The sequence below is a fragment of the Hymenobacter sp. AT01-02 genome (assembly GCF_000961955.2).
Taxonomy (GTDB): Bacteria; Bacteroidota; Bacteroidia; order Cytophagales; family Hymenobacteraceae; genus Hymenobacter; species Hymenobacter mucosus.
This window is the reverse complement of record NZ_JZIR02000028.1, coordinates 1-57,671: the sequence shown is the minus strand read 5'-3', so window position 1 is coordinate 57,671 and position 57,671 is coordinate 1. Positions and strand designations below refer to the sequence as shown.

The following is a 57,671-nucleotide window of genomic DNA, read 5'->3' as shown; positions in this document are numbered from 1 at the left end:
GCTCCAGTGTGCGCAGGTCGATGCCCTTTTCGCGGCGCAGTGGCTGCCGCAACTTGATGATGTAGTTCAGGCCGTCAACTGAATACCCCGCAAAGAACAAGGACTTGGGCGAAGCATTGTAGCGCATAGTCACGCGGGCTGGGAAAATGGCCTCTACGCCCCAACGGTCGTTGAAGGTGCGGTTGTAGAGCACGGCTGGGTAAATGCTTTGCCGCCCGAAGGTATACCCTAGCTGCACCCCCACACCCCAGGAAAACGTTGGGCTTCGCTTCCAGCCGTACAGAAATTCAGAAGATACCCGCAAGTAATCCCGTACGCTCAGCTCAGAGGAGGTATAGTCACCGCTCAGTTCTCCTTTCAACCGGAAAATGTACCAGTTTACGGCATTCACCGGCCGGATGATGGCGAGCTGGGCACCGAGTGTTTTCAGCCCTTTGTCTTCAATGTTATCATACAACTCGTAGCCGGTAGGGTACTGCTTGAACTTAAACTCCTCGCGCTCATAGTTGATACCAAGCAGCATTTTGAGGTGAGGACGGTTCCAGAATGGAATGTAGCCTTTCACCACCAAGCGGGCATTTTTCTCAGCCTGCGACTTGTAATCATTTAACCCCACGGCTTTACCATCCGACGATATGTTGAATCGAGGCATGCGCTCATAGTGGAAGATAAGGCCCTTGCTGGGGCCCATGCCAATCACAGAAGGCGTGGCAAATTCCTGAGCGGCGCCTACTTGGTCGGCGGCGGCGGTGTCGGTGGCAACAGGTGCTGGCGGTGGGTAAACTGGGGGCGTGGTAGGCGTTATCTGAGCTTGGGCAACTGCCACAGTACCCATTGCTACTGCAGTAGTTGCGAGGGGCTGCCGCAGTCGGCGCAAAAGAGGGAAGGATGGCGTCATACGACAGAAAACAAGACCGGGATAAAAGACGAAAAGACGTCAGGCTAGCCTTAACGTCTTTTCGAAAAAAAGGATGAGGTTGAGCAGCAATCGAAGAATGAAAGGTTCATTACCCTTTTTCTCCTCCGGTCTGCTACGGTGGTTAGAACAGGAAGTCGAAGCCCACGAACACCAGGTTTTCTTCACCTACCGAGTACGTGGCATTGATAACAGCCTGCTTCAGAATGTCGGCCCACACGCCACCACCTACGGCCGTATGGAAGGCCCGAATGCCATTGCGTGTATCGTATTGCGAGTACACCCGGGCGGCATCGGCCAGGCCCATGATACCGAACTTGCCGGGTACAAGGTAAGCGTTGAAGGTGAACAGCTGAATCCGTACCTCCGCATTGGCGTACACCGACGAGCGGCCGGCAAAGCGCGTGCGCCGGTAGCCGCGTAGGTTGGTGGTACCGCCCAGGGTATTAGCCTGGTAGAAGCGGTAGTCGCCTAGGTTACGATTGGCTCCAATGCGGCCTGCCCACGTTAGCTGGAAGGGGAAGTTTGGGGAGAGGTAGAAGCGGGCTTCGGTAGCCAAGCGGCCGTAGCTGAGCTTTTCTCCGTTGAGCTGGTAGTTGTACTCCGCCGAGTTGTAGAGACGCAAGCCAATGCGAGGGTTCTTCGGGGAAGAAGATGCGTCCAGATTCAAATAGGCTTTACCACCGAGGTAGCGGTTCAGGCCAAAATCGGAGCTGCGAATACCTACCGCAGCGTCGCTTACGCCATTGTTGTTCTCATCAAGGCCGCGTTCAATTTCGCTACCAATCTGGCTCCGGTCGATGCGCACTTGGTCGTACTGCGGACCAAAACCAAATTTTAAGAAGCTGAACACATCCTTTTCCAGCATAGGCGCCACATACAAGCGCGAGAAACGAATGCGGTACGTGTCGTTGATGTCGCGGGCACGGGTGTCTCTATCATCTGCTAGAATGTTACGCGTGTCGTTGCCCAGGCCAAAGTAGTTGTACAGCAGCTGCGGGCCGTACAGTTGGGCATTTACGCGCAGATCCAGCTTGCCAAATAAGTCTACAAAGTGCCCGAGGTAGCGCACATTGTAGGCGCTCTGCGAAGGCGAGTAGTTAGCGGCCAGGCTTTGCTCAGTGGCGTAGGGTGCCTTGCGGAAACCATACGTACGGTACACTACCCCGCCACCGAAGAAGAGGCGGTCATCAACATTGTACCCAAAGTAAGCCGTAGGGCCGAAGTAGTTAAGCGTGTAGTCCTTGCGGTCAGTGCGAGTGTGCACGTCATAACGGCTCACGTCGATACCGGGCTCTAAGCGTAGGCGTGCATCCTTACCTGCCGAGATAACGTTGCTGGTGTCGGCATCATAAATCTGCAGCTTATGGCTGATACCCGATACGCTGGAGCGGTTCGTGATGCTGTCCTTGTCGGTACCACCGATGAGGCGCACTTTCGGGCCGCTTTTCACGTCGCCTTTCAGCTCGTAAATGTCCTCGCCAGCAAAGCCGTAAAGACGAATCTCCTTGGTCACTTTGTTGTCGAAGGTGCGGTCAAAGAGGATTTTGGTTAGCTCGCCTTCCTTGTTGATTTTCTGCACCGTTACGTGCGTCTTGTTATCGGGCAGGCGCTCTACTACAAACTTCTCGCGCTTTTTGGAGCCTTTCACTTCCGTTACCTTGCTGAGTACTTCGTAGTAATCGGCGGCTACTTGGGGCAGCAGGTCACGGCGGTTTTTCAGCTTGGCAATAATTTCGGGGCCGTGCAGCTTGTAGATCTGCTCGGGCCACCGCTCCCGGAAAGCTTTCTCGATGATATCATCGGTAAGAGCGGCCTTCATTTCTTCGGCCTGCTTCACCCAATCTTCCTTGGTCACGGAAGAGAGGTACACCCGGTCGTTGCTGAGTGCCGTTAGGTTCAGGCCTCTCCAGTCGGCGTAGTCTTCGCCGAAGTTCTGAAAGTTGCGAATGGCCCACTTGCGCGAAGCCAGGTAGGGGAAAATACCGTCACCCTTGAAGAAGGCAATGTCACGGTCTTCTGGTACAGCCGTAAATTTCCGGTCGCCGTCCTTATCTTTTTTCTCGGCCCAGCGCCACTGGTCTTCGTGCCGGTCCCAGTCGCCAATCCACATGTCGAAGAGGCGGGAGCGAGCAAAGGCTTTTTCGTTGACGCGGTTGTCGTTGTCGTCGGTGATGCGCTCAAACACCTTATCAGTGCCCACTAGGTTCTTGGCGTTGCCCAACGACTCCACGTTGCTTTGGTCGTCCTTGGCATCTTCCTCAATAGCACCCGGCGTGTTGGCGAAGCGCGGCAAGTACTGGCCCAGCAAGGGGTCTTGCGGGATGTAGCGCAACTCAGGGTTGGTGTGCAGAATGCCGGCCGCCGTACCCAATGGGGGCAGCACCAGAGCACCATAAGGATGCTGCGCCGAAATCTGATCCTGCAAAATGTCGGCGGCGGCACCTTCGCGCAGAGCCTCGGGCAGTACCGCCGAAGGATCCTTGTTGAGGCTGCGAATGGTGAAGTTGCGCCCTTCTTCATTGCGCACTTTCAGAGAAGCGGTTTGCTTGCCCCCTCCAATTTTGTAAGGGGTAAGGCCGCCCTTCTCCGTGGCCAAGTCCAGCACCGGGAACTTCACGGGCGTAGCCCACTCTTCGCGGTAGTGCTTACCAAAAAACAGCTTGTGGATGCCGCTACGGTCGAGGTAGTTGGGGTTTACCGCTACCGTAACTGTGCTGTCGCGGAAGTTGGGGCGGTTGCCCACGAATCCGCTGCTGGTACTATCCTTGGCAGTAGCACCACTTTCCTGGGCGTAAAGTGCCGCGCGGAACACCCGGCGGCCTGTTTCGCCTTGGCCTTCCGGAATAAAGTATTCTACCCAAGCCTCGCCGTTATCGTAGTAGTTGACGCGAGCAAACCCCTTCTCTTTGTCGGAGAAAAGGGCGTCGCCCCCATTGCCGGGCTTCACGTGCTGAGTTTTGCAGCCCGAGCCGCTGACGATGTGGTTCAGGTTGCCTTCCTTGAAAAACTGCAGGTTATGCTCGTGACCTGCGGCGTACACCACGTTGGGATACTTCTGGAAAATTTCCAGCATGCCCTTCTTATACGCTTGGTAAAGCGGGTGGGCAATATCTTGACTTACGCCACCATACTTCCGTGCAAACGGGTAAATGCTACCAATGACGGGTAGTGGAATAAAGGCATATTTATAAACGATCGACAGCGGGAAGAAATGGTCACCCAAGGTGAAGTAGCCCCCGTGGATACCATCAGAAAACAGCGGGTGGTGCGCTACCACCATGATGTTCTTGCCTTTGTTGCGGGCAATAATATCCTCTAGCTGCACAAAGAAGTCCGTCTCATTGGCTACTCCGCAGCCACTGTTCGAGCCGTAAGGCCGTTCGCCGTTGGTTTGCAGAAACCACTGCGAGTTCACCCCAATCATTACCACATCATCCTGCAAGCGCACCTCAAACGGGCCGGGGCACGCGTCGCGCGGAATAAAGAAGTCGCCGGTGTACGCAAAGGCCGCCGAGTCCTTTGTCATGTAGTTTTCCACGAAGCGCTGCTGGCGGTTCACTTGGTCTACGCCGCCTCGTAAACCCTGCTTCCAGTCGTGATTGCCCGGAATCATGTATTTCTCGCCGGCGTAGTTGCGCAGAATATCGAGCTGGTCAGTGATGCGCCGCTCAGATTCTTTGCGGTCGTAGGCACCTTCCTCGGGCATACCATACTCGTAGATGTTGTCGCCGAGATAAATGGTTGTGCTCTTAGCTCCGGCCGCCATAATTTGCTTGCGCAGGTAGTTCAATGACGGCTCTCCCCCCTGCTCGCTCGCAATGGGCTTACCCACGTCACCAATCAGGAAAATGGTGTAGCGAATGCGCGAACTATCGGGCGGAGTAGTTGATTCCCACTTTTCGCCCCCGCTGCGATAATTGGGGCGCGTTGGATGGGGCGTTTGGACAGGCTTTTGTGCTAAGGCTGGGTGCAATGTGCCACCAGCTAACAGCAACATCAGGCCATAGGATGAAAAACGTCTTCTCATACAGAGAGGCAGAATACGAAAGAGCTTTGTACCGGCGGGGTTCCGCGAGCTATCAGAGAGCAGGTTATGAAAAATACGGTAAACTTACCGAGCGTACACAATGTTGCGGGAGCAAAAGAGGACGTGCCTGCCCTACGCAATTTCATCTGCTTCGGTTCAGTGCCTCCTCTGTAAAACCTGAACTGCTCAGTTGCGTTCTAATTCGAGCTGGACTTTTTGGCCCTGCTATTCTTTTATTTCCCGCCGCATGGAAACTCTCCCGACGTTCCCGCCCGCCAAAACGAAGGCGGAGATTATTAAGCAAGCCAAGGCCCACATTACGGCACTGTTCGAGGAAAAACTTCCTCCCGGATTGGTATACCATTCGCTCAAGCATACGGCTACCGTTGTGAAGGAAGCGCGCGCCCTGGGCGAAGCGGCTGGCCTTTCCGAAGCCGACCAGGAAGCCTTGGTGCTAGCCGCCTGGTTTCACGACGCTGGCTATGTAGACGTATACGACGGGCACGAGTACCGCAGCATGGAGCGGGCCGAGCAGTGGCTAAGCCAGCAGGGCTACCCCGCCGAGCGCATTGCCGTCATCAAAGACACGATTCGGGCCACGCACCGCAATGAGTCGCGCGATACGCCTTTGCAGCAGCTGCTTGTGGATGCCGACATGAGCAACCTGGGCCGCGAGGATTTTTTGGCTAATGCCGAGCTGCTCCGCGCCGAGTGGGAAACAATGCTGGGCAAGACCTACACCAATGTGGAGTGGGCCGAAAGCCAGCTTGATTTCTTAATCGGCTCAAAGTACTACACCGACGCCGCCAAAACCCGCTACGCCGAGCAGTACAAAGCCAACGTGCAGGACCAGCGCGATAAGCTAAAAAAGACCGAGAAAAAGAAAAAGAAGAAGAAAGAGGAGGCCGAAGGTACGTTTGCAGAGCCGAAGCGGGGTATCGAGACCATGTTCCGCACCATGTATAGCAACCACATGAAGCTCTCGGACATGGCCGACAAGAAGGCGAACATGATGATTTCGCTGAACGCGGTACTCATGTCCTTGATTATCACTTATTTCGGCGCCAAGCTAGGTGGTAAGTCGGCGGCACTGAGCAACGTAGGGCTCCTACGAAACCCGGTGGTATCCATTCCTATGAGCATTCTGCTTATCACGGCGCTGGGCTCGGTCGTAACGGCTATTCTGTGCGCCCAACCCGATGTGACCAGCTTCAAGTGGCTGAAGCGCAGCCCTCAAATTGCGACCAACCGCCGCGTGAACCTGCTGTTCTTCGGTAACTTCAGCAAGCTTAGTCTCGACAACTTCCAGGATGGCATGAATGAAATCATGCGCCAAAAAGATGCCCTGTACACCAATATGATTACGGACATCTACTACCTCGGCGACGTACTCACGCGCAAATACCGACTCCTGCGCCTGAGCTACACCATCTTCATGGTAGGCCTGATTTTGACGGCACTGTCCTTTGGTATCGTTCTGCTATACAAGTCGTAAGCAACTCACGGGGCAGTAAAAAAGAGCGGGCTACCAGGTGTTCCATAGGACAGAACACCTGGCAGCCCGCTCTTTCTTTAAGAGGTTGTTTACTTCTTCTCGCATACGGCCGCTAGCCCTTGTAAGGAGCGGCCTAAGAAGCGGTGCATGCGCCGAAGCTGCCCGAACCGGACGAGACGGTGGCGGCTGGCAATATGGCCGTAGCGGAACTCCAACGTAACCAGGCAGTGCTCCAGGTCAACGGTTTCGAGGTAACAAAAGAGCAGCGAATTAGGAAAAAGGCGGAAGTGCGAAATCTTCTCCACGTACTCTAAGCGGTCATCATCGTCTTGAAAGCGCTGCACCGCTTGAAAATCAATCTGCCCTCGGAATACATCCACCTTATAGCTTGTTCCGAGGCGACCTACCTTGGTCACATCGTAGTGCACGGCAGACGCACCTTCCATCCAGTGCGGCCGCAAGCGGAAGTTAGTCAGCACGCGCAACACGTAGGGGGCTGAGGCCCGGATGGCCCGCCGCACTTTTATGGCACACCCGCGGCTAGGCAAGGCGGGGTTGGCATCGGGGGAGTTTAGCAGCAGGCGCAAGGGCGAAAGGTGGGCGTAGCGGTAGCCGACCTCCCCGAGGTGCTCATAGAAGGTAGAGCCGTGGAGCAGGCGCGTCCAGGAAAAGCTCCGCGCCAAGTCCTCGGCCGACTGGGTTTGCACGTAACCATCCGACAGCAACACATACTCCGAGCCGGTCACGTTGTTTTTGAGTAGGCGGTGCACCACAATCACGTCGCGCCCCATTAGCTTGGTGTACTCCCGAATTTGGGCCACGCTCACGACTCCGTAGTGTACAATAATTTTGAGCGTGAGCATCTGTTCGGCCAGTACGGCGCCCAGTTCCGAGCCCGTGTCGCGCTCCACCAGGCGCAAGTAGTTCTGGAAGTCGAGGTAGATGCGGCGGCACTGTTGCACCAGTTCGCGCACCGTGGGCGGCGGCCCTAGGCGGTAGAATAGCACGGCGTCGCCCTGAATCTCGTTTACCTGCAAATCCAGAATGTTGGCTTCAATCAGAATTTCCAGCAGGTCGGCTACCAGATAAGGGGCCTGGGGGCTTTCAGATTCCTCAATAAAGCGCGTAAAGCCGCTTATGTCCGGAATGAACAGCAAGGCCGGCACCATGCCCGTATCGTCCGTTTCGGGTAGGCGCGGGCGGTTAGCCCCAGCGGATCGGCGGGCGGCGCGCATTTCATCCAGCAAGCCCATGTAGCGAGGGGAGAGGGAATGGGAAGAACAATGAAAATCAGGACCGAAAGGTACACTACCCCCACGTACGGGGAAAGCGCTAATTTGGGCAACCGAGGCTTTCCCCGTAGCTTTGCCAAATCTATAGTCCTACTTGGCTGCGTAGTTCAACGGATAGAATAAGGGTTTCCTAAACTTTAGATGTGGGTTCGATTCCCGCCGCGGCTACTACATCACGAAAGAAACCGACAGCGGGAGTTGGATAAGAGGCCTAGCAAGGCCTGTTTATCCAACTCCCGCTGTCGGTTCTGAGCAGCAAAGTGCCGGGCGCTTAGTCAATAAGCCCTTGACTCATAGCGTAGCGAATGAGAGCGGCCGTGTTCTTGGCTTGGGTTTTCTCGATGATGTTTTGGCGGTGGGTTTCAATTGTGCGCTTGCTAGTGAACAGCTTATCGGCTATTTCCGCGTTCGTGAGTCCTTCGCCAATCAGGCGTAGCACTTCCATCTCTCGGCCCGACAGCTCCCCTACTTTGCGGCCAATGATTCCCGCTGTTTCGGGCGTGCCGCGCTGCACTACCTTATTGAGCATGTCGAGCCCAATCTCCGACGACAGGAAAGGCCGCCCCGAGGCTACTACCCGGATGCCGTAAATGATTTCGCTGCTGTCTGCATTTTTGAGTACGTAGCCCAGGGCACCGGCTTGCAGCATTTGGTGCACGTAGTTTTCGTGGTTGAGCATGGACAGAGCCAGCACGCGCACCGTAGGAAACTGCTCCCGCAGAATAGCCATGGTAGCAAAGCCGTCTAGCACGGGCATGTTGATGTCCATCAACACCACGTCGGTGGGGGTAGACTCCAGCAACTCTAGCAAGGCCTGCCCATTGCCGGCTTCTCCACTTACTTCAATTCCGGGCTCATCCGAAAGTAATGCTCGAATTCCATTCCGCAGAATGGCATGATCATCAGCCAGAAGTACTCGAATCATAAAGTGAGGTCTAAAACCAGACACATATCTAACTCATACCCCAGGTACAAAAGACCTAAGAGATTCAGGTAGGGTCGTAAGGTAGTACGTAATTATTCGGGACCGGATATATCCATTTTTTCAGATGGAGCCCGTCTTGAGTTGGCATTATGCTCTTACTGACGAGCTTATCACGTCGGCGGCAGTGCTCAAATGCGCGCATAGGTACACAAAATGTCGGTATAGGTTGCGTAACCCCTCCCACTAAGTGGCAGCACCCGTCTGGTGTTTTTTGCTTCTATGCACGCTGAAACCTTGATTACCAGACCAGTATTTACCCGACATTGGACAGGATTTTTCCTGGCCAAAACCCGTACTTACACTGTTTTTAATCGTACTCAGGACTCATACATTTACAGTTTTCCGACCTGTTCTTCACTCCAGCCCCACCATGGAAGTGTACCGCGAAATCCTACCCCAGAGCTACCTGCTCATCCTAACCGATACCGACCCTACCGATGCTGGGGCCCCTGCCGCCTCCCTGGCTTATGCCCTGCGCCGGGCCAGCCGTAGCGGCAAATCCAGCATTTGGGTTGATTGTAGCCACCTGCGCCGTTTGCCACTCTCGGCATTGCGCATACTGCTGCGCTACTACCGCCGTCTACAACAGCGCAACGTGTCCTTGGTACTATGCCACGTGGGTACGGCTGCCCATCAGCTGGCGGCTAAGCTCCCCACCGCAGCCTTTCCGGCGGTATTGCCATCCTTGCTTGATGCGGAGCGCTACTGCAACCGCCGGCAGTCGGCCGTACCGCTGGCAGCCTGAACGCAGCTAGCCTACAGTAGCCCCGCCAACCCACTAATGGTGAGGGCCACAACGGCCGTATTGAACCCAAACGATAACAGCCCATGGAGCAGGCACAGCCGCCGAATACGGCGGCCGGAAATGCTCACATCGGCTGTTTGAGCCGTCATGCCTATCACAAACGAGAAGTAGGCGAAGTCAAGGTAGTCGGGTTCCGGCTCGTTACCTGGAAACTCTAGTCCGCCTACCGAGTGGCCGGCCGCTACCCCATAAAACAGATGCGCGTATCGCAACGTGAACAGCGTGTGCACCAACAGCCACGCCGTAGCTACGCCAGCAATACTTGCTAGCACGTGCGGCCATAGCAATGGGTCGGCAGTTTGGCGCATGGAGGCCAGCAGCACAACTACTGCAACCAAGCTCGCCCCGGCAGCCACCAGCACGAAGCCAAACGAGGCGACGCGGCCCGGATCTTCGCGGGTAGCGACGCGCCGAATGTCATGCACATCGGCGGTAAGGATGATGGCCCAGGTAAGCAGTAGCGTGCTCAGCGCAAACCCGTCCCACGCTACTAATAAGCGCAGGAGCAGGGGCCAGGAGCTAGGTATTAACGCGTAGAGCAAGGCCGCCGGTAGTACGCCCAACGCTAATCGTTGCCAGGCTGGCAACTCTGCCACTCGGCGCATAAGGAACCCATCAGGAGTAGAGGAAGAAGCCGCCAAGGTGCCGGGAAAATAGGAAAACGAGTGTACGGTTTAGCTTCGTCTACGGATATTGGCTTGCAGATGCGCTTGCGCTACTTGTTGCTCCGCAAAAGCACCAACCTATACTACTTGCAACAAACCAGGCCTCAAGTTGCTTACGGGGCCTACTACTCTCCTGGGCACTGCAAACGCAGCTAACTAGCTCGCCAGCAAGAAAAGACCAGCAGAACATGCACAGGAACGATTAAGCTACAGTGAGAAGCTTGGGCAAACTATTAGGGTAGAGGCAGGCATACGGGCATGTGTTTCCATATCGCCCCGAAGACCGTACCTTGGAGCCCTCACTGCCTTTTATTTGCATGAACCCTGCTCCCTTATCCGGCCTCTACGCTCCCTCCCTTAGCTTACTCACCGACCTCTACCAGGTTACTATGGCCTACGGCTACTGGCAACAGGGGCTGCAAGACCGAGAAGCGGTATTCCATCTGTACTTCCGCAAGGCGCCCTTTGGCGGCGGCTACGCCGTAGCAGCGGGCCTAGCCTACGCCGTTGACTTGCTCGAGAATCTTCGTTTCTCGGACGACGACCTTGCGTATTTAGGGAGCCTGAAGAGTGCCACCGGAGGAGCTATGTTTCCCCAGGCCTTTCTCGACTACCTACGCGACCTGAAGTTCACCTGTGATGTAGATGCAGTAGCGGAAGGCACCGTTGTATTTGGCAACGAACCCCTGCTACGGGTACAAGGCCCCCTACTACAGGCGCAGTTGGTAGAAACCGCGCTGCTCACGCTCGTTAATTTTCAGACGCTGATAGCCACCAAGCATCGCGCATTCGCGAAGCCGCAGGCTCCGACACGGTGCTAGAATTTGGACTGCGCCGTGCCCAGGGCGTTGATGGGGGATTGTCGGCGAGCCGGGCTGCTTACTTGGGCGGGGTTGATGCTACCTCGAACGTCTTGGCCGGTCAGCGCTTCAACATTCCTGTGAAAGGCACCCACGCCCACAGTTGGGTAATGGCCTTTGAGGATGAGCCTACCGCGTTTGCTGCCTATGCCAACGCCTTCCCCGACGATTCTGTGTTCTTGGTGGATACCTACGATACTCTGGAAGGCGTGCGCCATGCCATTAGCGTAGCCCGCGAAATGCGCGCTAACGGTCACGAGTTGGGCGGTATTCGCCTCGACTCCGGCGACCTTGCTTACCTCAGCCGCGAGGCGCGGGCCTTGCTCAATGAAGCTGGGTTTGAGAAGGTTCGCATCGTAGCCAGCAACGACTTAGAGGAGAACCTTATCACCAGCCTTAAGCTACAAGGTGCCCGCATCGACACCTGGGGCATTGGTACCCAACTCGTGACGGCCTACGACCAGCCTGCTCTGGGAGGTGTGTATAAGCTGGCGGCCCTGCGCAAACCCGATGATTCGGGCTGGGACTTCACCATCAAACTATCTGAGCAGCTAGCCAAAACCAGCATCCCCGGCATCTTGCAGGTACGCCGTTATGAAAGTGAGAAGGGCCAACCCCGCGCCGACATGCTCTATAACGTAGCCGAGCCCCTACCCGAGCGCCTTACCATCATCGACCCCCTCGACGCTACCCGCCGCCGCTCGGTGCGCCCCGAAGCAGCCTACCGGGAATTGCTGGAACCCATTTTCCGCCGCGGCAAGCTAGTACATCAACTGCCTACTCTAGAGGAAAGCCGCGCCCGCGCCCACCGCGAGGTCCTCAGCCTCGACCCCAGCATCCGCCGCTTCTTAAACCCGCACGTGTATCCCGTAGGCTTAGAAGAAAGTCTCAATACCTTCCGCACCAGCCTAATTCTGGAGAAACGCCCGCTGCGGCCAGCTTAGGGTATCAGTATTCACGAAGGCCTGACTGTTATAACAGTCAGGCCTTCGCACTTTTCAATAATTCCCTTGCCAGCCCGTTTCCTCCAAATCTATTTTCAACTGGCTAATTCTTGCTTCCAGCTGCCGCTTTTCTTGCAGATACTGTTTCACTTCCAACACTCCGGCACTACGTTGTTCCAGTAGTGCTTCCAATTGGCGACGGAGTCGCCGCAAGCTCGCGGCTTTTTGGCGCAAAGCGAAGTCAGCCGCCTTTATTTCTCGCACTTCTGCTGACTCTACCGAGGAAGGGTCAGGTACTGTACTAAAGCTGGGAAGCCCCCGTTCTTCAGGTAACACCTGCTGCCCAGTTTGCTGGGTTGGAGCGCGCCGAACAATCTGTCGGAAGGCGGGGGCTGTAATCACGATGTTTCCCTGGTGCGTTTGGATATGCCACTTAGTTTCACCAGTTGCTGAGACTCGACGACTTATATCCTCTATTTCTATCTCTTTACTTAGCCTAATGTCTATATCCATAGACACAAATGATGGCTCGGGAAATACGAGTGTAGCTGGAGCCACTACGAATGAGAAGAAATCGTCTTTATCCAACTGAATCCACTCAAATATGTAGTCAATATCGAAGCTGATATCCTTACCAAATTGTACGGCATATATGCGAGCATCATGCCAGCTCATTTGTTCAAAATCATTCTCTGTCCAAACCCACTTTTCCAACGGATAAGACATAGACATACTACGCTGATCCAAACTTCTTCCAAAGCTTAGGCAGCAACTTCGGCAACTGGCTTTCAGTCCAATCTTCGCCCTTAGTGAACGAATCCGAATCATAATCCAGTCCGCGGGAAGCCGCTATTTCCCTAGGGAAGGTTTCGTCTTCCTCTTCTTTGCCAGTGCGCTTTTGAAAAGCCGTAGTTGCAACTGATAGAAGCTCCTCAAAGTCTTGGTATGGGGCATCAAGGACGGCTGCCAGCGTGTCGGGCTTATCCAGTGCGGCTTTGAAAACGCTTTCCCCTTGCCCAACCAGCCAGCACCGAAAATACAAATAGCTGTCGTCGGACACGTAGCCGTCGAGGATCTTTTGAGCAGCCATAATACCAAAGTCATCGGCCTCAATTAGGCACTCGCACAGAAGGCACTCAAAATCAATTATCTCTTCGGGCGCGTACTTCTCCAGGCTGCTGATTAGCTCTTTCTCCTGCAGTCCCTGGTCGCCACCCGAAGCCTTTTTGGCTGAATCTATCAATTGCCAGAATTCTTTCTTATCCATTGTGCGTGCTACTAGTGTAGAGCTAAATAAGGCAAAACTCTGCACTCCTCCGACTAAAGCCTGTACCTGCTAGGCCTATAGCAGTAGCTACTTTTGCTCCGTATTCGTTGTACTAGCAACTCACCTGCCGCCGGCCGCTCTCCTAGGCCGCCACTGCGGCCCCAACAATTATAAGCATGTCAACCTTGAAGTTTAAGACCAGCATCAACTGTGGCAACTGCGTGCGCGCCGTTACGCCCTTCCTCGACGCCGAAGCCAGCGTAGAAAAGTGGAACGTGGACACAAATAGCCCCGATAAGATTCTCACGGTGGAAGGCGAGAACCCTATTCCCGAGCTGATTATGAAATCTGTGGCTCAGGCAGGATTCGACATTGAGCCAGCGTGACCTGCGCCGGCTCTAGTAAAAGCAGAGGCCTCCCTGAATTCTCAGGGAGGCCTCTGCTTTTATTGGCTTGAATTATCACCTGTCATACGCTCGATCAAGAAATCGTCCCAGGTTTTGTACAGCTGCGTGTAAGGCCAATTGTTCTGCCTTCGCGTTTGCCATTCCACGTCAGATGCACTAATGCGTACTCGTACTCAGTATCGAATAGCTGAAACAGTACATCGTCGTTTGCGGCGCTTTTGCCTACGGCTAAAGTCCTGACGCCTTCTAGCAGATGACCAGCACCTATTTCCTTGCGCAGTTCTGCTTCGAAGGCTGGGCCGTCAGGTGGTGGCAACTCAAACCAAGGCTCTAGCCACCTTTGTACCAGCTGGCTTGGGCTCCTTCTATTCGTAGCTCAACTCGCCCGCCCCTACCTTCAGCCGGATGCCCGGCTCGGCGGTGATGCGGCCAGCTACTTGCGCTTCGTAGCCCTGAGCTTGCAGGTGAGCAGCCACGGCTTCGGCCTGCGCTTCGTCGGTGACGAGAAGCATGCCGTTCCCCATATTCCAGTAGAGGTAAGCATCGGCGGGGGTAATACCGGCCAGCTCCGTGAGCTTCTGCATAGCGGGCAAGGGCTCAAACACGTTGGTTAGCTCGGCGCCCACGCCGTTTTTAAGCACACGCTTGAAGTTATCAGCAATACCGCCGCCGGTGATGTGAGCGGCAGCATAGAGCGGCAAGCCAGCATCCAGCACTCGCGCCACGCCGGGCGAGTAAATAAGCGAAGGTGCCAGCAGCACTTCACCCCAGGTATGACCAGCGTTGCCATGAGGCGTAGCATCTAGACCATCGTAAGGGGCCGAGTGCCAATTGTCGCCGAATAGGTTTTGCAACGTACGGCGCGCCAGCGAGAAACCGTTGGAGCGGAAGCTAGGCGAGCGGAGTGCTACTACCGCTTGGCCAGCTTGCACGCCTGCCCCGCTTAAGGGGCGCTCTAGGCTGGGGTGGAGGCTACCGATGGCCGTGGAGCACCAGTTGAAGTTCATTTTAGCGCCCGGCCAGCCGCCAATTCGGTTGCCCAGCTCGGCAATTTCTCCGCCCGTAATGGCTACTTCCGCGAAGTTGCAGGCATCGTGCAGGCCGCGCATCATCTCGTCAATCACCTCGTAGTCGAGGGTATTCACGTCGATGATGTTGCTGAGGTTGGTGGGTACAAAACCGCCGACGATGAGGTCGTCAGCCGTCATAGCTACTAGGTCGTAGCCCAGCGTATCAAACTTTCCTACCCGCTCTGCTACCTCAATCTTGGTCCCAATGCCATCCGAGGAAATACCTAGGCGGGCGTTACCGAAGCGAATTTCGTTGGCAAAACCGCCGTCGAGGTCCTGGGCTGCCTCGCCGGGCTTACCGGCGCGGTTGGCAAAGGTCTTCTTCGACCAAGCGTAAGCATTGCGGGAGCATTCGTTGCCGAGGTCGATGTCGTAGCCGGCGGGTTTCTGAGAAGATGACATATGAAACGCTAGGGTTAGGCAAGCTAAAAGCTAGCTCCCCTTCTCAGCAGAAGAGGAGCTAGGGGTGGTTAATGTGTTCTAGAACAAGGACTAGAACTAGTCTCTAAAGGATGTTCAACGATTAGTCAACCACCCCTAGTCCCTCCTCCGCTGGGGAGGGGAACTAGCCTTCTAACTTAGTTCTAGACCGTTCTGCATCGGGTTAATGTTCCGTTGGCTCGGGAGCCTTAGCACTCACGGACGGCACCGTGTTGGCGTCGCCTTTTTTGTCGCCACGGTGGCTCTGGCGTTCCTCTTGAATGTGGCGCAGATACTTGGTTACGTCGCCGGTAGGGTACTTGCCCGTGAAGCAAGCAAAGCAGCTGCCGCCGTGGCCCCGATCTTCAGAGAACAGCTCTTGCAAATCCTCTATTGATTGATAGATCACCTTGTCGGCCTCAATGTAGCGGCAGATTTCCTCCTCTGTGTAATTGGCGGCAATCAGCTCGGTGCTCATGGCCATATCAATGCCATAGATGCACGGCGAAATGATGGGTGGCGCGCTGCTGATGAAGTACACCTCCGCTGCTCCCGCCTCGCGCAGAATACGCACAATGCGGCGGGAGGTAGTGCCCCGCACGATGCTGTCATCCACCACGGCAATCTTCTTGCCCGCTACAAACTCCCGGATGGGGTTCAGCTTCTTCTTCACGATGTCCTCGCGGCCGGCCTGGCTGCTCACAATAAAGGAACGGCCCATGTGGTTGTTCTTCACCATGGCCCGGCGATAGGGCACCCCAATGGCTTCGGCTAAGCCAGAAGCCGAGAAGTATCCCGAAGACGGCACGTCAATCACCATATCGGGCTGAATACCCGAGGCAATGACTTTCTTCGCCAGCATCTTACCCAGGCGCACCCGCTCCCGGGCTACTAGGCGGCCGTGGATGGTAGAGTCTTCGCGAGCAAAGTAAATGTGCTCGAACACGCAAAACGCCTTGGGCTGCGCGTAGGGGTTCTTGTAGTGAACCTTGAAGTCTTTGTCGATGAAGATGGCCTGACCGGGGCCTACGTTCTTAATGAACTCAAACCCGAGGTAGTCGAAGCAGGTGCTTTCGGAGGCGAAAGCGTAGATGGGCCCGTTTTCGGTTTCGCGGCGGCCCAGCACCAGCGGCCGGATGCCCAGCGGGTCGTTGAACGCCAGCAGACCATGCCCGGCAATAACGGTGATGGTAGCATAGGCCCCTTTCACCAGCTCCTGAGTCGTCTCTACAGCGTCGAAGATGTCGATAACCGAGAGGTTGTCGAGGTTCTTTAGGCGAAGCTCCGAAGCAAACGTATACATGATCAGCTCCAAGTCGTTGCTGGTCTTGGGCAGCACGTGGTACTTCTCGTGCAGACGCTTGGCGGCCGAGCGGAAGTTGATCACGTTGCCGTTGTGCACCATGGCCAGCCCAAAGGGGTAGCTGGTGGTAAACGGCTGCGCCAGCTCCGCATCGTTGGAGCCCTGGGTGGTGTAGCGGGCGTGGCCGATACCAATGTTGCCCTTCAGCTTCTTGAGCCGCTTAGGACGAAACACGTCGGAAATCAGACCATTGCCTTTGCAAAGGTGAAAGTTATCGTCGAAGGTGGCTATGCCGGCCGCGTCCTGGCCGCGGTGTTGCAACGCGGTAAGACCGAATACGATGTCGTGGGCAACGTCATCGGGGCCGTAAAAACCTACAATTCCGCACATGGGAAGTATCGAGAAGGGGTAACGGGCAGTGAAAACCCGCTACCGGGATGGTAAGTGTAACACCAACGGGACGTTGGTGCATCGGGAGGTGAGGTGGACAATAGACCTAGCCTCCGGTTGCTTCCCCTTGCGGAGAAGAACCAGCAGAGAAAGGCAGCAGAGGTTCGGGGGTGGTAGGTGAAACAACTGCCGTAGCAGCCATTTCGGAGGTCGTGGTGGGTAGCTCCCCTCGAATAAGGCGGGCTAACGTATCGGCGTATAAAAAGTGCTCCACGGCTAAGCCGCGGCGCTCTACTTCGCCTAGGGTGTCAGCGCCCTGTAGGTCAACGGGGTGCTGCGCAAGAATAGGTCCAGTGTCTAGGCCCTCATCAACCAAATGCACGGTGATTTTGGTTTCCGACAACTGATTTTCGAAAGCCCACTCATACGCGTGTAGGCCCTGGTGCTGATGCGTATCGGCGGGATGAATGTTGAGGATGCGCCCGGCAAACGCCCGAATGAACGTGGGCGACAGGATGCGCATGTAGCCGGCCAGCACCACGTAGTCGGGCTGATAGTGGCCCAGCACCTCTACCACCTCGGCGTCGAACTCCACTCGCTTGCGGCCCTGGCTGCTGAGGCTGGCAGTAGGGCAGCCCATGGCCGCTGCGGTTTCTAGACCAGGGGCATCAGGCTTGTTGCTGAACACCACGGCTACTTCAGCCAGGTTCTGCAGTACGCCGTGTTGCACAGCCTGCACCAGGGCTACCATGTTGGAGCCCCGGCCCGACAGCAAAATGGCCAGGCGCTGTTTGCGGATGCTATAATTACCAGTTTCCTGCAAGGGTCGGTTCCGGCCGCTGGCCGATATCGGTACGGATGTACACATCCTTAAATTTAACTCTTTCTGCTTCCCGATACACGTGATTCACAGCATCTTCCAGCTCATTACCGTGGCCTACAAGCACCATTACCCGCCCACCGCTGGTAAGAATTTCACCGTCCTGCTGGCGGGTAGCGCCGTGGAAGGCCAAAATGCTCGGATGCAGTTGGTCTAGGCCAGTAATTGGAAAGCCCGTCGGGAACTGGGCAGCGGGGTAGCCACCCGAAGCCAGTACCACGCCCACATAGTACCCACGGCGCTGGTGCACCACTGTTTGCTGAAGTGTACCATCCAGAGTGGCCTCAATGAGTTCTAGCAGGCTGCTCTCCAGGGCGGGCAGGAGCACTTCTGCTTCTGGGTCGCCGAGGCGCACGTTGTATTCCAGCAGCTTCGGGCCCTGGGGTGTGAGCATGATGCCGAAGTATAGGAAGCCCTTGAAATCGAACTGCTCGTTCTGCAGGCCTAGCAAGGTGGGGTCCACGATGCTGGTGCGGATGGCGGCAAGCACGTTGTCGTCGGCGAAGGGCACGGGGCAGTAGGCACCCATACCGCCGGTGTTGGGTCCTTGGTCGCCGGCTAGCAGCTGCTTGTGGTCCTGCGACGGGGCCAGCAGCCGCACGCGGTTGCCATCCGTGATGCCAATGATGCTCACCTCGGGGCCACTCAGCTTTTCTTCCAGCAGGAAGCTAAACCAGCCGGTGTGTTGCTGCTGCAAATCGTCTAAGGCGGCTTGAGCCTCCTCAATGGAAGAGCACACGTACACGCCTTTGCCGGCCGCTAGGCCATCATACTTCACTACTACTTGTCCATCCAGCTCCGTGGCCTTAGCGCGGGCCTCCTCCAGCTTGTCGCTGCGGTACTGCCACGACATGGCCGTTGCTACTCCATGCCGCCGCATGAAGTCTTTGCTCCACACTTTGGAGCTTTCCAACGTCGCGCCGGCCCGGCTGGGGCCAAACACGCGAATATCAGAACCGGCGAAATAGTCCGTAACACCCGCCGCTAGTGGGGCCTCTGGCCCTACCACAATGAGCTTCACCCCATTGGCTTCGCAGAAGCTCTGGATGGCTGGGAAATCAGTGGCACTGATTTCGGGGTGGCTGTTCGGGATGCCGCCGTTGCCGGGCAGTACGTGCACCGTGGCACCGTCGCGGGTCAGCTTCCACGCCATGGCGTGTTCACGGGCTCCGCCGCCGAGAAGTACTATGGTTTTATTGCTGTTGCTCAAAGGAATAGGTAGTTAGGCGTGCGTTGCGTCTAGCTGATGTCGTCGATGGAAATAATCAGCCCATCAGCGAACTGAAAAACGGACTTACCCTGCAGTTGTAGTGTGTCACCGGCTTCCAGGCCATTAGGAAAGTCAATAGCAGCAACAGCGGTATAGTCTAGCGACACTTCCACGTGGTTGTCAGCTACTTGCCAATTCGTGACGCGCTGCTCACGCTGGGAGAAGTATTGCAACGCTTGTTGGGCCTGCTGGCGAAAGGCTTCCTTACCAGTCAAGGTTAGGTTTACTTCGCCGTTGGAGACATTGCGGAACACCACATCCTCGTGCAGATAGCGCAGCATGCCGTCCACATCAAATCGGTTGTACGCTTCGATGTAGTCCTGCACTAGTTGCTTCTGTTTCGCGACGTCCATTGGCTTTTTCTTACAGTGCCCGCAGCTTAGCGTTATCGGGGGTGTATTACCGTGAGGTTAGTGTTGCCGAGGGCATGATCATCGACGAGTTTAGGCATCTTTCATGATACCAGCCTGTACCAGGTTGCCTATGAGGCGGGCCTGTACGTCACCGCCGGTGGTGGTTTCGGTGGCGGTGGGCAGCGGGGCACCCGTGATACGCTCGTAGATATCGAGGTAGCGGCGGGTGGCTTCGGCGGAAACTTCGGGGGTGAGGGCGCGGGGGTACTGGCCGTCCTGCTTGTTGGCAATCAGCCATTGGCGCACATACTCCTTATCTATCTGCTCCACGGCCTCGGGGTTCTTGGCGTAGTCCTCGGCGCTCCAAAACCGCGACGAATCGGGCGTATGTATTTCGTCAATCAGGATCAGTTCCCCATCCAGTAGGCCAAACTCATACTTGGTGTCCACCAGGATGATGCCGCGCTCGGCCATCCACTGCGAAGCGAAGTTGAACAGCTCCAGCGACTTCACCCGCATCTTCTCGTACAGCTCCGCCGACACCCAGCCTTCCGACACCAAGTTCTCGGGCGTGATTTCGCGGTCCGACTCCTCCTTGGTAGTTGGCGTTACAATGGGCTCGGGGAACTGCTGGTGCTTGGTCAGGCCATCTGGCACCGTTACGCCCGAGAAGGTACGCTGGCCATTCTGGTAGCCGCGCAGCATAGACCCCGTGAGGTAGTTACGCACCACCATCTCCACCCGAATCGGCTCGGCTTCCTTCGCCAGCGTCACGTTCGGGTCGAGCAGTGAAATCACGTGGTTCGGGATGATATGCTGGGTTTTGTCGAACCAGAAAGCAGCCAGCCCGTTCAGCACTGCCCCTTTATGGGCCACCGGCGTTTCCAGCACCGAGTCGAAGGCCGACAGCCGGTCGGTTACCACGATGAGACGCTCACCGGAAGGGGCACGGTATGAGTCGCGGACTTTGCCGCGGTGCAGGAGTTCGAGCTGGGGGGTATCGAAGTGGTTGAGGGTGTTCATACGACGAGTTAGCAGCCGGCACTAGGTCAGCGCAATACGGAGGTGTCTAGGATGAAAACTGGCTGGCTTCCTGCGGAACGGCGGCAGCTTGGCTCTGCACATGCTCCACAATGTTGCGGAACAGGCGTAGGCCATCCCCTTCCTCGCTCAGACCGGGGTTCTGGCGCTTGCGTCGGGCCCAGTCGGGGTGGTTATAGAGGGACAGGAAGGCCTCGGGGTGCGGCATCAACCCGAATACCTGCCCGGTAGTGTCGGTCAGGCCGGCACAGTTCAGGTCGGCGCCGTTGGGGTTATGCGGGTACACGTCCGTCGGCGAGCCGTCGTAATCAGTGTAGGCCAGACAATTCAGGGCGCGGGCTTCGATTTCAGCCAGGGTTTCTTCACCCTTGATAATCAGGCGGCCTTCGCCGTGGCGCACGGGCACTTCCATGCTGTCGATGCCTTTCAGGAAGGGCGAGTTCGACTTAGGATTGACTTTCAAGCGTACCCACCGGTCTTCGTAGCGGCCCGAGGCGTTGTGCGTCAGGGTTACTTCCGGCGTTACGTTCCCGCTCAGGTTGGGGAGCAGGCCTAGCTTCACCAGCACCTGGAAGCCGTTGCAGATGCCCATTACGAACTTGCCGTTGGCAATGAACTGCTTGATATCATCGAGCAGGGTGCGGCCCTCAGCATTCTTGCGGTAGCGCAGCTTGTTGGCCAACACCACGCCCGAGCCCAGGTCGTCGCCGAAGCTGAAGCCACCGGGGAAGTTCAGGATGTCGTAGTCGTGGATGCTGACGTGGCCGTGCAGCACCTGGTTCAGGTGCACGATGGTTGGCTCGGCGCCGGCTAGCTTGTAGGCAGCGGCAAACTCCTCTTCGCAGTTGATACCGAAGCCCGTCAGGATGAGGGCGCGGACTGGTTGCTGGGCAGCAGCGCCCTCGGCTAAGTGGCCTAGGGGCTCAGTGGATTCGTGACCGGCGTCCACGCTCTTGAAGCCGAGCACGTGCAGGCTGCCGTCCGCATCGGTGATGGGGGCGGTATGGTCGTGCTGCGGGCGCGGAGGCGTGTTCAGGTCCGGCAGTTTGGGTTGTTCTTCCATTAGGATTGCGCCGCTTCGTGCTGGCCGAAGCCGATAAGTCGATTAACTGGGCCATTTGTCCACTCGTGACGCAGGGCCGCCGTGCTGGCCGAAAGTACCGTCTGGCCGCCGTGGCGCACCGTGAGCTGGCCGTCCTGCGTTACCACGCCGAGGCGGGTTGCGCGGGTGCCGAAGTGCTGCTCGAACGCCACCACATCCTCTGGAGCCACCGTGGCCACGAAGCGGGAGTGCGACTCCGAGAACAGCTGCGCCGACAGGCCTAGGCCAGTAGCAGGCAGCTCAACATCAGCACCAAAGCCATGGCCAAACGTGGCTTCCGCTAGGCCAACGGCCAAGCCACCATCCGACAGGTCGTGGCAAGATTGGATGAGGCCTTTCTCGTTGGCCTCGCCCATCAGGGTGTAGAGGGCCTTAGCCTCTTCGAACCGAACTTTGGGCACGTTGGCGCCTAGCTCACCGAAGAGCTGGTAGAACTCCGAGCCGCCTAGCTCGTCGTAGGTTTCGCCCAGCAGGTACACCACGTCGTCGGCTTGCTTGAAGTCGGAAGTGATGGTGCGGCGGACATCCTCGATTTTAGCGGTCATCGAATACAGAACCGTCGGCGGAACGGAAATCTTCACGCCATCGGCCTTGAAGTCGTTCTTCATCGAGTCCTTACCCGAAGTGAGCGGGATGCAGTAGGCCGCCGTAGCATCGCGCAGGGCCTGGCACATGCGCACCAGCTTGGCCAGCTTAAGCTTGCCATCAGGGTTGGTGGCGGGGTCGTACACCGAGTCGGGTACGCAGAAGTTGTCGTTGACGGACCAGAAGTTGCCGTCGCCATAGCTTAGGTTGGGCAGCTTCCCTCCTACCGCTACAATCTGGCGTACAGCCTCGTCGAAGGCTCCAGCCGACATATGGTAGGCGTCCAGGTCGCCGAAGCGAGGCAGGATACCATTGCTTACGGCCACGCCTTCCCAGCTCTCAAAGTTGAAGCGCACCACAGCGGCATCCTGCGGAGCCTGGCCGGTAGCGCCCATCAGCGGCTTGATAATCGTGCGGCCTTTCACCTCATGGTCGTACTGCCGAATCACGGACTCGCGGGAGCAGATGTTAAGGCTACCCAGCAGGCGGCTCAGCACGTCGGTATAGTCAAGGTCGGCAGCTAGCGCCGGCTCCTGGGCCGTAGGCTGGCTCCACTCGGCTTCCAGCACTTTGCGCGGTACGCCGTTGTGCAGGAACTCCATGTTGATGCGGGCCACCGACTCGCCGTCGAAGCGCACGTCGAGGCTGCCATCGGCAGTGAAGTAGCCGATGTCGGTCAGTTCCACTTCCATCTCCTGGCCTAGGGCCATCAATTCATCCATCTTCGCGGGCTCCACAGCCAGCGAGAAACGCTCCTGCGACTCCGACACGAAGATTTCCCAAGGGCGCAGGCCAGGATATTTCAGAGGCACTTTCTCCAACTCTACCACGGCTCCGCCGCTGATGGTAGCTAGCTCCCCAATGCTAGAAGACAAGCCACCCGCACCGTTGTCGGTGCTACACTTGATAAGGCCCCGGCGGGTAGCAGGATCAGGAAGTCCATGGCCAGCTTTTGCGTAATGGGCGAGCCAATCTGCACGGCCGTGGCGGGCGAGGTTTCGTCTAGCTCAATGCTGGAGAACGTGGCACCGTGGATGCCGTCTTTACCCACCCGGCCACCGGCATGATGATGCGGTCCTGGGCGTCAATGTTCTTTTCCCACGAGTCGAGGCCGGCCAACTGCATGGGCATTACGGCGCCGGTACCGCAGTACACTAGCGGCTTACCAGCGTATCGGTCATCGAACACAATGGCTCCGTTCACCGTCGGTACGCCCGACTTGTTGCCGCCATCCTCAATGCCCTTGCGCACGCCTTCAAAAATGCGGCGAGGGTGGAGCTGGTTACTCAGCAACGTGCCCGAAAACTCGGGGTTGCCAAAGCAGAGTACGTTGGTGTTGAACAGCAGCCGCGCGCCCCCAATGCCGGTAGCCAGCGGGTCACGGTTGTTGCCCAGAATGCCGGTAATAGCTCCGCCGTAGGGGTCAATGGCAGAGGGCGAATTGTGGGTTTCCACCTTCCACACGAATAACGACTCGGGGTTGATGCGCACGGCACCGGCATTGTCGCTGAACACCTTAATCAACCAATCGTTGCCGTTAGCGCGGAGCTGGCGGTCTACCTCAGAGGTAGCGTTTTTGATGTAGGTCTTAAACAAGGAATCCACTTCAAACTCCTCGCCGGTGTCCGCATCCTTGTACTTGATAACGGCCGAAAACTCCTTGTGCTTGCAGTGCTCCGACCAAGTCTGGGCTATGATTTCCAGCTCGCAATCCGTGGGATCCTGGGGCAGACCAGCAGCCTGGCGCTCCTCGGCAATACTGGTGTAATGGTCGCGCACGGCGCGCATTTCCTCCAGGTTCAGGGCGTAGAGATTGTCTTTCGACAGCTTCAACAGTTCCTCGTCGGAAAGGCCAACCAGCGGCACCGTGTTCGTAATAGATTCGGCCCCACCGCCCGGCCGCGGCGTATAGTCGCGAATCTGGGCTATGGGGCCGACCTCGAAGCGGTTAATCATCTTGTTGCCGAGCAGGTCTTCCGCCAAGCGGCGCAGACTACTCTCCGGCAGCTCGTGCTCCAAGAAATACAGCCGTTTGCTGAAAATATGCTGGGTATGGGTGTCCAGCGGCTGGTTCAGAAAGTCACCTAGCGCGTTTTGCGCCGAAATTCCCTCGTCGTCGGTCACGCCGGGCAGCTTGGCAACCAAGATGTAGCTTTTGTATTCGGAGCCGTGGCGGAACTCATCAAGGGCCACGTCGTTCAGCACCGGGTCCTGGAGGCAGTGGGTGGCGAAGTCGCGCAGTTGCTCGTCGCTCACGGGGTAGCGCACCGTGTAGAGGGCGGTGCTTTGCACCCGGCCGGTAGTGAGGCCAAGGTGACGTTGGGCAGCTTCGGCTACACGTTGGCCCTCGCCATCATGTTGGCCGGGCTTGAGCAGGAGCTGAATGGTTCTTTGGGTAGAGTCCAAAAGGAGGATGGTTATCTATTTTTCGGGTTTCCCACGCTTAGGCGAAGGTGCCCGCGTGAGGAAGCATACCCGCGCAGGGTACGCCGAAAATGCCTTGCTTCGCTACCGGTTGCAGCGAAGTAGGTTTAAGAAAACGCTTTTTCCGGCCGGCTGCCGGGTTTCACCACCGGAATACCTGCCCGGCAAAGCGGGCAATCATCGGGTGCGTAGGTGGCCGCCGTTACCGGCAGCAGGGCAAAGTTCGGAAAAGTTAGCTCAGCTTTCCCACCCGTACGGTCAATTAAACTCGCCACGGCCAAAACTTTTGCTCCTAGCCCCTCCAGTACGCGTGCTACCTCGTTGGTGCTCTTGCCGGTAGTTACTACATCTTCAGCAATAACAATTTTTTGACCGGGCTCCACAGTAAAGCCTCGGCGCAGGGTCATCTGCCCGGTATCGTCACGCTCGGTAAAGATGCCGGGTACGCCCAGCTGACGGGCCAGCTCGTAACCTATTACCACGCCACCCATGGCTGGCCCTACCACCACATCGGGCTGTAAGCCGGCTTCCTGAATCTGCCGGGCTAGCTCCGCCGCGGCTGGTGCTGCTAGGTCGGGCCGGCGCAGGAATCGGGCGCACTGCACGTACGTATCAGAATGCAAGCCAGAAGAAAGGCGGAAGTGCCCGCGCAGCAGTGCGTCTTCCTGCAGCAATTGCTGCTCTAAGTTTTCGGAGGTGAAGGAAGCTTGGGGAGAGGGCAAAGGGGACACTAGATACAAGGTTGAAAAAGCGTTGATACTAAAATACCATGCTGAGCATGTGGCGCCTCAAGCTAGTGATGAAGAATTTCTACCGCTACCTCAGCTGGCATAGGCCTCTGCAACGAAGCAGTAGAGATGCTTGCTTACAGCGACCTTCGGGTTCGACAAGTGGCTCTCAGCTCAAGCATGACGGTTGATGCTACACCGCTACCGGCCGGAACTGGTTGATCTGTTCCATCAGTTCCCGCGCAGCGGCGCCGGCATCGGCCGCTTGCCAAATGGCACGCGACGTATTAATAAGGAGGCCGGAGCCGTCGGGGCGCAGGCCAGCACGCATGGTTGCTTCCAAGTCGCCGCCTTGGGCACCGACACCGGGCACTAAGAACCATTGTTGCGGAGTGAGACTACGCGTGCGGGCTACCGCTTCCGCATTGGTAGCACCTACTACTAGGCCAATACCACCATGTGCCTCGTCTAGCTGACGGGTAATACTGGCAGCGGCATCTGACAAGGCACCACCGCTAAGCAGGGCCATATCCTGCAGAGAGTGGGCAGGCTTATTGCTGGTTTTGGCCAGCACGAATACCAGCTTACCGGGACGGGCAAAGGGCACAATGGCATCGTCCCCCATATAAGGATTCACCGTCACGCTATCAGCCCCTACCACGTCGTAAGCGAAGCGGGCGTAGTGGTCGGCTGTGTTGGCAATGTCACCGAATTTACCGTCCAAAATTACCGGGATACTTTCGGGAATGCGCTGTACCGTCTCGCGCAGCAGCTTCACGCCGTCTTCTCGGCTCAGGAAAAAAGCCAGGTTTGGTTTAAAAGCGGCGGCATACTCACTGGTTTGGTCAATGACTTTCGCCAAACGGTGGGCTACCTGCGCGTCGTCGCCTACGGGGTCAAGCCCGACGCAGAGCAGTGAATTGGCGTACTGAACGCGTTGGGTTAGCTTTTCCATTCGGAAGAGATAGTTTCAGATTGAAGATGGGTGCACTCCGCTGCTAATCGGGCCGATAAGCCCGGTTCCAGCCATTCGCCGCTGGCCACTTGCACGGCCGAAGCGCCACAGCGCAGGTAGTCGGTGACATGGCTAGCGGTAAATACCCCGCCTGTTCCGATCAAGGGAAGGGTTATGTTTTCATCGTGGGCTAGCTCCCATACACAACGCAACGCCACCGGTCGTAGCGCCTCCCCCGATAAGCCACCGGCTACGGGAGTAGCCGTAACATCGTCGGGTAAGTGCAGTGCCTTCAACAAATTCGTAGCGGCCAGGGCCGTAGCACCGCCTTGCTGCGCACCTAGGGCCAAGCCCCGAATATGCTCTGGCCACGGTGGCAGCTTCACAATGACGGCCGCTTCCGGGCCAAGCTCGTTGCGCACGGCTTGGGTAGCTTCGCGCACAAACTTGGCGCTCAGTTCCTCTCCCTTACCTGTGTCGGGCTGGGCGATGTATACTTCCACGCCCGCAATCAGGTCGCTAGCTTCGCGTGCCAGAAAGCGGGCAATCTTACGAAAGCCCGGAATTCCAGGCGCGGTAATGCTCACAAACACTGGTACGCCGTAGCGCCGCAGCTTTGGTAAGTACTCCTGCACCAAAATCTCGGCGCTTTCGGTGCGCATATTGGTGGCATTAAGCAAAGTCTGATCGGCGACTTGCCAAATACCTTCTTCGTAGAGCCCGGGCTTGGGCTCCATGGTTACGGTGCGGGTGAAAATTGCGCCTAGCCGCTCGTAATCCGCTCCATCTAGCTGCCAGGATGCAGCCGCGAGGCACACAGGGTTCTGAAGGGTGAGTTTGCCGAGTTGCATTGGGTTAAAAGCTATGATTTCGCTGGCGGCCCTTGCCATAGCAGTGGAAAACCAGCAAAATTAGATGAGTGCGCTACTTTCGAGCTAGGCCTGGGGCAGCTAGCGTATTATCTATGAAGCACCTACAAAACAGGGTGGCCAGTTGGCGAACCGACTTGCGTCAGAATCCCCCTGATGTATCACCCCACTCCCTATGCCACCCCGTGCCTTTGGGTGGGCAACGGTAAACTGTTGGTGGCTGAGTTCTTATTGGTACTAGGCTCCCTTCTGCGTAATAAAAGGCCTGCCTCGAGTGATCTGCTGGGCAAGGGTGGTGCTATCGGTCATGGTGGGGAGCAGTATGGGCTGAGAGGAAGTTAAAAAAAGTGCGGGTGGGCACCACTAGATTTTGCCGAGTCAACCGAACTAGCTGAACATAAAAAAACCGCTTCGAAAACCGGAGCGGTGAACGGGCAAAAACCGTAAAAAACAAACGAACTAACGGAGAAAAGGGCCTTCTGGTCATCTCGCAGGACGCTTTCGTGGAAGGTCCCGCCCTCCATCAAGTGTTGGTGGTTGAGGTGAAGCACGACGCAAAAGTACTACTTCCTCCCCAGTGGGCAAGTAAACCAGGGTTAATTTCATGTTACCAAAATGTTACCAACCACTCGAATCCTCCTTTAGTCTGGCTCATGCGTAAGTATAACTAGATCAGTGATTATCAATGCACTTTACATTTTTTCAGCCTACTTGCATGTAGCTTCGGTTCCTAGTTATATTTGTTTTTTCAAGACCACTGCACATTCACGTAATCTGTAATTAACAAGGCTTCATCTATAAATAGTACAACTATTTTCTTTGCTTAGTATTTTATGCACTATTAATGAGTGGTAAGAGAAATAGCGACGTGGAAAAAATCAGCAATGCTCTACGGCTAGTTTCTACTGCCCAGTTGGGACTTAACATAGAAATTGATTGGATTACTATCCGATTAACATATTCATAATCCACTTGCTTTTGTACAAATCATACCTTTGCTCAGGGTTTTCCAATTTTGCTTTTGACCATTCCTGTTACCATGAATAAAGTGCTACTAAGTGTGTTGTTAGGGGGTATGTTGGCCTTGGCTCCGGCAGCGCAAGCACAATCAGAGCCAGTTGCCCCCATCGAATACAGTGAGCGAGTGCCCTCGGAAGGGTCCGGCCGCACCTTGCTGTACCGTCGTGCTTACGATTGGATGGAAAATCACTTTGCTTATGGCCCCAAAAGCGTAATCAAAGCTGACCCCGCCGCCGGAAGTCTGCGCGTTACGGGCACTAGCAAGATTAAGCCCGTTGATACTAAGGGGAAAGAGCAGGAGGTAGCCGTACGGTTTGATTTTACATTTCGGGCTACTGATAATGGCTACGAATACAGCGTCAATACCTTCCAGGCTATTCCAGATAGCAAACAGCCGAGCCAGGCGCTGGCTCTCGATGAATACATCACCCGCTTTAAAAACGACAAGGCAGACGAACGCACGCACAATGCGCGCCGTCTAACGGCACAAGCTTCGTCCGTGGCAAGTGAAATTGCGATGTCGTTCCGTTCCTACATGAACAGCCAGCCTGCGGAAGGCACCGTTGGCGTGTCAGAGCGTTAGAACACTATCTATCTTTAGCGGTAGCAAAGCCCAGCAGATGCTTTCTGGTGGGCTTTGCTATGCACGGCAGTTACCAGGAGTAGAGCTTACGCATCTAGCAGCCGATGAGCACGCGCGGGCAGTTTTCGAGCGTCTAGCACCAGAAAACCATCTAGGGAATTGCTGCATGCGGGGTTGAGGTTGACCCCAAGTAGACGAGTGTTTTGCCATATGTACTGCCGCAATGCAACTGGTATCTCACTTGTCGTCAGCCCACCATCTTTCCCGAAGGACGAAGAATCAGTCAGTTGCTGTAGCTCGCTTGTGTCCGGCAGGGCATGTGGCTCGTCGGTAAAAGCGTGGTAGCGAACCTGCTTGCGGGCGCGCACGAGTGACGCCAGGGCAGGATCAGTATGATGCTGGTGTAGGTAGCGCATCAGGGCCGCCTTGGGCACCGCCGGGAACTGACGGCTCACGTTTAAAGAACCGATGAGGTAGCGGTACTCGGGGTAACGAATAAAATATTCGGCCAGTGCCTTCCACAATAATACGGCGGGTAAGGGCTGCTGCGCATACTGCTCGCAGACACAAATGCTACTCACCTCCACCGATTCGTGTAGCAATGGTAGCAGCGCCTTTTTCAGCCGGAATAGTGAGTGCAGGTAGAATCCCTTCTTGCCATGCTGCTGCAGTAGGTTTCGGCCCCGCCCTAAGCGGCAGGCAGCAGCTAAGCGGTGGTTGATACGGTCATAGAGAAACACATGCCAGTGATGAGCATCGTACTCTGGTAGGTTGCGCAGGGCATCTTCCGTCAGCGGGCGGGGGGAAGCTAGCCGCAACCGCTTAATTTCCCCTAGCACCGTCGGAATTTCCGCCATTTTGGCCATGTACACTTCCCACTGATGATGGCGTAGTAGGCTACGAGACGGCCGTAATGCCTGAATTTCGGCTTCCAGAGCATACGTAGTAGCCAGAGCCGCCAGCGGTTGCACAAGCTGCTTCGACGCCTCAGAAATAGCTCCTCGACCAGTGAACTGTGCCTGCACGCAGGCCGACCGCTCGGCAGCCGATACACTATTCAAGTGTTTGGTGGTACATGGACGGCCAAGACGCACGTGTACAATTTTACCTTGCATGCCCACTAAGTCGGCCGGTATGGTAGCGCCGAGTAAAAAGGGTCGCACCACTCGGTACACGCCCCAGGAGTTACTGGGCTCGAAGGATACTGACACCGGCAACACGGGGGTTTGCACAGCCGCAATCAGTTGGTGTAGTGACGGCTGCCAAGCGGATGTACTGGCATCTGCCAGCACGGGGAAACGCGGCCCTCTCCCACCCTGCGAAAATACAAGTAGGGGTGTATCGTTGTGCAGGTAGCGGAGTACGTGGGGCACCAACTCGGCTGCACCAGGGCCTACGGTAGTTGCTGTTGGCGAGGGAGCTGTTATGAGGTTGGCTATGTTGGGCTGTAGCGGGGCTAAAATCTCGTCGGCTATTATCCGCAGGTCGGGTCGGGCATCTCCTAGCACGTACAGCAGCACCAAGCTTTCAAGTAGGCCGCCAGGTTGGTTTGCAATGGCCAGAAAAGAGCCGTCCGATGGTATTTGCCGTAGCTCAGCCGGGTTGTAGCGCACCTTGATATTCAAGTCACGCAGCAAGTGCCCAATAAATGCTCGCCCCGTTAAGTGCTGATGCCGGGCATAAAGCTGACGCAGCATACGCAACTGAGCCCACGGCTGCCACAAAGGACGCAGCAGCTCTTGGTAGCGCCGACCCAAAGAGCCGGACGATGACACGTTTGATTTAGAAGTTAGCTGCATGAGCGGCAGGCGATGCGAAGGCCCGGAAAATCCTATAACAGATAGTTATCAAACTTCGCAAAGAGAAATTAGCCCGCCATTATCTGGTCATTATCAAACCATTACCAAACAGGCTATATAGGCAGAAAAGCCGCGTTGCAGCGCGGCTTTTCCAATCTTTCCACCTCACAATTGCCTCTTCACTTCACTCGATACAAAGGTATAGGAACCGGGATGGGCCTGCGGAAGAGTTTCGACTAATAACAATAATTTAAAGATCAAATCAAGCCATTGCCCGACCAACATTTCTTGGCCACAATTAGCCTAAACAACTGGCTTTCAAATAAGAATGCCGACCATTTAGCTCATGGCCGGCATTCTGTATGTACTATACTGCTGGTATCAGCTGGTAGGGCCCGCATCTACGCGCGATTCAACCGTGCTTTGCACTGTGGCTGACACTGCCGACAGTAAATCATAGCCCGTAGCCGCCTCAATGGCATCGACGGTGGTGCGATAGGAGCCCCAGGTAGTCTGAATTGTATTGTCATTGGGGGTGTCGATGGCAATAACGCGGGTGCTGGTAGTCACGCGGGAGGCATCACTAGAGCCGTTGGGCAATACCACAATTACCTTCCAGCAGCGCGCCGGTACTGTTACACGGCCTGCATCAAGAGTAGTAGCATACCCATTGGCTCCGGTACCACCTCTGCCGTAACTACCGCAGATAATGTACAATTCGTTGCCGGCATTGGCGAGGGTGCGGCAGTAGTTCTCCAGGTTAGCCCACGTTTGCTGGTTGTTGCGCGGCGCCTGAGGCATCATATTGGTCATCAAGAAGGTAGCCGAGTTGTCGGCGACGGAACCGGTGCGGTCAGCAGAAGGGCAGTTGTGGCCCCGGTCGAAGCCTGATCCGCTGTAGCTGGTGCTTCCTACCCGATACCATCCACTGGGCAGTGTAGCATCGGCGGCGAAATTGTCTTGGCGGGGCGTGCTACCCAGCCACGCGCTGCTCAAGTGCCAGCTTACCCAGTTCGGGATGCCCCGGTCGCGGTGATACGACATACTAAACTGCGACTTTGTGAGCAGGTAGTTGGTATAGTTGGTGGTGCTGGTGGTAGCTCCGCTCGGGTTGCCCATAGCCAAGTTACTTTCTCGAGTAGCCGTGGCATCGGCGCTCTGCGATACAGCCGCAGGGTTAGCAGCGGGTATTACACTGTCTTTGGAACACGAAACGGCCAAGCTGGTCAGTAGGGCTAGACCAGTAATGCGGTAGATCACACTCTTCATGTGGATGAGATGGTTGTGAAAATGAAAAGGAGGAAAAGGACAGGTGCGTAAATGCCCAGCAAAATTGGGCAGTTTACGGCAGGGCCATATTACCTCAGCATTATCATTTTACTCATACACAATTACAGCCTAGACATAATTATGATCATTTAATATTACTACTATTATATGTATCATTAGAGCATATTTATCCATCAATAATTTGTTATACATTTAGTTACTACACAAATCACCCACATACCAGCCTCTTTATTCACTATTCCACTATCAGAAAAATAGAGCGATACAGTTTCATTACAACAGGATATTGAATGTACTCACTACCAACCAGCAAGTAGCAACAATTTGCAGTATCAGGTCCCTTCCATATGCACCACCTGCCGAACGCAAAAAGCCCCGCTGACCTGCAACAGCGGGGCTTTTGGTCGCATAATGATAGGTAGGGTGGATAAGAATAGAACTAGTAGATAAAGTCTTAGTGAGTAGCTGGTAGCTAACGGAACCGTTAGCGGCCAGCTACTACGAGGCGTTGTGTAGCCACGCGCTGCCCGGCGTTGTTCAGGAGCACGAGTTGATATATGCCCGCGCGTAACAGGGCTGACGGAAGCACTACCTCGCGTCCGGATACGGCTAGACGGCTTATTAGCTCAGCCCGGGCTCCATACACAGCAAGGGAATTGCCTTCGGTTGCTGTTCCGGCTAATTGTACCCGGATGTTTTCAGCGCCAACAGCCGGATTGGGATACACAATGAGGGCCAATGCTGGAGTGCTCCACTTCACGGGCACCACCTGTGAGTAATGCTCTTTGCCATCCATATCTACTTGCCGCAAGCGGTAGTACAGTATAGCAGCCTCTTGCTCACCTGCTTCGGCATCGCGCAAGAGATACTCTTGGCGGCTAGTGGTAGTACCTGCTGCTGCTACCCGACCGATAGGGGCAAATCCTTCTGCCGATGTAGCCGAACGCTCTACTACGAAATGGCTGCTGTTGGCCTCCGAGGCTGTCTGCCACTTTATGTCTACTCCGCCGCCGGCTGCTTTTGCTTGGAAGCTAACCAACTGTACGGGTAGCGGCCCACTGGGACCAATCAGGTTGGTTGGGAAGCCTAGGCGCTGCTCCTCGGCGAAGGCGTAATACACCTGGGTTTCCGTGGCTAAGCTGATGGCAGCAGCGGCAGGCAGATCAAGCTCAACCCATCCAAAATCACGAGTAGTCAAGAATGACAGCGCCGTTTTGTTGCCACTAAGCACACTTGCATTTAGTAAGCTACCATCACTAAAGGTTTCGCGGAGTGTAACCCCATCAGCGGCGTACGTGCGCAGGGTGGTGTTTTCCAATAGTTTCAGGTTCAGCAGCCCCGTGCTTGCCCCAAGCACTACACCGGCTCGGTTGCCAGCAAACCCGTTGCCTTCTAGTTTCATACGCACCCGCACCCGCTCGCCGCCAGCTACCAGAGGCTGCGTGATGGTTGTGAAGTTCGTAGTGTCTGGGTCAACGGAGCTTAGGGGGTTGGTAATGCCACTACAGCCGCTGGTGCTAGAGCCGATGCTAATGTCGGCACAGGCCACGCTACCCCGGAATGTCTTGACGTTGGTGGTTGCCACGGGGAGCGTAGAACGTACGGGCTCAGGGTCCCGGAAAGCTTTGCTCTCAATCCCAAAACCATAGAACACGTTCAGGTTATAAGTAGCTGATACCAAGCTATTCTGGCGCAGTTCAACGCGGTCAAATGGTTTGGTAGTAGAGAAGCTAATCTGCGACTTGTCGTCGGGTAGTACATTGACTTGCAGCGCATTTATGCCCGTGGCTACTTCCTGCTGCTTGTCGCCAAGGTAGGTCACCACGCTAAAGCCGTTGAGGACGTTCAAGTCAACCAACCCAGCGCTTCCTACTACAAAGCCGGCGCGGTAGTCAGTTGGCCCCACTGAGCGCGTAAGCTTCACGTTCAGAAAGGACGGGCAGTTCACTTGCGCCAAGCTACCGAACGTCGCAAAGGTATTCACGTCATTATCGGCAGCGCCGGCCGGGTTGGTGACGCCAGAGTTTACGCAGCCCTGCACCACCCCGCCCGGTATGGTTCCGGAAGTAACGTTATTAGTTGTGATGGAAGTAGCGCCTAAGTACTGCGTGTTCGTATTGTTGCTTTTGAAGCTGTAGGCGTAATACAGCCGAAACTTGGTTGCTACGCTTGTAACAGCCGCATATTCTACCCGCAAGGACGTGAATGGCTTCTTCGCAATAAACTCCAACCGGGTGGGAGCTTGGGCCACTAGTTCAGCGTTCAGCAACGACCCGCCGTTATACGTCTGGCTTCCTTCGGCACCCCAGGTAATAATGCTTAGGTTATTCAGTACGTTAGCCCCGGCCGTGGTCAGCAGGTCGCCATGCCTGCTTAGCACAATGCCCGCCCGCGAGCCTGAAGGCACTGCATTTGCCATCTCGGTGGTTACTCCTACGGGAGAAGAATTTAAAACCGACAGAGTACGAGGATGTAGGATAGCATAATCTTCTAAGTTGTCCTTGGTCCCGAACCTATCAGGGAACTCTATCCCAACACAGTCGTTGAGAACTCCGCAGTTTAGGGAGGTATGGCTTGACACCGTACCAGAGTAGATAACGTCTGTATTCTGGGTTTGGGCTACAGCTAGGTGAGAGCAGTAGGTAAATAGCAGAGCTACTGCACCTGCTATACGGATAGGTAGAGCGAATTTCATAACGAACTAACTGAGAATGAGAGTACAGGCCGGGACATTAGCAATAGGTTGTCCGCGGTGCAGCTCTTTCAATTCCACAGCCAGTTTTTAAAAACTCTTGCTTTTATCTGATTATCAGTATATTATATTAATATAGCAAGTATTATATTCTCCCATTTCAAGAACTCAAGCACTAGAATGGGAAAGTTTGGTAAGCCCACAAATCCAAGGTATACTCGCAGTATACCGAGCTTTTTTCCCACTTTGAGCTACCGAAAGCCCCCTTGTTGTAATTGAATATTTTTAATGCGTAATCTGGCTACCACCTCCTGATTACTATCGTCATTTCTATCGCAACAAGGTTTACCACCCTCTAAACCTATGAGCACGTCGTTACCCATCTCCATCTTTATTGTCGAAGACAATGCCTGGTATGGCGAATTGTTAGAATATAAGCTGGCCCAGAACCCCGACTACAGCATCCGGCGGTTTACTACTGCGCAGTCCTGTCTTGACAACCTTTCCGCCAAACCAGATATCATTACACTGGATTATTCCCTGCCCGATGGTAAAGGCGACCAAGTATTGCGTCAGATTCGGGAAAAGCTGCCGGATGTATTCGTAATCGCCATTTCGGGACAGGAGGATGTACGCACAGCAATCGGCTTACTTCGGGAAGGGGCGTACGACTACCTCGTTAAGGATGAGGAAACTGCCGACCGGCTTTGGAACGCAGTAGGCAATATTCGCAAGCAGCTAGAGCTACGACGAGAGAATACTCGCCTGCGCGAGCAAATTGGGGAGAAGTACGAGCCGGAGCGTGCCATTTTGGGAGAAAGCCCCCAAATCAACCAGCTTTTTGCTCTTATTGAAAAGGCAGCTCGCACCAACATCACGGTATCGTTGAGTGGGGAAACCGGCACGGGCAAAGAATTAGTAGCGAAGGCCATTCACTTCCGCTCTGAGCGTAGCACGGGAGCGTTTGTGGCCGTGAACGTGGCAGCCATTCCGCGTGAGCTATTGGAGAGTGAGTTATTCGGCCATGAAAAAGGTGCTTTTACCGGTGCCATCGTCCGCCGCATTGGCCGCTTTGAGGAGGCACACAAGGGCACCTTATTTTTAGATGAAATTGCCGAGCTCGATCTGAGCCTGCAAGCTAAGCTGCTGCGGGTTATTCAGGAGCGGGAAGTTACCCGGGTAGGAGGTAACCAGCGCATTCCCTTCGACGCTCGCCTGATGGTAGCTACTCACCGCGACTTGGCTCAGGAAGTGAAAGAGGGCCGCTTCCGGGAAGATCTGTACTACCGGCTTTTGGGCCTACCCATTCAGCTGCCTCCCCTACGGGAACGGGGCCGCGACGTACTTCTGCTGGCCGGCGCCTTCCTCCAGGATTTCTGCGGGCAAAACAAAATGGCGGCTTGCTCCTTCTCGCCCGCTGCCCAGCAAAAGCTACTGAGCTATCCGTTTCCGGGAAACGTGCGCGAGCTCAAAGCAGTGGTTGAATTGGCCGCAGTATTGGCCGAGAGCGACGTAATTCAGCCCCAGGATTTGTCGTTGCGCGGCAGCACCGTTTCCACCCCCGAGCCCACTGAAACGCCTGGTGGTGAGTCGTTGCGCATTCAGATGGCTAACATTGTGCAGCACTATCTGGACACCCACAACGGGAATATTTTGCAGGTTGCGGCCAAATTACAAATCGGAAAATCCACTATTTACCGTATGGTACAGAATAACGAGGTCCGCTTGCGCTGACCTATGGTTTTATTCTTCGTGCCATGAGTTCTATTAGCTACCGTCAGCTAGCGCGCCGATTGCGCTATGTGCAAAATGCTTACACTACCGCCCGTCAAGAGTGTCAAGCGGCCGAACAGCAATTAATTGAGCTATACACCCGCTCACAAGCTGCCGCCGCCCAAGCGGCGGCTCTCTCCCATACCGTAAATACCGCCCTACTTGCCGAAGATGAGCAGGGTATCATCACGCTGCTGAATACGCGGTGCTGTGAGCTGCTACTACTACCTCAGCCCAGCACCACGTATATCGGCCAACCGAGTTCAGTGCTGTTACAAGACTTGGCCGCTGTTTTCCGAGAACCAGAGCGTTTTCGGGAGGACCGGGCACTTATTACCCGTAGCCGAGAGCGGGTAAGCGGCCAGCTATATACCCTGCAAAATGGCACCGTTTTGCAGCAAGACTACCTACCAGTAGTGCAGAATGGCCGCACGGTGCTGCACATTTGGAGCTACGAGGATGTAACGCTGCACCAGCAGGCCCAAGAACGCGTGCAAGAGCTTTCGCAACTCGCGGAGCAGAGCCCTCAGCCTATTATTCGCTACGATGCTATGGGGGAAGCGCGCTACGCGAATCCTGCCGCCGCTCGCGCCCTACATGCTTTGGAGCAACCCTCGGAGGCTGATGTGCGCCAGGTATTGCGTCAGGAAATAGCGCGGGCCCTGCAAGCGGGGCAGCCCCACACCTTTGAGCAGCGGCTGGATGGTGGCTTCTATATGTGGACGGTAGCGCCCCTAGGTACTACCGATGGTGTGAACGTGTACCTGACTGATATTACTCTTCGTCGACAGGCTGAAGCCGAATTAGTTCGTAGTCAACTGTTTACTTCTCGCCTCAATGACACGGTACCCAATATCGTGTTCTTGTACGACATGAGTACGGCTAGCGTAGTCTACTGTAACCGGCAGGGTGAGCTGTTGCTAGGCTACACTGAGGCCGATATTGTGGGCATGGGGTCAACCATAGCCGAAAGAATTCTGCACCCTCATGACTTGGAAACAATGCGCCGCCGATACGGGCTGTTTCAGGTGCTGGAGGATGGGCAAGTACTAAGCATCGAATACCGGATGCGCCACAAAAACGGTAGCTGGCGTTGGATGAGCTTGAAGACGACCTCCTTCATGCGTCATCCAGACGGGCAAGCCTGGCAAATCATTGGCTCTGCTTCTGATGTAACCGAACGCCGACATGCCGAGGAGCAACTGCGACAGAGCCGGATGCTGATGGAGCGCGTCACCAACACGACGCCTAACCTTATCTACATCTTCGATATCGATAAGCAAGCCAACGTGTACTACAACCGCTACGTGGAAACCATGCTGGGCTACACCGAGGCGGAAGCCCTGGAACTAGGCGACAGGTTTATTACCCGCATGATTCCGCCGGGCGAGGTACGCCGTTTGCGGCGGCACCTTGCCGAAGTGGCCAGCGCCGCCGATGGCGAAGTGCTGACCATGGAATTTTTCCTGCACCACCGCAATGGCTCCGTGCGCTGGCTGCGCGTAAACAACACCCCCTTCGAACGGGACACGCAAGGCAGGGTACGTCAGATTGTGGGCTCGGCCGAGGACATAACGCGGTGGAAGGTAGCCGATGAACAACGGCGCTCCGCCAACCGCCGGCTGGCCGAGCAGAACCGTTTGTTCCGCCAGGTAATTGACACTGTTCCGAACCTGATCTACCTGAAGGACCAGCATAGCAACTACGTACTGGCCAATCAGGCAACGGCGCAGCTGTACAGCATGAGCACCGACGAGCTGGTGCATACCCCCATCGAGGAACTGCAAAAGGTCTTCCCCGATTTGGAGCGCTACCGCCGGCACGACGAACAAGTGCTTCGGACTCAACAAGAAATGACGCAGGAGGAAACCTTCTCGCCTGGCGACGACAATGTACGCTGGTTTTACAGCACCAAGCGCCCCTTCCTGCTGGCCGATGGTACCGTGCAGGTATTAGGGGTTGATAATGACATTACGGCCCTGAAATGCTCGGAACAAGCCTTGCAGAGAGCCAAGGAGGTAGCCGAAGAAAATGCGCAGGCCCGTCAGACGTTCCTGACCAATATGAGCCACGAAATCCGCACGCCCATGAATGGTATTCTAGGCCTAGCGGAGTTGCTCACGAAAACTACCTTAAACGAGCAGCAGCAGCAGTACCTAACACATATTCAGAACTCGGCTGAACATCTGCTAGTCATCATCAACGATATTCTCGATATGGCTCAGCTAGGAGCTGGCCGTATCCGTTTGGAGTCCCTGCCCTTCGACCTCAACGAAGTATTGCGCAGTAGTTGCCAGTCGCTGATGCACAAGGCCACTGAAAAGGGCATTACGTTGCGCTTACAGCTCCCCCCTGCCGATGTGTCTACGTGGGTGCTGGGTGACCCTCACCGCTTGCGGCAGGTACTGTTAAACTTGCTGAATAATGCCGTGAAATTCACGGAAAAAGGCCATGTGTTACTCACGTGCCAGCGGGTGAGTGCTCCGGGCGCCGAGCCCCAGTTCCAATTTACGGTACTAGATACAGGCATTGGTATTTCGTCGGCTCAGTTGCAGCAAATGTTTGAGCCCTTTGCGCAGGCGTCGGCCAGCACCGCCCGTGAGTACGGCGGCTCTGGACTTGGATTAAGCATTTCGCAGGGGCTGGTGGAGCTTCTGGGCGGTGAGCTTTCGGCTGAGAGTCGCCTGCACCACGGCAGCACCTTCCGCTTTACGCTGCCTTTTGGCGTGCCTACCACTGGGCCAGGCCAACAGGTAGAAGAACCGCAGCCCGAGTATGGGGCCCTGCCGAACTGCCGCGTATTGCTAGCCGAAGACAACGCCGTCAACCAACTGCTAGTGCAGGCTATGCTGGAGCGCTGGGGCGTGCATGTAGACACGGCCTCCTCGGGCCCCGAAGCCCTTAAGCTATTCCGCCTCCACCGCTACGATGTCATTCTGATGGATATTCAGATGCCGGGATTGGATGGAGTAGCTACTACGCGTCTGCTACGGGAACACCCAGATTCGGCGCGGGCTGCTACCCCAGTAGTGGCGCTTACAGCCCACGCCATGCAAGGGGAAGAAGAGCGCTACCTACAGGCGGGCCTCGATGCCTACCTGTCGAAACCCTTCCGCCAGCAGGACTTATTCCGGTTGATTAAAAACCTACTGAGCGGTCGGCCGACGGCCACGGTACCTCAACCTGCTGCGGCTTCTGCTCCACTCACTCCACCGTCGTTCCTACTTACTCCCGCTGCTCCAACGGACGCTCCACTCTATGATTTGAGCAATCTGTTACGGAGTACCGACGCGGCCTTTGTGCGTCGAATGGCCCACTTGTTCATCACCACTACCCCGCCCATCGTAGCAGATCTGGAAATGCACCTTGCCGCCGAGAACCGGGAGCGGATAGCAGCTACGGCTCACCACCTCAAAAGCTCTACGGATAGCTTGCGCATTCAGTCCCTGCACGGCCCACTCCGGCGGCTAGAAACGACACATGCCGAAACAGGAGCACCTACTTGGGATGAAATCAAGCAACTAGTGGGCCTAGTGCGCCAGAAGCTTGACGCGGTGATAGTAGGTCTGCTGGAGGAATTCCCAATGTCGTAACCAACAGCATAAATAGATGGAAACGGCCGCGAATCCTCGCCTGACGGGTACTATCGTGATTGGGGCGGGGCAAAGTGGGTTAGCAGCAGCTTACTACCTGCAGCAGCACAACCAACCTTTTTTGGTGCTTGATGAGCGTGCTGCTACCGGCGACGTATGGGCTGCCCGCTTCAAGGCGCTGCGCTTGTTTTCCCCTACCTGGCCAGTGCCTTGCCGGGGTTACCCTGGCCCAAAGCTGCCCACTACTACCCAACGAAGGACGAAGCAGCGGCGTACTTACAGCAGTACGCCGCTCACTTTCAGCTTCCCATTGTACACAATCAGCGGGTGGTGCACGTGCAGCTTATGCCCTCTAGTAGCTACCAGGTGCATACAGCTACGGGAACCTGCTACCAAGCACAGCGCGTCATTGTGTGTACAGGCCCTTACTCTGCACCGGCGCGTCCTTCCTTTGCCGATGACCTTCCTCCTACCGTGCAGCAGCTGCATAGTAGCGGGTACCACCAACCGGCCGATTTGAGAGGGCACGGACCGGTGGCTGTTGTAGGAAGTGGTAACTCAGCCTTACAAATTGCCGCCGACGTAGCCGAAACCGGCCGGCCGGTGTACGTGGCCTTTGATGAGCATACGCCTGCCATGCCCAACAATACAGCAATGTGGGTTTTTCTTACTGCTACGGGCTTTATGCGTGTACCTGGGCACACAGTATTGGGCCGCCACCTGCGCAATAGCCCCGAGCCTGTGGTGAGCCAAGACTTGCACCGCTTACAGCAGTTTCCACACGCGCACTTTATTGGGCGAGGGCAGTCGGCCACAGCTGCTGGGGAATTATTAGGCGTCCATCATACTACGCCTCCCTTAGATGCGGTGGTATGGGCTACTGGATTTCGGCCGGCGTTCAATTGGCTGCAAATTCCGGGGAGCATGAATGAGCGGGGTGAGCCGTACCACTTCCGGGGTTTGTCTCCCGTGAAAGGACTAGCCTTCTTGGGGTTACCCTGGCTTCACAACCGCCGCTCGGCCCTTATGGGCGGCGCGGGCCCCGATGCGCGCCATGTAGTGAAAGAATTGCTGAAAAGCACATAATTATACTGAAACTACCCTGAGCTAATCGAAGTTATAGAAACAAGCAACGCCCGGTATACCAACGTTTAGTATCCGCACGTTGATTCTTCTCTGTTTCTAATCCCTTTTGTATGACTCTGTTGATCTTCTTCGGCATTCTGCTGGCTACTGCCCTGCTTGCTTTCGATACAATAAACAACGTAAAGGAGATGCTCACGCCAGCTCCTGTTCGTGCTAACAACGGCCGCTAGGCTTTTGCAACGCTCTTTTCTGAAGCCCTTCTGCTCCGCGGAGGGGCTTTTTTGTGCTCAGCATCCTACCTATACTTAGTGTCGGCGCAGAAAGCAGACATACGATCATACAAGGCACGTATGCGCACAAAAAAGCAGCCTTGCGGCTGCTTCTTGCAGTATCTCTCAGGGTTGAAATCAACGAATAACAAGCTTACGCATTTCGCTAGAGCTGTCGGACTCAAGCTTCACGTAATATAGTCCGCTTGTGAATTTGCTTAAATCTAGGCTTTTGGTGTACCGGTCGCTTAGTTCGGTAAGCGTTTCGCGGTACATCACGGAGCCAATTACGTTCAGGATTCGTAACTCAAGCTTACGCCCCTCAAATCCATTGATGGCAATGTGCACAATGCCCGTGCTTGGGTTAGGATAGACTAGCAAAGCCTTATCCTCACTCGAAGGACGAGATTTGGTGCCGCTCAGTTGAGCCTTAGCCTCCGAGACCGGACCGTGCAAGGGCCCGAAAGCCAGCAATGCAAGCAAAAGAAAGAAGCGTAGGAGTTTCATCATAAGACCTCGTAAAGCAATAAGATAGGGTCAGTACCTGGAACAATACCAAATAACGTTATGCAACGATTTAGGTTGACAAAGGTAGCAAGGTATTTTAATTGCGACATTGGAATATAACGCATCTTCGATAAACAAAAGCCTTTTCAGCTCTTTTTCACCCATTTACCCGACGAAACAAGTTGGACGTTGTCATTATTGGAGGTGGCTTGGCAGGGCTTTGTGCTGCTCTCGATTTGCGCCAGCGCGGCCATGCCGTAACGCTGTTGGAGCGGCGTAGCTACCCCTTTCATCGGGTGTGTGGCGAGTATATTTCCAATGAGGTGCTACCCTACCTACGACGGCTGGGGGTAGCGGTAGCCGCTTTGCAACCGGCGGCGCTGTCGCGCTTTCAGTTGAGTTCCCCGGCGGGTCGTACGTTGGGCGTTCCGTTGGCACTTGGGGGCTTTGGCGTAAGCCGCTACCAGCTCGACCACTACCTCTACAAGCTAGCAGAAGCCCGCGGTGTCGATGTGCGCCAGGGCACCACGGCCACCGACGTTGCCTTCGATGCATCCCAGGACCAGCACCGTGTAACGCTAGCCGACGGCAGCCACCTACTAGCCCGGGTGGTACTGGGGGCCTATGGCAAACGCAGCACGCTAGACCGACAGCTCCAACGCTCGTTTTTTCAGCAACGCTCGCCTTACCTAGGTGTGAAGTACCACCTGCGCTACGATCAAGCAAAGGACCTCATTGCCCTGCACAACTTCGCCGATGGCTACGCCGGAATTTCAGCAATTGAGGATGACAAGTATTGTTTCTGCTACCTCACCACGCGCAACAACCTGAAAGCGTACGGCACTATTCCGCAGCTAGAGCAGCAGGTATTGGCCCGCAACCCCTTTTTGGCCCGCATCTTTCAGGAAGCTGAGTTTTTGTATGCGCAGCCTGAGGTAATCAACGAAATTTCTTTTGCTCCCAAGCAAGCCGTGGAGCAGCACGTGCTTATGTGTGGCGATGCCGCTGGCTTGATTACGCCGCTGTGCGGCAACGGCATGGCAATGGCTATTCATGGCGCTAGCCTAGCTGCCGACTGTGCCCACGCCTTTCTGGCCGGCCAATACACGCGTGTTGCGCTAGAAGCAGCTTACCAGCGTACGTGGCAACGGCACTTTGGGCCGCGCCTACAGGTAGGACGCACCGTACAGAACTTATTTGGGCGGCCTGTTCTAAGTGAAGTAGTAGTTGGTAGCCTGCGCTACTGGCCCGCGGCAGTGCGTGCGTTGGTGCGCGGTACTCACGGCACAGCCTGGTAATACTGCCGCGGGGCGGCTAGCAACTTATATAGCTGTAAAAATTTGATTTACAGTTACTACACACGCCTAACCCACAAACAAACGCACGTGCATGTCGGCGTAGTTAACCGGTAACCAAACTACTTTCTTAACATGATTTTGCCCTTTCATAAACAGGACAGCGCTCCGGACGGATTTTGCGTAAACTGCAAATAATGACCAGCTACCTCTGCGCCATTGGCACGGCCAATCCGCCCCACCGTATTCCGCAACCCCAGATTGCCACTTTTATGGCGGGCGCTCTGCAACTCGACGAAGCTGCTACCCGCAAACTGCACGCCCTGTACCGAGTTTCGGGTATCGGGCACCGATATACTGTATTGCCCGACTATGGCCGCGCAAACGGCGACTACGAGTTTTTCCCGAATACTCCCGGGTTAGAGCCATTTCCCAGCGTAGGACAGCGCATGGCGCAATACCGCCAGCATGCCTTACCCCTTTCCGTACAGGCAGCGCAGGCCTGCTTAAGGCAGTTGCCTGAGGTCCGCACCGACACAATCACACACTTGGTTACCGTGAGCTGTACTGGCATGTATGCGCCAGGGCTTGATATAGAGCTTGTAGCGGCCCTTGGGTTGAACCCAAACGTGCAGCGTACCTGTGTAAACTTTATGGGCTGCTACGCGGCCGTAAATGCGCTTAAGCTAGCAGATGCTTTTTGCCGGGCCGATGCTAACGCTCGTGTGCTACTGGTGTGTACGGAGCTGTGCACGCTCCATTTTCAGAAAAGCCAGGAAGACGACCACTTGGTTTCCAACGCGTTATTCGGTGATGGCTCGGCAGCGGCACTAGTGCAAGGACGGCCGGCTCAGCAGGGCAACAGCTTGGCACTGGAAGCTTTTCACTGCGGACTAGAGCCCGATGGCCAGCAGGATATGGCGTGGCACATCAACAATTTTGGCTTCGAGATGACGCTGTCCTCCTATGTGCCGCGGCTCATTCAGCGGGGTATTCGGCGGCTTACCGAGCAGCTGCTAGCCAACTTGCCCGTGCATCTAGCCGACGTAAAGGCCTTTGCCATTCATCCGGGCGGGCGCAAGATTTTGGAAACCATTGAGGAAGCACTAGAGTTGAGTACGCACGACAACCGCTACGCCTACCAAGTGCTGCGCGACTACGGCAATATGTCGTCGGCCACGGTGTTATTTGTGCTGCAGGAACTGCTCCGTAATCTTACTCCCGCCGATACTGGTGCGCCCGTCCTTAGCTTTGCTTTTGGCCCGGGACTCACCCTCGAAGCCATGCTCTTAAAAGTAGTATCGGCTATGCCAGCCAGCCAATACGCTGCTGAAAACCAGCAAGTAACGGAAGAAGCTCTTTCAGTGTAGATTATACTCTGGGCCCGGCTGCGTGCTTTCCCTTTTACCCTGTTTGACGCTTACCTAATGCCCGACTTGCGCCACCGTGCCACGGAAGAAGAGCTGATGGACGACCTCACGCTGGCCTCCGACGCATTGCGCCGTAACCTCGATGAACTCGAAACTATTAACACATGGTTGGGAGGGTACGCGCCCGTACTGGATGCCTTAGAGCGGTTGCGGCCACAGTTCCCCCTGGGTCGGCCGCTACGCCTAGCCGATTTGGGTAGTGGCGGCGGCGATACGCTTCGTCAAATAGCCCGCTGGGCACGGCGGCAAGGATTAGCTGTAGAGCTGGTTGGCATTGATGCTAACGCGTTTATGCTGGATTACGCAGCTAGCAAAAGCCCCGACTACCCCGAAATCAGTTACCAGCAGGCCGACATTTTTGCGCCACCGTTTCAGCAGCAACAGTTTGACGTAGTGACAGCCAGCCTGTTTTGCCATCATTTCTCCGATGTAGCCCTTACGCAGCTGCTACGCCAATGGCCCCAGCAGGCTGCTCTAGCTGTTATCATCAACGATTTACACCGTCACTACCTGGCTTATCATAGCATCCGGTGGCTTACCAAGCTATTGGGTGGCTCTTACTTGGTTCAGAACGACGCACCGCTGTCGGTAGCCCGGGCTTTCTCACGCGCAGAATGGCAACAGTTGCTGGCCGCCGCTGGGGTGGCGCAGTACTCATTGCGCTGGCGTTGGGCCTTCCGCTGGCAGCTAGTACTGCCGGGTACCTCAAGGCAGCCGTGACCAAGGCACTAGTGCCAGCGGTTCTTTGCGTTTCACTAGCTTACGCCCACAGGTCGGCGGCAATGCGGAAGGTATTGACGTGAGCATCTACAATATCGGCAATGCGAGGAGAGTAGCCCCCACCCATGCACACGACCACTGGCAGCCCCGCTTGGTGGCAGGCAGCCAGCACTAGCAAGTCGCGCTGACGGCAGCCTTCTCGGGTGAGAGCTAGATGTCCGAGCTTGTCGGTAGCTAGCACATCTACTCCGCTGAGGTAAAAGACAAAGTCGGGCTGTTGCTCGGCCAGCAGGCGCGGCAACGTTTGCCCCAGTAACGACAAATAAGTTGCGTCATCGGTGTTGTCGGGCAGGGGCAAATCCAACGAGGAGTGCTCCTTGCGGTGCGGGTAGTTGCGGGCACCATGCATACTGAACGTGAACACGCGCGGCTCGTGCTCGAAAATAGCCGCAGTACCGTTGCCCTGGTGCACATCCAAATCCACGATGAGAATGCGCCGTACGCCTAGCTCGGCGTGAGCAAGCAAGTAGTTGGCAGCGGCAGCTTGGTCGTTGAGCAAGCAAAACCCCTCACCCCGGTCGCGGAAAGCATGATGGGTACCCCCCGCAATATTGAGGGCTACCCCGTGCTGCAAGGCCCGCCGGGCACACTCCAGCGTACCGCCCAGAATAGTTACCTCGCGCTCAATCAGCTGTGGGCTCCACGGAAAGCCCGTGGCTCGCTCTTCGTGGCGGGTAAGCTCGCCGTGGCACAGGCGTCGGTAGTAATCGGGGTCGTGCGTGAGCAGGATGCTTGCATCAGGCGGAGGCTGGGGCGTGAAGAAAGCACTGGCAGGTACAATGCCTTCGCGTAGCAACTGCTCAGGCAGCAGTTCGTACTTCAGCATCGGAAAGCGGTGGTTGGCCGGCAGCGGGTGGACATACAAGGGCGCCCAGGCAATAGAAAGCATACGCCCCGAACCTACGCAAGTCAGCCAAGAAAGTAGAATACCCTTGCTGCTGAACACAAAAATAACCGCCTGGATGGGCGGTTACTTCCGGATTCGGGGGTGGCTTTGTAGTGGGGCGTACTGGGCTCGAACCAGTGACCCCTACCTTGTCGAGGTAGTGCTCTGAACCAACTGAGCTAACGCCCCTCGTAAAGCCATGCTGGCGGCGGCCGTAAAGAGCCAAAGATATACTTATAGCAGACAAATATACAGGGTATCGTTGTGCAAAATTTAGGCTTTAAGCCGGCTTATCCTGTAACCTTCTGACAGAACGCTAGTATAGCGCCTTACCGATGCTTCCCTCCCGTTCTGGCAAGCTATTCCCTTCATCTGCCTCATCGTTTCCGCTCCATGAAAAAAGCAGCACTTCTACTCTCTTTCTGCGCTCTGAGCGCCGCCGCCACTGCCCAAACTGAAGGCTCGCGCGTAAGTGGCATCCGTTCCTCTACGGACTATGCGCCGGGCTCCGGCAGCAGCGATTCGCGCAATAATGGCTTTGGTATCAAAGGCGGTCTGAACTGGTCACAAATCCACGGCGACGACAAGGACAACTACGACAACCTGGGCAGCTACCGCAACTTCCACGCGGGGGTATATGCCCAGTTTGGCTTCAACGACAAATTCTCCATCCAGCCGGAAGTACTGTACTCACGCCAAGGCTTCGAGGGAAGCTCTGCATCCCGTTCCAACACGAACACTTACTTCACTCGCCTCGATTACATTCAGGTGCCCGTGCTGCTGGTGTACAACATTGTTGATAACGTAAGCGTGCACGTAGGCCCTCAGGTGTCGCTGCTGACAAAAGTGCGCGAAGCTGGGCAGGAGCGCAAGATTGCTAACGAAGACAACCTGTACGACTACAGCTACAACAGCCTCGACTACGGCCTTTCTGCTGGTTTAGAAGGCCGTATCGGTCCGGCCCGTGTGGGTGGCCGCTACACGGCTGGTTTTGCCGATGTTATTAAGGATCCAAAAAATACGGCGGCCCAGTCGCTGGCAAATATCAAAAACGGCGCCTTCCAGGTGTATGTAGGTATTGGCATCTCCAACTAACCCTACCGCCCACTAGTTTGTATCAAAAGGAAGCCCTAGTGGCTTCCTTTTGTGCTTTAGCTCCCTGCCACGCCTAGCGCACTTCTCGTTACTACCCGCTACCTATGATTGATCTTGCCGACCTGCCGCTTATTAATCACGCTCGCGAGCTGCTGGTCGAGCGAGGTATGGGGGTGTTGGGCACGTGGGCCCTGCTGAACTTGGTGGTAAGCGGCTACTATGTGAAACGCACCGATGCCCGTACGGAAGCGCACCACTTCCACCTCATGAACGTGGCGTGGAATGTGGTGAACACGCTGCTTGCTACCTGGGGCATTCTGCAAGCCCACCCCAACCAAGTCACTACCCTCACTCTGGCAGAAAGCCTGGCGGCGCAATTTACCTTCGAGAAGATTTTAGTGCTTAACGTGGGCCTCGATGCCGCCTACTTGTGCGTAGGTAGCTGGCTGCGGGCCCAGGCGAGTTCCGCAGCCCAACGCCCCGAGCGTCTACTGGGGTTTGGGAGGTCTCTGTGGGTGCAGGGCGGGTTCCTGCTCTTGTTTGATGCTGGTTCATACCTAGTGTACCACCAATACGCGGCGGACTTGCTAGCCCTGCTACCCCAATAAAAAACGCCCCGCTGACAACTGAAGCCAGCGGGGCGTTTTTGCCCGGTATTGGTAGGACTTAAGCGTGCGTAGGCTCCTTCACCAGCGCCTCTTTAATTTTGTCGTTGAAGGCCGGAAGATCTTGGGGGTTGCGGCTGGTGATAATATTTCCATCTACTACCACTGTTTCGTCTACCCAGTTACCACCGGCATTCTTGATGTCGGTTTTGAGGCTGGGCCAGCTGGTAAGCTGCTTACCGCGCACCACGTTGGCTTCAATCAGCGTCCAGGGGCCGTGGCAGATGGCTGCTACGGGTTTGCCAGAGCGCACAAACTCGCCAATAAAGCTTACTACCTCTGGCTTGGTACGCAGCACATCAGGATTGATTTGACCACCTGGCAGCACTAGGGCATCATAGTCGGCTACCTTCACGTCGCCAATTACTTTATCCACATCTACGCTGTCGCCCCAGTCTTTTTCGTCCCACCCTTTGATGGAACCGCTTTTAAGCGAAATCACATGGGTTTCGGCGCCTTCGCCTTCCAGAAATTTCTTGGGTTTCTCGAGTTCCGATTGCTCAAACCCGTCGGTGGCTACAATGGCTATTTTTTTGCCCTTGAGGGCGTCGCTGCTGAAGAGACTCATGTTAGGTTGTCGTTATAAAACGTACTACAAGTGAAAAGCCGATGCCACTCGTAGGGGCATCGGCTTTTCTTTAACGAGAGGAAAAACGAGGTGTTCAGCCAATACGTCTCTTCCGGCTTATAAAATTTCGGGTTTAGCTGTTGAGCTAGTCTTCGTGCTCGGCCCGCTCGCGCTTGAGCTGCTTGCGGAGCCGGTGTACTCGCTCGTCGAAGCCATCGGGGTCATAGCTTACCTCTTCCACATCCAGTTTCTCCAGCATATCCATCAGCGCATCGGAGTGCTCAGTACGAGTACCTTGGGGCACGCGCACAAAGGCCATTTCTGACCACAGCACCGACTTAAGACGTAGGCCATCTTCGCTCAGCATTTGCATCTCTACTACCAGGTTAGAGTTGTCGAAGTGAATCAACTGGGTCCGGATGCGCACTAGCTCGGCGTGGTTGGCTGGCCGCAGGTAGGCAATGTGGTGCTTGGTAATTACCCAGCCCGCTCCCGACTCACGCGCCAGCTCGCCCAGGTTGAGGGCGTAGTGCTGAATGGTGTGCTCCTCCCGCGCATTCAAAAAATAGTCGAGGTAGCGGGCATTGTTGAGGTGCCCAAGCATGTCACAATCTTGAAACAGAATGCGGTGGATGGTTTCGGGGGTGCGCACCAAAGACGAAGAAGCCATGGAAGGGGAAATTGAGTGGGAAACAAAGGTGCACCTCAAAGCTGAAAACTACGGGCTAACTACTTGGCGGCCGTAGCTTGCGCTGGCAGGGCAGGTAGCAGATAGCTGTCGGCTACTATTTGGTGCGGGGCTGGTTTGCGGGCATCGGTAGGCGTATCGAACACGACCAGAACGTGCTCATTATCCAGCACTGCCATGCCCTCGGCTTTATCTTGTCCTGCCGTGGGCCCAGACCCGTGCGGTACATCAAACAAGCGAATAAGCTTTTTGTCGTCAATGAGGCTGTCTTGAGGGCAGCGTAGCGCATCAGGCCAGCAGTACACCGCAATAGTGCCATCTAAGTCCATGGTGGGGCCGGCTAGGAGTAGCAAGTCGGCGCCCCGCTGGCGTAGCTCGCGCAGGCCCATGCCACCCAGGCTTAGAAAGTGCTTTTTATAATACTTGTGCGTGGCGCCCGTAAGTGGCTGCAAGCGTAGCCGGCCATGCTTGTCTTCTCCCAGCAACACTTCTAACACAATAGCCCACCCGCGCAGCACAGGCCCGCGCAAGCCGATAAACAACCGCCCATCTGGCGCAGCCGCCAAGCCTTCAATATCGAAGCCGTTGTCTTTGCCAGGAATTGCCAGAAAAGGATTAAGGTGGGGATCTTCGGCCAGCACATCCAACAGTTCGTTGGAGGTGCTGGTGCGGTGGAGCTGGGCCGCCCGCAGAACGCGTGTAGGGTCGGTGGGATGGGGCGCCTCCCGGTGCAGCTCATAGTCGCCGGTTTGCGCGTTCAGCAGTAGCGGCACCCGGGCCAGGAGGTAGCGGTTGGCTTCCTGCTTTACTTCGGCTAACCGGGCAATCTGCGCGGCTTCATCTTTTTCCTCCGGCTTTGGCTTTTTACGCTTGCGGCTGTGTGAGCCCACAATCCAGAGGTAGTGGTCGGCTTCCGCGAGGCCCTCAATGTCAATTTCTTCTTCCGCGCCAGAAGGCAGGTCCAGCAGGGTGGTCAGTGCGTAGGAGCAATGCTGCCCGTATTCGTGCGGGCCAGTGCGGCGTAGTCGCTCAATGCTGGTACGCTCGTCACAGCTCACCCATAGGTTGTCGCCCGTACGCAGAATGGTAGACAGGCCATCACGTACGTGTTTGCCAGCTGCGTTGAGGCTGAGCTTGGAGGTAAAGTGCAAGTGAACAGGAGCGCGGCGCATGAGTAGGGGCGTAAAATGGCAGGCCCCTACCAACGACCATCAGCAGCAGAAGGTTATAGCTCGGCGTTCAGTTACATGCCTGCCGTTGTGCTTCTAAACGCCGTACTATGTTCTTTACCACCTGCTCATCCGTCGTGTACAGGGGTAGTGATATGGTAGCGCTACGGCTATTCTGATGGCGCTCAAACACTATTTCGTAATGCCGCGGCTCATCCTCTTCCTGCCCGGCAATCCGATAAGACAGCTTGGTTATTTGGGGCCACTCAAAGCCCATCTTCAGTTCAAACAAGCTCTCATCTACCTTTACCGCCCATTCCGACGTGCCTTTGCTTACGCTCACGACCACCGGGCGGGACAGTCCAGTATCGGTCTGCTGGTCTCGAATGATTTGCTGAACGTGGCAGCCGTTCATCGTCATGAGCACTTGCTGCTGGGGTTTGGCCGGGTTGCGCATCAGCTCGTTGAGCTGCCGGGACAAGGTTACTTGGCTGGGAGTTGGGGAATTTTGGGCAGCAGCTTCCTTAGCGAAGGCCAAGCCACTAAGCAGTAGTAGAATCCGTTTCATAGCAAATACACGTAGAGAATGACGGGCGCCATGCCCGTTTGCTGGTGTAGATGGCTATGAATATCAGAGGGTTGCCTGGAACTAGAAAATCAAATTCTATTTAGAGCATCACTTATAGCACGGGCCTACCAAGTGCCTTATTTACCCCCCTTACGCGACTGCATTTGCGCTTGTACCTGGCGCTGCTTGGCCTTAAGCTGCTGGTACTGGGCAGGGGTGAGCACCTGCTGTAGTTCCTTATCAGAAGCAGCATTAATGCGCTTCAACTCTGTCATCATAGCTGGCCGGTTGGCAGCGTACTGACGCTGGGCGGCATTGGCTTGCTCTGCTGTCGAAGTAAAAATGGCCCGCACCTTCGTACGCTGGTCGTTGGTCAGTTTAAGTTCTTCCGTGAGCACGTCGGTCAGGTCGCGCGCGGCGCGCGACTCCACCACGGGCGCAGGCGTTGCCACCGACTTGGCTTCGGGAATAGAGGCGTTGTGACGGCGGGCACAGCCGGCAGCCAGAGAAGTTATACAAGCTAAAATGAGCAATGGGCGGGCAGCAGACATAGGGCAAAGGAGATATGGGTACGCCCCGCATACGCGAAAACCACACCACACGGTTATCCACAGCTTGTGTGCTGCTTCCTGCCAGCCTGCATGGGCATCAACTTGCTACTAGCACTTTCCGGGCTATAGGTTTGCTGTTTTTCAGGTGCTGGGCGGTATGATGTGCCAGCGCCATAATGGTAAGCATGGGGTTTACGCCACTACAAGCTGGAAAGACCGAAGCGTCGGCAATGAACAGATTGCCAACTTCGTATAGCTCACCGGTGGGGCTGGTAGGGTGGGTACCCGCATTGCCCCCCATGCGGCAGGTACTCATCTGGTGGGCGCTATACAAGCTGTACTGATTGGGCTTCCAACTTAGTTGTGGTAGCTGATCAAGCACCTCAGGGTTGTACAGGGTGCCGTTTGTGGCGTGCAGGGTAGGCAGGGTGCCGTGGGGCAGCAACACGGTATGCGCACCAGCCGCCACGTGGATAGCAGCAGCAGCCCGCACACCTTGCAACATATGGTTGCGGTCAAAGTCGCTGAGTACGTAATCGATTAGGGGCGTTCCGTACCTATCTACCGTCACGCGCCCACCATCTCGGTCGCGGGTGAGCACAATGAAAGAGCCCAGATGGGCAGCCTGCCGCATAAGCTCCTTGTGTTGAGCACCCGAACGCCAGGGCAGCACCATGGCCATCAGTCCCGCGTGGGCTGGCGGGGTTTCTAGCTTCACCCCAAAGTTGGTACCCTCCATCATAGTGAAGCAGTCGTTTACGACCGACATCATGGGGCCGTGCCAAGCATCGATGCGATTGGGGTACAGTCCAGATACAACTACCGTAGGATGCAGGTGCAAATGCTGCCCAATGTGGGGATGCGCAAGGCCACTACGCAGTAGCAACGCCGGCGTCTGGATGGAGCCTGCTGCCACCACCACACGACGGGCGCGCACCGTAACCCGTACCCGCTGGCCTGTTGCCATAGTGTGCACTGCTATTGCCCCGGTAGCACGGCCTTCGGCGATGGTAATGCGCTCCACTTTGGTATCGGCTAGTAGGCGCGCCCCATGGTCATAGGCTTGTTGTAGATACGTGGTGAGAGTACCTTGCTTCACGCTGTGCCGGTCGCCGAAGCAACTATAGCCCAGCCCCTGAAAATGGTCTTCGGAGTCAGTAAGACCGGTTTCGTTGCGCGGAATCAGCTTGGCTTCCTGACCCAAACGGGTAGACCCCTCCCATAAGGCTTGGTTCTGCCCATTATGGCGCGTGTAGGCGGTATTTACACTGAGGGCGCGGCTTACGGCATCGAGGCTGCGCTGAAAATCCGGCGAAGTAAAATGCGGAGCCTGATGCTCCCGGGCCCATTCTTGTAATACGTAGTCGGGGGTGCGAAAGGCGCCAGCCCAGTTGACGGTAGTACCGCCGCCTAGGCATGAGCCCGCAAGCAGGGCAATACCCCCATCCTGCGTAGTCAGCGTGCCGCGGGCATCATATAGGCGACCCAGCATGTCGGCTTCGCGTTGGGTAAAGTCGGCACCGTGGAAGTATGGTCCTTTTTCCAGCACTAGCACATCCTGCCCCGCCGCGGCTAGCTCGCCTGCTACTACGCCCCCACCAGCTCCACTGCCTATCACCAGCACCTCGCACTCATACGTCACGTCCTGCAAAGGCTGCAGGGTATTGATAGGCTTTTCGGTGGCTACTACCTCTCCCAACTGCGGACCAGGGTAGCCAATATGCTCCCACACGAAATTGCCTTGTTCGGGCGTAGAGCTACCGTAAAACAAGAACATGAACAGCTTGCGTAGCGCTTGAAAACCTTTGCGCAACTGGGGCACAGGGCTGCTGGCCCAGCTTTGCAGTAGTTGCTCGCGCTGCTTAGGATTCAGCTTGCCAAACGTCCGCCACGACTTACACCACGTCAGGCCCACTGCTGGCGTATCTAGTAAGGCCAACAATTGCAGAAATTCCTGCCGGGCTCCGGCCGGTTGGGCATCTAGCATTAACCCAATCTGCGCAATGTCAACGCCCTCCGAACCTTTACGGGCCCAAAAGGCCGCATCCTGGGCTTCATGGTCCACTACGGCGGGAATAAAAGTGTCGGCAAGCGCTTGCAGGGTAGCACGCTGAGCATCGGTGAACTGCATATGGGTGGGGCAGAAGTAGGAGCTGATGTTGTCGGAAGCCAAGTACTCGACAGTACCTAGAAAAGGTCGGCATTTTTCCTGGAAACTACTCGGCTTGCATACCAATAAATCTAAACAGTGAGTATCTGCTACTATCAGCCTGCTAGCCGCAGCCGCCTGCCTGCATACTTCCCACCACTCCATCCTAGCCCAATCTATAGACCGGGCAATACCACGCAAAAACGCTCCTTCCTCGTTAGCGAGAAAGGAGCGTCATTCTCCTCGTAGCGTGTAAGAACTTATCTAACAGATTGCTCCAACTGCCCCACCTGAGCCCGTAGTACTGCCCTCGCAATACCCAGGTTCGTATTCTGCGTACTCACCACCAGATAAATTAATCGGCTACCGTTGGTAGTAAGCTGAAGCAGATGCAACTGATTTGAGAGCGTGATAAGGATATCCTCAATCTGCTCGCCTACTAGCTGCAAGGCCGTCATGGCTTTTTGCTTCAGCTTAACCACCTCCGCATTGTGGGCCGCTGCCATGGTAGGATCGATGCCGGGCATGTTGGAGTGGGCCGCTAAGCTAGCTCCCGATTCCACATCCACCACCGCTACTGCCATTAGCCGCGGCAGCTCCGCCAATACGTTGTGCACTACCTGAGCAGCAGCCGGATCTGGCTTGGCAACTGCGGCACTGGGTTCACTTCGTCGACGGGAGGCTTTCCTGCGGTATGATTTAGGCTTCACTCATTCAAATACTAGATACAGCGGCGCGGTGGACGCCTAAAAGAAGAACCACCGTTTTTTCTGCTGCTGCTCGCGGGGCAGCAGGGTTACATTGGCCGTGTGCGAGCCTTTCACGGCTACTACTTCGTCTTGGTAGCCACCGTAGCCATATTTAAGAGCCGCAGTACCAGCGGGAACCGTCAGCACGTACTCGCCCTGGGCGTTAGTGGATACACCGCGCAAGCTGCCAGGCTGCATTACTGTGGCTCCTACTAGCGGCGCACCGTTTTCATTTAGAATCTGGCCGCGCACGGTAATCATACGCATGGCCGATGCCTCGGCGGAAGCAGCACTAGCTGCCGCCTCAACTGCTACTTCCGCAGGCAGTGCGGCGGTCGGCAAGTTTTCGGTGGGTGTGCGAGTACCCGCAAATACAAACGTACCCACCAGCACTGCCGACGCCACCAGCGTGGTAGCACGCCGACGGAAGCGCACGGGCTCGGCCCGAATGTACTGTACTTGGCGCTGCACCCAGCTCGGAGCTACGGAGGCCTCCTCAGCGGCCTGCAGTTCCTGCCAACGGGTGAGAGTAGTGTGCGCCTGGTTGTCGTCGCGGTGCAGATATGCTTCCACGGCGCGGGCCGAAGCCTTGGTTAGGTCGCCACGCAGATAGGCATCCCGGTACACGGGCAGAAGATCACCGGTCTGCGGATCGAAGGGAGAAGCCGTCAATTTCATAGGCGGGGGGGAGGGTTTAGATGAGGATTCGAGAAGAGTAATCAATACTTATTCCCACGATGCGGCCGGTTGACGGCTACTCTTCGCAGGCACGCATTACTTCGCGGGCAATGCCCAGGTTGGTGTCGCGGCAGTCCACGGCTACATAGAGAAACCGCTGCCCATCCGGCAGTAAGCGCAGGAGATGTAATTGGGATTGAAGCGTAATCAGAATTTCTTCCAACTGGTTGTCGGCATCGGGTTGCAGAGCCGCAAGAGCGAGACGTTGCTGCCGTACCACTTCGGCATTGTAGCCCATTGTTTTGCCGAGGTTGAACTCGCGGGAGGTAGTATAGCTTGCCAAGGCTTGGCCCGACTCTACTAATACGACAGCGGCTCCCAGCAACTCGGGCAAACCCGTAAGCACTTGCTGAATAACTCGCTCTGCATAAGCTTTTTCCGATCCGTTTACCGTTGAGACAATCTTGTTGACAGTCGGTCCGGCGAGTCCTTGCAAGCGTTGAAAAAAAGGAATTTGCATAGGCCTATAAAAAAGGCTGAGGCCAAAGCGCCGGGTTTGGCGCGAGGCACCAGCTACGGGCCTCCCCTTGCCGCGCGGGCGGCCACATCACATTACTATCCCAAGCAGCGTAGGGGAGGCTGGTGGTCGGCTCCCACCAGCCTACTACTATTGCCTCTTAGTTATTGAGCTCAGCTACGTGGGCACGCAGTACTTCGCGAGCAATAGCCAAGTTGGTATCGCGCGAGCTTACTACCAGGTAGATAAACTTATTGCCTGACTCCGTGAGCTTCAGCAAGTGGATCTGGTTGGAGAGCGTAATGAGGATGTCCTCGATGGATTCGCCCTGCAACTTCAGCGCCGTCATGGCCTTCTGCTTTTGCTTTACTACTTCCGTGTTGTAGGCAGCAGCCGTGTCGGGGTTGATGCCAGGGGCATTCGAGTGCGAGGCCAAGCTCATGCCGGAAGTGGCATCTACTACGGCCACGGCCATCAGGCCCGGCAGGTCGTTGAGAATCTCTTGTACTACTTTACCTGCGGGGTTGTTGACTGAATAAGCCATGATACTGAGTTAGAAAATAAGAGGAGGAAGTGAAAAATCAGTCTGCACAAGCCGTCTATTCCTCAGTCGCTTTACTCAGAACCCACGCGTTGGTCTGCTGTCTGCGACGTACAAGAAGCTTTTTAAAACTTGTGTGTAAATACTCTGTCCTGTTTGGTGCTGCTATAAACAGGACGACTTGGTTTACAAAGCTCCTTAGATTACCCTCCAGAAAAAATGACCTTCGTCAACTCTAAAAATGATTCTTGTCAAACTTTTCCCTCCGTTTCCGACGCGGGAGACCATTATGGGATACAAATAATACTATTTACTCTAACTTACTACCTATTCCTATTAAAAACAAAACTCCCCCGATGATTTGTATCACCGGGGGAGGTACGGACCCTTCTATTTTTCGGTTTTAGTGTGCTACAGAAAGCTTACACCTTACCAAAGCATAGCACTTATTTTCAGTTACTTACCTATCATACATAGACGATATATGGGCTAACCGGGCGGTATCTACTACGGTGATACGGCTGCCTTGCGTCAGCACCAGTCCGTCCTCGCGAAACTCAGAGAGGAGTCGGCTAGTGGTTTCCTTCGCAGTACCCGCCAGGGCCGCCAAATCTTCCCGTGAAATAGGAATACTGAATGGGGTATTAGCGGGGGGCTGAAATAGCTCATGCAGGAGCAGAAGGGCTTCGGCTAGCCGCTCACGCACCGGTTTATACGCCGTGTGCAGCACCTTCTCTTCAGCTTCTCCCAATGACTTGGCAAGAAGGCGCATCAAGGAATGTGAGAACTGACTGTTCTGCTCAATGAGGCTAAAAAAATCGGCGCGTGGCACGAGACACACTACGCAATCGGTGAGGGCGGTAGCAACGGTAGTGGCATTGCTACCGGTCATCAGGGCATGATAGCCTAGCACATCGCCTTCCTTAGCCAAGCGCACAATCTGTTCTTTTCCATCGGTACTCACTTTGGAAATCTTCACCTTGCCTTGGCGCACGCAGTACAACCCACCTAAGCGGTTACCCTGTTGGAAAATAATTTGCCCTTTCAAGTACGATTGGTGCAGCTTGCTTCCCGAAATCAAGGATAGCTCATTGTGCTGGCACGCACCCAACAACGATTGCCCCAAATGCGGGCAGTTCTGGCAATTCATAGGAACTGTTGGTGCTATCATACCTCGGCTGCGTAAAGATTACTGCGATACAACTATGTAGGCTCGACTAGTTCGTTTTCTGTTCTACTCCGGTCAGGAAGCGGTTAGGCAAGTATGCTACTACTTAGCGAAACACCTTTCTTATTGGTAAACATTGAAAAGTCTTATTCCAAATTCTGACCCAATTATGGTAGGCCAGCTTGTCTATTATGACTGCACAAGCCTGTTTAACCGAATAAGGCTCGTGCAAAACATCTATTATCTAGTAAAATTAACTGTTTTTTAATCCTTCCTACTCTTTTTCATTCCTACCACTATGCCAATATTCTATTGAATATGATTCAAATCGGGAATCATATTTCCATGAATAGGAATATATTTTAGCACACTGTAATTAGCTACAGCAACTAGGAGCGTTACACCTATCTAGCGTGTATTTGACAGGCTCTGTGAAGGGCACTTTCAGCTTCGTGCTTGTCCTATTTAGAGAATATTCAGCAAAAGAAAAGCTCCACTGTTGCAAC

At 55.5% G+C, this 57,671-nt stretch carries 48 protein-coding genes, 2 tRNA genes and 2 pseudogenes (1 of these 52 running past the window's edge); 15 read left to right on the top strand and 37 right to left on the bottom strand.

Features of this window, described 5'->3' with window-relative positions; translation table 11 throughout:
- Together VI25_RS11025 and VI25_RS11020 are read right to left on the bottom strand one after the other, a co-directional pair.
- Nucleotides 1-898, bottom strand: the 5' portion of a protein-coding gene (locus VI25_RS11025; protein ID WP_045690154.1) for a DUF6268 family outer membrane beta-barrel protein. The gene continues 233 nt to the left of window position 1, outside the view; the window shows 898 of its 1,131 coding nt (coding positions 1-898); its start codon is at nt 896-898; its stop codon lies off the left edge, out of view.
- A gap of 142 nt (nt 899-1,040) precedes the next feature.
- Entirely contained in the window at nt 1,041-4,946 is a 3,906-nt protein-coding gene (locus tag VI25_RS11020; RefSeq protein ID WP_236705014.1) for a BamA/TamA family outer membrane protein, read from the bottom strand.
- Between the two features lie 247 nt (nt 4,947-5,193).
- Here VI25_RS11020 and VI25_RS11015 point away from each other — a divergent pair, with 247 nt between their 5' ends.
- Complete coding sequence (locus tag VI25_RS11015) at nt 5,194-6,441, top strand: Pycsar system effector family protein (RefSeq protein ID WP_045690155.1); 1,248 nt, start codon at nt 5,194-5,196, stop codon at nt 6,439-6,441.
- Between the two features lie 89 nt (nt 6,442-6,530).
- On the opposite strand, the gene VI25_RS11010 is transcribed toward VI25_RS11015, so the two are convergent.
- On the bottom strand, nt 6,531-7,694 hold the full coding sequence (locus VI25_RS11010) for a DUF2652 domain-containing protein (RefSeq protein ID WP_052695551.1): 1,164 nt from the start codon (nt 7,692-7,694) through the stop codon (nt 6,531-6,533).
- 135 nt (nt 7,695-7,829) lie between these two features.
- Here VI25_RS11010 and VI25_RS11005 point away from each other — a divergent pair.
- A tRNA-Arg gene (locus VI25_RS11005) sits at nt 7,830-7,901 on the top strand.
- Between the two features lie 103 nt (nt 7,902-8,004).
- Here the strand turns inward: VI25_RS11005 and VI25_RS11000 are convergent.
- Nucleotides 8,005-8,658 (bottom strand): response regulator, encoded by a 654-nt coding sequence (locus VI25_RS11000; protein ID WP_045690156.1) that lies wholly within the window; start codon nt 8,656-8,658, stop codon nt 8,005-8,007.
- Between the two features lie 430 nt (nt 8,659-9,088).
- Here VI25_RS11000 and VI25_RS10995 point away from each other — a divergent pair, with 430 nt between their 5' ends.
- A complete protein-coding gene (locus tag VI25_RS10995; RefSeq protein ID WP_045690157.1) occupies nt 9,089-9,463 on the top strand; it encodes an STAS domain-containing protein in 375 nt (124 codons plus the stop codon).
- An 11-nt stretch (nt 9,464-9,474) separates the two neighbouring features.
- Here VI25_RS10995 and VI25_RS10990 read toward each other — a convergent pair whose 3' ends face one another.
- Nucleotides 9,475-10,164: a DUF1345 domain-containing protein gene (locus VI25_RS10990; protein ID WP_236705013.1), complete on the bottom strand. Its 690-nt coding sequence runs from the start codon at nt 10,162-10,164 to the stop codon at nt 9,475-9,477.
- A 341-nt stretch (nt 10,165-10,505) separates the two neighbouring features.
- On the opposite strand from VI25_RS10990, the pseudogene VI25_RS10985 reads away from it, so the two are divergent.
- A pseudogene (locus tag VI25_RS10985) lies at nt 10,506-11,992 on the top strand (nicotinate phosphoribosyltransferase).
- 54 nt (nt 11,993-12,046) lie between these two features.
- On the opposite strand, the gene VI25_RS10980 reads toward VI25_RS10985, so the two are convergent.
- Nucleotides 12,047-12,718: a hypothetical protein gene (locus VI25_RS10980; protein WP_152981577.1), complete on the bottom strand. Its 672-nt coding sequence runs from the start codon at nt 12,716-12,718 to the stop codon at nt 12,047-12,049.
- Nucleotides 12,719-12,725: 7 nt separating this feature from the next.
- Complete coding sequence (locus VI25_RS10975; RefSeq protein ID WP_052695651.1) at nt 12,726-13,259, bottom strand: DUF4240 domain-containing protein; 534 nt, start codon at nt 13,257-13,259, stop codon at nt 12,726-12,728.
- Between the two features lie 176 nt (nt 13,260-13,435).
- On the opposite strand from VI25_RS10975, the gene VI25_RS10970 reads away from it, so the two are divergent.
- Nucleotides 13,436-13,645 (top strand): heavy-metal-associated domain-containing protein, encoded by a 210-nt coding sequence (locus VI25_RS10970; protein WP_045690407.1) that lies wholly within the window; start codon nt 13,436-13,438, stop codon nt 13,643-13,645.
- A 386-nt stretch (nt 13,646-14,031) separates the two neighbouring features.
- Here the strand turns inward: VI25_RS10970 and VI25_RS10965 are convergent, their stop codons facing one another.
- The 13 genes from VI25_RS10965 to VI25_RS10915 all read right to left on the bottom strand — a co-directional run bounded on the left by VI25_RS10965 (nt 14,032) and on the right by VI25_RS10915 (nt 27,038).
- Nucleotides 14,032-15,138: an AIR synthase-related protein gene (locus tag VI25_RS10965; RefSeq protein WP_045688881.1), complete on the bottom strand. Its 1,107-nt coding sequence runs from the start codon at nt 15,136-15,138 to the stop codon at nt 14,032-14,034.
- A 202-nt stretch (nt 15,139-15,340) separates the two neighbouring features.
- A complete protein-coding gene (gene purF, locus VI25_RS10960; protein WP_045688882.1) occupies nt 15,341-16,849 on the bottom strand; it encodes an amidophosphoribosyltransferase in 1,509 nt (502 codons plus the stop codon).
- 106 nt (nt 16,850-16,955) lie between these two features.
- On the bottom strand, nt 16,956-17,672 hold the full coding sequence (purN, locus tag VI25_RS10955; RefSeq protein WP_236705012.1) for a phosphoribosylglycinamide formyltransferase: 717 nt from the start codon (nt 17,670-17,672) through the stop codon (nt 16,956-16,958).
- Nucleotides 17,656-18,939 (bottom strand): phosphoribosylamine--glycine ligase, encoded by a 1,284-nt coding sequence (gene purD / locus VI25_RS10950; RefSeq protein ID WP_201783285.1) that lies wholly within the window; start codon nt 18,937-18,939, stop codon nt 17,656-17,658. The genes purN and purD overlap by 17 nt, the downstream gene beginning before the upstream one ends.
- Nucleotides 18,940-18,968: 29 nt before the next feature.
- Entirely contained in the window at nt 18,969-19,352 is a 384-nt protein-coding gene (locus VI25_RS10945; protein WP_045688884.1) for a nuclear transport factor 2 family protein, read from the bottom strand.
- 90 nt (nt 19,353-19,442) lie between these two features.
- Entirely contained in the window at nt 19,443-20,375 is a 933-nt protein-coding gene (locus VI25_RS10940; RefSeq protein WP_045688885.1) for a phosphoribosylaminoimidazolesuccinocarboxamide synthase, read from the bottom strand.
- A 46-nt stretch (nt 20,376-20,421) separates the two neighbouring features.
- Nucleotides 20,422-21,456, bottom strand: coding sequence for a phosphoribosylformylglycinamidine synthase subunit PurQ (locus VI25_RS10935; protein ID WP_082455492.1), 1,035 nt, complete (start codon nt 21,454-21,456; stop codon nt 20,422-20,424).
- Entirely contained in the window at nt 21,456-22,955 is a 1,500-nt protein-coding gene (locus VI25_RS25830) for an AIR synthase-related protein (protein ID WP_236705011.1), read from the bottom strand. The genes VI25_RS10935 and VI25_RS25830 overlap by 1 nt, the downstream gene beginning before the upstream one ends.
- Nucleotides 22,931-23,131 (bottom strand): hypothetical protein, encoded by a 201-nt coding sequence (locus VI25_RS25825; protein WP_201783284.1) that lies wholly within the window; start codon nt 23,129-23,131, stop codon nt 22,931-22,933. The genes VI25_RS25830 and VI25_RS25825 overlap by 25 nt, the downstream gene beginning before the upstream one ends.
- Nucleotides 23,083-24,486, bottom strand: coding sequence for an AIR synthase related protein (locus VI25_RS25820; RefSeq protein WP_201783283.1), 1,404 nt, complete (start codon nt 24,484-24,486; stop codon nt 23,083-23,085). Before VI25_RS25820 ends, VI25_RS25825 begins: the two co-directional genes overlap by 49 nt.
- A gap of 125 nt (nt 24,487-24,611) precedes the next feature.
- Nucleotides 24,612-25,235, bottom strand: coding sequence for an orotate phosphoribosyltransferase (pyrE, locus tag VI25_RS10925; protein ID WP_410503431.1), 624 nt, complete (start codon nt 25,233-25,235; stop codon nt 24,612-24,614).
- 190 nt (nt 25,236-25,425) lie between these two features.
- Nucleotides 25,426-26,187 (bottom strand): orotidine-5'-phosphate decarboxylase, encoded by a 762-nt coding sequence (pyrF, locus tag VI25_RS10920; RefSeq protein WP_045688887.1) that lies wholly within the window; start codon nt 26,185-26,187, stop codon nt 25,426-25,428.
- On the bottom strand, nt 26,175-27,038 hold the full coding sequence (locus VI25_RS10915; protein WP_161806921.1) for a dihydroorotate dehydrogenase: 864 nt from the start codon (nt 27,036-27,038) through the stop codon (nt 26,175-26,177). The genes pyrF and VI25_RS10915 overlap by 13 nt, the downstream gene beginning before the upstream one ends.
- A gap of 1,057 nt (nt 27,039-28,095) precedes the next feature.
- Between VI25_RS10915 and VI25_RS10910 the strand changes: the two genes are divergently transcribed.
- Nucleotides 28,096-28,659 (top strand): DUF4468 domain-containing protein, encoded by a 564-nt coding sequence (locus tag VI25_RS10910; protein ID WP_045688889.1) that lies wholly within the window; start codon nt 28,096-28,098, stop codon nt 28,657-28,659.
- Nucleotides 28,660-28,745: 86 nt separating this feature from the next.
- Here VI25_RS10910 and VI25_RS10905 read toward each other — a convergent pair whose 3' ends face one another.
- The 3 genes from VI25_RS10905 to VI25_RS10895 form a co-directional block, all read right to left on the bottom strand.
- Nucleotides 28,746-30,458: a lysophospholipid acyltransferase family protein gene (locus tag VI25_RS10905; RefSeq protein ID WP_045688890.1), complete on the bottom strand. Its 1,713-nt coding sequence runs from the start codon at nt 30,456-30,458 to the stop codon at nt 28,746-28,748.
- Nucleotides 30,459-30,839: 381 nt separating this feature from the next.
- Complete coding sequence (locus tag VI25_RS10900) at nt 30,840-31,727, bottom strand: DNA/RNA non-specific endonuclease (protein WP_045688891.1); 888 nt, start codon at nt 31,725-31,727, stop codon at nt 30,840-30,842.
- A gap of 505 nt (nt 31,728-32,232) precedes the next feature.
- Nucleotides 32,233-34,443, bottom strand: a complete 2,211-nt coding sequence (locus tag VI25_RS10895) for a hypothetical protein (RefSeq protein ID WP_152981576.1) — start codon at nt 34,441-34,443, stop codon at nt 32,233-32,235.
- A 360-nt stretch (nt 34,444-34,803) separates the two neighbouring features.
- Here VI25_RS10895 and VI25_RS10890 point away from each other — a divergent pair, with 360 nt between their 5' ends.
- The 4 genes and pseudogenes from VI25_RS10890 to VI25_RS10880 all read left to right on the top strand — a co-directional run bounded on the left by VI25_RS10890 (nt 34,804) and on the right by VI25_RS10880 (nt 40,892).
- Nucleotides 34,804-36,174, top strand: coding sequence for a sigma-54-dependent transcriptional regulator (locus VI25_RS10890; protein ID WP_055562497.1), 1,371 nt, complete (start codon nt 34,804-34,806; stop codon nt 36,172-36,174).
- A 23-nt stretch (nt 36,175-36,197) separates the two neighbouring features.
- Nucleotides 36,198-39,806 (top strand): PAS domain S-box protein, encoded by a 3,609-nt coding sequence (locus VI25_RS10885; protein ID WP_045688892.1) that lies wholly within the window; start codon nt 36,198-36,200, stop codon nt 39,804-39,806.
- Between the two features lie 16 nt (nt 39,807-39,822).
- Nucleotides 39,823-39,945, top strand: a pseudogene (locus VI25_RS28880) (NAD(P)-binding protein); the annotation flags it as partial.
- Nucleotides 39,946-40,016: 71 nt separating this feature from the next.
- Nucleotides 40,017-40,892: a flavin-containing monooxygenase gene (locus VI25_RS10880; protein ID WP_161806919.1), complete on the top strand. Its 876-nt coding sequence runs from the start codon at nt 40,017-40,019 to the stop codon at nt 40,890-40,892.
- 407 nt (nt 40,893-41,299) lie between these two features.
- Here VI25_RS10880 and VI25_RS10875 read toward each other — a convergent pair whose 3' ends face one another.
- Nucleotides 41,300-41,671 (bottom strand): T9SS type A sorting domain-containing protein, encoded by a 372-nt coding sequence (locus VI25_RS10875; protein ID WP_045688894.1) that lies wholly within the window; start codon nt 41,669-41,671, stop codon nt 41,300-41,302.
- 179 nt (nt 41,672-41,850) lie between these two features.
- On the opposite strand from VI25_RS10875, the gene VI25_RS10870 reads away from it, so the two are divergent.
- From VI25_RS10870 to VI25_RS10860, 3 genes are all read left to right on the top strand, one after another.
- A complete protein-coding gene (locus VI25_RS10870; protein WP_055562496.1) occupies nt 41,851-42,966 on the top strand; it encodes an NAD(P)/FAD-dependent oxidoreductase in 1,116 nt (371 codons plus the stop codon).
- Between the two features lie 194 nt (nt 42,967-43,160).
- Entirely contained in the window at nt 43,161-44,333 is a 1,173-nt protein-coding gene (locus VI25_RS10865; RefSeq protein ID WP_082455491.1) for a type III polyketide synthase, read from the top strand.
- Nucleotides 44,334-44,390: 57 nt separating this feature from the next.
- On the top strand, nt 44,391-45,113 hold the full coding sequence (locus VI25_RS10860; RefSeq protein WP_045688895.1) for a methyltransferase domain-containing protein: 723 nt from the start codon (nt 44,391-44,393) through the stop codon (nt 45,111-45,113).
- Between the two features lie 40 nt (nt 45,114-45,153).
- On the opposite strand, the gene VI25_RS10855 is transcribed toward VI25_RS10860, so the two are convergent.
- Nucleotides 45,154-46,062: a histone deacetylase gene (locus tag VI25_RS10855; RefSeq protein WP_045688896.1), complete on the bottom strand. Its 909-nt coding sequence runs from the start codon at nt 46,060-46,062 to the stop codon at nt 45,154-45,156.
- A 111-nt stretch (nt 46,063-46,173) separates the two neighbouring features.
- Nucleotides 46,174-46,248, bottom strand: a tRNA-Val gene (locus VI25_RS10850).
- Nucleotides 46,249-46,452: 204 nt separating this feature from the next.
- On the opposite strand from VI25_RS10850, the gene VI25_RS10845 reads away from it, so the two are divergent.
- Both VI25_RS10845 and VI25_RS10840 read left to right on the top strand, forming a co-directional pair.
- On the top strand, nt 46,453-47,154 hold the full coding sequence (locus tag VI25_RS10845) for a porin family protein (RefSeq protein ID WP_052695266.1): 702 nt from the start codon (nt 46,453-46,455) through the stop codon (nt 47,152-47,154).
- A gap of 104 nt (nt 47,155-47,258) precedes the next feature.
- Nucleotides 47,259-47,762 (top strand): DUF6992 family protein, encoded by a 504-nt coding sequence (locus VI25_RS10840; RefSeq protein ID WP_052695267.1) that lies wholly within the window; start codon nt 47,259-47,261, stop codon nt 47,760-47,762.
- Between the two features lie 58 nt (nt 47,763-47,820).
- On the opposite strand, the gene VI25_RS10835 is transcribed toward VI25_RS10840, so the two are convergent.
- The 11 genes from VI25_RS10835 to VI25_RS10785 all read right to left on the bottom strand — a co-directional run bounded on the left by VI25_RS10835 (nt 47,821) and on the right by VI25_RS10785 (nt 57,147).
- Nucleotides 47,821-48,387: a type 1 glutamine amidotransferase domain-containing protein gene (locus VI25_RS10835; protein ID WP_045688897.1), complete on the bottom strand. Its 567-nt coding sequence runs from the start codon at nt 48,385-48,387 to the stop codon at nt 47,821-47,823.
- Nucleotides 48,388-48,532: 145 nt separating this feature from the next.
- The gene (locus tag VI25_RS10830) at nt 48,533-49,057 is read right to left on the bottom strand and encodes an acyl-CoA thioesterase (protein ID WP_045688898.1); all 525 of its coding nucleotides are present in this window, start codon (nt 49,055-49,057) and stop codon (nt 48,533-48,535) included.
- A gap of 59 nt (nt 49,058-49,116) precedes the next feature.
- A complete protein-coding gene (locus VI25_RS10825) occupies nt 49,117-50,247 on the bottom strand; it encodes a DUF3616 domain-containing protein (protein WP_045688899.1) in 1,131 nt (376 codons plus the stop codon).
- A 67-nt stretch (nt 50,248-50,314) separates the two neighbouring features.
- On the bottom strand, nt 50,315-50,812 hold the full coding sequence (locus tag VI25_RS10820; protein ID WP_045688900.1) for a hypothetical protein: 498 nt from the start codon (nt 50,810-50,812) through the stop codon (nt 50,315-50,317).
- A 137-nt stretch (nt 50,813-50,949) separates the two neighbouring features.
- On the bottom strand, nt 50,950-51,363 hold the full coding sequence (locus VI25_RS10815; protein ID WP_045688901.1) for a hypothetical protein: 414 nt from the start codon (nt 51,361-51,363) through the stop codon (nt 50,950-50,952).
- A gap of 97 nt (nt 51,364-51,460) precedes the next feature.
- On the bottom strand, nt 51,461-53,494 hold the full coding sequence (locus tag VI25_RS10810) for an FAD-dependent oxidoreductase (RefSeq protein WP_045688911.1): 2,034 nt from the start codon (nt 53,492-53,494) through the stop codon (nt 51,461-51,463).
- Nucleotides 53,495-53,772: 278 nt separating this feature from the next.
- Nucleotides 53,773-54,222, bottom strand: coding sequence for a hypothetical protein (locus VI25_RS10805; protein WP_236705010.1), 450 nt, complete (start codon nt 54,220-54,222; stop codon nt 53,773-53,775).
- Nucleotides 54,223-54,258: 36 nt separating this feature from the next.
- Nucleotides 54,259-54,939, bottom strand: coding sequence for a carboxypeptidase-like regulatory domain-containing protein (locus tag VI25_RS10800; RefSeq protein ID WP_045688902.1), 681 nt, complete (start codon nt 54,937-54,939; stop codon nt 54,259-54,261).
- 76 nt (nt 54,940-55,015) lie between these two features.
- Nucleotides 55,016-55,459 carry a hypothetical protein gene (locus VI25_RS10795; protein ID WP_055562495.1) on the bottom strand — a complete coding sequence of 148 codons (444 nt, stop codon included), beginning with the start codon at nt 55,457-55,459 and terminating at the stop codon, nt 55,016-55,018.
- Nucleotides 55,460-55,616: 157 nt separating this feature from the next.
- Nucleotides 55,617-56,000 (bottom strand): hypothetical protein, encoded by a 384-nt coding sequence (locus VI25_RS10790; RefSeq protein WP_045688903.1) that lies wholly within the window; start codon nt 55,998-56,000, stop codon nt 55,617-55,619.
- A gap of 457 nt (nt 56,001-56,457) precedes the next feature.
- On the bottom strand, nt 56,458-57,147 hold the full coding sequence (locus tag VI25_RS10785) for a Crp/Fnr family transcriptional regulator (protein ID WP_045688904.1): 690 nt from the start codon (nt 57,145-57,147) through the stop codon (nt 56,458-56,460).
- Nucleotides 57,148-57,671 lie beyond the last annotated feature (524 nt).

Bases quoted from the DNA above. Each gene is read 5' to 3' on its own strand.
- VI25_RS11020 (WP_236705014.1), bottom strand. From the start codon at position 4,946: ATGAGAAGACGTTTTTCATCCTATGGCCTGATGTTGCTGTTAGCTGGT.
- VI25_RS11015 (WP_045690155.1), top strand. From the start codon at position 5,194: ATGGAAACTCTCCCGACGTTCCCGCCCGCCAAAACGAAGGCGGAGATT.
- VI25_RS11010 (WP_052695551.1), bottom strand. From the start codon at position 7,694: ATGGGCTTGCTGGATGAAATGCGCGCCGCCCGCCGATCCGCTGGGGCT.
- VI25_RS11000 (WP_045690156.1), bottom strand. From the start codon at position 8,658: ATGATTCGAGTACTTCTGGCTGATGATCATGCCATTCTGCGGAATGGA.
- VI25_RS10995 (WP_045690157.1), top strand. From the start codon at position 9,089: ATGGAAGTGTACCGCGAAATCCTACCCCAGAGCTACCTGCTCATCCTA.
- VI25_RS10980 (WP_152981577.1), bottom strand. From the start codon at position 12,718: ATGTCTTATCCGTTGGAAAAGTGGGTTTGGACAGAGAATGATTTTGAA.
- VI25_RS10975 (WP_052695651.1), bottom strand. From the start codon at position 13,259: ATGGATAAGAAAGAATTCTGGCAATTGATAGATTCAGCCAAAAAGGCT.
- VI25_RS10970 (WP_045690407.1), top strand. From the start codon at position 13,436: ATGTCAACCTTGAAGTTTAAGACCAGCATCAACTGTGGCAACTGCGTG.
- VI25_RS10965 (WP_045688881.1), bottom strand. From the start codon at position 15,138: ATGTCATCTTCTCAGAAACCCGCCGGCTACGACATCGACCTCGGCAAC.
- purF (WP_045688882.1), bottom strand. From the start codon at position 16,849: ATGTGCGGAATTGTAGGTTTTTACGGCCCCGATGACGTTGCCCACGAC.
- VI25_RS10945 (WP_045688884.1), bottom strand. From the start codon at position 19,352: ATGGACGTCGCGAAACAGAAGCAACTAGTGCAGGACTACATCGAAGCG.
- VI25_RS10940 (WP_045688885.1), bottom strand. From the start codon at position 20,375: ATGAACACCCTCAACCACTTCGATACCCCCCAGCTCGAACTCCTGCAC.
- VI25_RS10935 (WP_082455492.1), bottom strand. From the start codon at position 21,456: ATGGAAGAACAACCCAAACTGCCGGACCTGAACACGCCTCCGCGCCCG.
- pyrF (WP_045688887.1), bottom strand. From the start codon at position 26,187: ATGGAAAAGCTAACCCAACGCGTTCAGTACGCCAATTCACTGCTCTGC.
- VI25_RS10915 (WP_161806921.1), bottom strand. From the start codon at position 27,038: ATGCAACTCGGCAAACTCACCCTTCAGAACCCTGTGTGCCTCGCGGCT.
- VI25_RS10910 (WP_045688889.1), top strand. From the start codon at position 28,096: ATGAATAAAGTGCTACTAAGTGTGTTGTTAGGGGGTATGTTGGCCTTG.
- VI25_RS10905 (WP_045688890.1), bottom strand. From the start codon at position 30,458: ATGCAGCTAACTTCTAAATCAAACGTGTCATCGTCCGGCTCTTTGGGT.
- VI25_RS10900 (WP_045688891.1), bottom strand. From the start codon at position 31,727: ATGAAGAGTGTGATCTACCGCATTACTGGTCTAGCCCTACTGACCAGC.
- VI25_RS10895 (WP_152981576.1), bottom strand. From the start codon at position 34,443: ATGAAATTCGCTCTACCTATCCGTATAGCAGGTGCAGTAGCTCTGCTA.
- VI25_RS10890 (WP_055562497.1), top strand. From the start codon at position 34,804: ATGAGCACGTCGTTACCCATCTCCATCTTTATTGTCGAAGACAATGCC.
- VI25_RS10885 (WP_045688892.1), top strand. From the start codon at position 36,198: ATGAGTTCTATTAGCTACCGTCAGCTAGCGCGCCGATTGCGCTATGTG.
- VI25_RS10875 (WP_045688894.1), bottom strand. From the start codon at position 41,671: ATGATGAAACTCCTACGCTTCTTTCTTTTGCTTGCATTGCTGGCTTTC.
- VI25_RS10865 (WP_082455491.1), top strand. From the start codon at position 43,161: ATGACCAGCTACCTCTGCGCCATTGGCACGGCCAATCCGCCCCACCGT.
- VI25_RS10860 (WP_045688895.1), top strand. From the start codon at position 44,391: ATGCCCGACTTGCGCCACCGTGCCACGGAAGAAGAGCTGATGGACGAC.
- VI25_RS10855 (WP_045688896.1), bottom strand. From the start codon at position 46,062: ATGCTTTCTATTGCCTGGGCGCCCTTGTATGTCCACCCGCTGCCGGCC.
- VI25_RS10845 (WP_052695266.1), top strand. From the start codon at position 46,453: ATGAAAAAAGCAGCACTTCTACTCTCTTTCTGCGCTCTGAGCGCCGCC.
- VI25_RS10840 (WP_052695267.1), top strand. From the start codon at position 47,259: ATGATTGATCTTGCCGACCTGCCGCTTATTAATCACGCTCGCGAGCTG.
- VI25_RS10835 (WP_045688897.1), bottom strand. From the start codon at position 48,387: ATGAGTCTCTTCAGCAGCGACGCCCTCAAGGGCAAAAAAATAGCCATT.
- VI25_RS10830 (WP_045688898.1), bottom strand. From the start codon at position 49,057: ATGGCTTCTTCGTCTTTGGTGCGCACCCCCGAAACCATCCACCGCATT.
- VI25_RS10825 (WP_045688899.1), bottom strand. From the start codon at position 50,247: ATGCGCCGCGCTCCTGTTCACTTGCACTTTACCTCCAAGCTCAGCCTC.
- VI25_RS10820 (WP_045688900.1), bottom strand. From the start codon at position 50,812: ATGAAACGGATTCTACTACTGCTTAGTGGCTTGGCCTTCGCTAAGGAA.
- VI25_RS10815 (WP_045688901.1), bottom strand. From the start codon at position 51,363: ATGTCTGCTGCCCGCCCATTGCTCATTTTAGCTTGTATAACTTCTCTG.
- VI25_RS10810 (WP_045688911.1), bottom strand. From the start codon at position 53,494: ATGCAGTTCACCGATGCTCAGCGTGCTACCCTGCAAGCGCTTGCCGAC.
- VI25_RS10800 (WP_045688902.1), bottom strand. From the start codon at position 54,939: ATGAAATTGACGGCTTCTCCCTTCGATCCGCAGACCGGTGATCTTCTG.
- VI25_RS10795 (WP_055562495.1), bottom strand. From the start codon at position 55,459: ATGCAAATTCCTTTTTTTCAACGCTTGCAAGGACTCGCCGGACCGACT.
- VI25_RS10790 (WP_045688903.1), bottom strand. From the start codon at position 56,000: ATGGCTTATTCAGTCAACAACCCCGCAGGTAAAGTAGTACAAGAGATT.
- VI25_RS10785 (WP_045688904.1), bottom strand. From the start codon at position 57,147: ATGAATTGCCAGAACTGCCCGCATTTGGGGCAATCGTTGTTGGGTGCG.